Below are 56,841 nucleotides of genomic sequence, written 5' to 3'. Positions count from 1 at the left end.
CCGTCATCGGCATCGGGCTTGGCTGGCTGACGGCGGCACTCGTCACCGAGGAAGCGGTGCGGCTGATCGTCGGCGCCGTCGCCATCATCTTCGTGCTGCGCTGGCTTTACCTGCAGTTTCGTCACGGCCCCGACCATGCCGCCGCACCCAATCGCGTGGCGGCGGCCATATGGGGCACGGTCGCCGGGTTCACCAGCTTCGTCGCCCATGTCGGCGGACCGCCCTTCCAGGTCTATGCCTTGCCGATCAGGCTCGACCCCAAGGTGCTGTCGGGCACGGCGGCGATCTTCTTTGCCGCCACCAATGCGCTGAAGCTCATTCCCTATTTCGCGCTCGGCCAGTTTGATACCGCCAACCTGACGGCATCGGCGGTGCTGATGCCGCTGGCGCCGCTGTCGACCATCGCCGGCGCGTGGCTGGTGCGGCGCATGCGGCCGGAGATTTTTTATCCCTTCACCTATGCGACCGTGGCGGTCGTGGCCGTGAAGCTTCTGTGGGACGGGATCGCCGGCATCATGTAGCGCTCCAGCCCGCGTCAGGCGGTGCTGGGCACCATGCGTCTTGGCCGGCTGAGCGCCATGGCGGCACCGGCGGCAAGAACCATCACCATGCCCGCGAGAATGACGACGTCGTGCAGGGTCGGCTTCAGCACCATGTCGGTGATGATGACGAGCATGACCGCATAGTCGAAGCGCGCCGCCCGCAGGATGCGCTGGCCATAGGCCAGGGCCGCGGGCGTCACGCCGTCCCTGGCGATCATCGCGCCCATGCGGTCGGCAGTCGGCTTGAAAACAAACATTCCGATGCAGAAGGTCGTGGCGTAGCCGGCAAGGCCCATCAGGACCCAGAGATCGGAGAAGCCGACCCAGAACGAGCACATGATCAATCCGAAGGCCAATGTCAGCATCGACATCGGCGCGAAGAAGCGGTTGCCCAGCTCGCCGGTGGCGCGCATCGCCTGCAGGGTTCCCTGGATGTTGCCGGCTCGATCCGCCAGCGTCGCCAGCACCATCAGCGTGAAGCCGCCGCCGACCCAAAGCGTCGCTGAAAGGATGTGCAGCAATTTGACGATGGAATACCAATCCATGGCTTTCTCCCCGATGCCCAATGGTTGCTGGCGAGGGCGGGCCATTGCCCGTCCGCTTCGCCGCCGCCGCGTTTAGCGCCGCGGTTGTTTCGGGACGATGTCGTGGAAAAACCGGCTGTGTTTCAGGCCGCCGGCTAACGAAAGGCGTCGCTAATATGATGAAGGCGCCGCCCGGCTTTCTGCTATTGTCGGCATTGTCGGGGGGGGGGCGTGACATCGTCCGGAAACAATGCCGATGCTAGTGCCGACGGCGGAGGTCCGGCGGCGGCAGCGCTTGCCTGACGATCAACTCATTCCCAACTTGGGAAAAGGCAATTCGGGGGACTAATATATGCAAGGGGTAGCACGGAATTTCTTCACGCTGGCGATCATCTACGCGCTGTGCGGCATGGCACTCGGCATCCACATGGCGATCAGCGAGGATCATGGCCAGATGCCGACCCACGCCCACACGATGGTGGCTGGCTGGCTCATGTCGGCGGTCTTCGCGTTCTTTTACCACCTGTTTCCGGCTGCCGGGCAAAAGACGCTGGCCCTCGTCCATTTCTGGCTGACGGCAATCAGCGGCATCGGGCTCATGATCGGCCTTTATATACTGCTTGCCGGAAATCCGGGGATCGAGCCGTTGCTGGGGATATCTTCGATCGGCTTCTACGCAGGCATGCTGCTGTTCGCCTTCATCGCCCTGCCGGTGGTGTGGAAAAAGGCCTGAGTGAGGCCGAAACCTGGCCTGTGCGGCTGTGCTGTTACGGCACAGGAGTAGTGTGTAGGGTCAAAAAATATCAGGGATGTTAAGGGTCCATTAAGCTTTACAGGCGTTTACTATGTGCATCCAGTGATCTGGATTCTTACCGAGTGGTTGGAGCCACTTTGTTTGACGCCTCCCTGTTAAACTCCTGAGAGCCGCCTTATCCGCGGCTCTTTTTTTGTCCGCATTCCGGTGGCATCCCGCGACGCCGGTCGCTGTTAACCTTCTGTTAAACATGTGCTTGCCTTCACCCCGGACGAAGCGCATTTTCAAGCTTCAGTTTTATAGGGTCACGGGTGTATCGGCAGAGAGCCGAATCGGCCGGTTGCAAGTGCAGGGGCGTTATCAATGAACGAGCCGTCGAAAGGCGTTGTGAAAACCGTCAAGCTGGCGGAACGCCGGGTGTTTTCGCACTCCTTCAAACCGCTTTACCAGGAAGGCATGGGCCTGGTCGAACAGGCGGCGGAGTATCTCGACGGCAAGGGCCGGGCCGAGGCCAAGAAACTGTCGCGGCTGGCAGCCACGCTCTACGCGGCCGAGTCGATGCGGCTGACCACCAGGCTGATGCAGGTTGCCTCGTGGCTGCTTTTGCAGCGCGCGGCGAATTCCGGCGAGATGACCCGCGACCAGGTCGCTTCGGAAAAGTCCAAGGTGCGCCTCGACACCGCTTCCGCCCATGACGAGGCGGCCGGCTGGGCCGAACTGCCGAGCGATTTCCTCGACCTCGTCAACCGGTCGCTGCGCCTTCAGGCATTGGTGCGCCGCATGGACGAAGAGATCTACGGCGCCGGCGCGATGGTCGACACGCAGCCCGTGGCTCGCCGGCCCAATCCGGTCTCCGACCAGATCAGCCTGCTCAACACCGCCTTCGCCCGCAACTGAGAAACTTCGAAGCCTTCCCCAGTTGGCGGGGTGGGCGTTTCCGGTTTGTTCACTTTTCGCTGGCATCGCTGTCCGCCGGAGGTACACTCACGGCATGGGGGACGCGATTCGCATCATCGGTATCGATCCGGGGCTCAGGCGCACCGGCTGGGGCATCATCGAGAGCCTCGGCAATTCGTTGCGCTTCGTCGCTTCGGGCACCGTACGCTCCGAGGACAAGGCGGCGCTGGCGACGCGGCTCTGCCAACTGCATGACGGGCTCGCCGAAATCCTGCATCAGGCCATGCCGCATGAGGCCGCGGTCGAACAGACCTTCGTCAACAAGGACGCCGTTGCGACGCTGAAGCTCGGGCAGGCACGCGGCATCGCCATGCTGGTGCCGGCGCGCGCAGGCCTCGTTGTCGCCGAATATGCGCCAAACGCGGTGAAGAAGGCGGTGATCGGCGTCGGCCACGGCGACAAGAAGCAGATCCACATGATGGTGAAGGTGTTATTGCCGAAGGCGGTCTTCGACACCGAACACGCCGCTGACGCGCTGGCCATTGCGATTTGCCACGCGCATCACCGGCAAAGTGCCGCCTATAGGCTGGCGCTGGCGTCGTGAGAGGCTGTCGGGAATGATTGGCAAGCTCAAGGGGACGCTGGACGAGATCGATGAGGATCATTGCCTCGTCGACGTGCATGGCGTCGGCTATGTCGCCTATTGCTCGGCGCGCACGCTCGCCGCGTTGCCTTCGCCCGGCGAAGCTGTGGTGCTGTTCATCGAGACCTATGTGCGCGAGGACATGATCCGGCTCTATGGTTTCCAGTCGCAGCTCGAGCGCGAATGGTTTCGGCTGCTGATGAACAATGTGCCGGGTGTCGGCGCCAAGGTGGCGCTGGCCATACTGTCGACGCTGGCGCCGGCCGACCTCGCCAATGCGATCGCGCTGCGCGACATCGCCATGGTTTCCCGCGCGCCCGGCGTCGGCAAGAAGGTGGCCGAGCGCATCGTCACCGAATTGAAGGCCAAGGCACCGGCCTATGCCGGCGCTGCCTCCGGCACGATCGGGCTGAAGCAGGAGCTCGGCGAAGGCGTGGCGCCGGCGCCGATCACCGACGCTGTCTCGGCCTTGGTCAATCTCGGCTATTCCCGCGACACCGCCGCCAATGCGGTATCGGCGGCGCTGAAGACGGCAGGAGAGGGGGCCGATGCCTCCAAGCTGATCCGTTTCGGGCTGAAGGAACTGGCGCGGTGATTGCTTGAAAACAAAATTCCAACTACAATATGTTTTGTAAGCAATTTCTCAGAAAGTAAGAAAATGGGTGCTTATGCAAGCCTGACATCGAAAGGCCAGCTTACCATCCCAAAGGACGTCAGGGATGCACTGTCGCTCAAGGCGGGTGACATGATCGCCTGGACCGTAGTGGATGGCTATTTGATCGGAACGCCACGCAATCTCGACTTTGCTGACCTCGCCGGATTCCTGGGAGATCCGCCCGACGGGCCGGCTTCACTCGAGGAAATCGATGCCGCGGTTCGGGACGCGGTTGGACGGCATGTTGTCGGGGACGTGCCGAAGGGCGGACGTGAGGGCGACGCGTGACGTCGATAGGCATCGATACGAACGTTCTGCTTCGAATGGTGCTGAACGATGATGCCGAGCAAAGGGCAAAAGCCTTGGCTTTCGGCAAAGGCCTTAGTGAGGATACCCCAGGCTTTGTCAGCCTGATTGTCCTGGTCGAGTTCAGTTGGTCGCTGATTTCTCGCTACAGGATGTCCAAGGAACAAGTCCTGGCCGCAATCCAAAGACTGCTGAAAATCAGAACGTTGGTTTTCGAGGATTTCGATGCCATCGTGATCGCGCTCGAAAGGTCCAACATGCCGCAGGTTGACTTTGCCGATGCGCTCATCGCCGAACACAACCGAAATGTGGGCTGTTCTCATACGGTTACTTTCGATCAGCGGGCTGCAAGGTCCATTGCAAGCATGGAATTGCTGGCATGAGCCTTTCCCCCCGTCTCATTGCTCCGGAAAAACGCGGCGAGGATGCCGAGCAGACCTTGCGGCCGCAGACGCTCGACGATTTCGTCGGCCAGGCGGCGGTTCGGGCAAACCTCAAAGTCTTCATCGAGGCCGCCAAGGGCCGCAAGGAGGCGCTCGACCACGTGCTGTTCGTCGGACCGCCGGGGCTGGGCAAGACGACGCTGGCGCAGATCATGGCGCGCGAACTCGGCGTCAATTTCCGCTCGACCTCCGGGCCGGTCATCGCCAAGGCCGGCGATCTCGCGGCACTGCTGACCAATCTCGAAGAAGGCGATGTGCTGTTCATCGACGAGATCCACAGGCTCAACCCGGCGGTGGAGGAAATCCTCTATCCGGCGATGGAGGATTTCCAGCTCGACCTGATCATCGGCGAGGGACCGGCGGCGCGTTCGGTCAAGATCGACCTTGCCCGTTTCACGCTGGTGGCAGCCACCACGCGGCTCGGCCTGCTCACCAATCCGCTGCGCGACCGGTTCGGCATCCCGGTGCGGCTCAATTTCTACACGGTCGAGGAGTTGGAGCAGATCGTGCGGCGCGGCGCCCGCATCCTGCAGATGCCGCTCGGCGACGACGGTGCACTCGAGATCGCCCGGCGCGCGCGCGGTACGCCGCGCATTGCCGGGCGGCTGTTGCGGCGCGTGCGCGATTTCGCCTCGGTCGCCGGCGACGGCCATGTCGACCGCCTGATCGCCGACGAAGCGTTGACCCGGCTCGAAGTCGATGCGCTCGGCCTCGACGCGCTCGACCGCCGCTATCTCAGCATGATCGCCCGCAATTTCGGCGGCGGGCCGGTGGGAATCGAGACGATCGCGGCGGGCTTGTCCGAGCCGCGCGACGCCATCGAGGACATTATCGAGCCCTATCTGATCCAGCAGGGCTTCATCCAGCGCACGCCGCGTGGCCGCGTGCTGACCGCCAATGCCTGGCGCCATCTCGGCCTTGATGCGCCGAAGGACCTGGCGCAGCAGCAGATCAGCCTGTTCCAGGAAGAATAGCGGGGCAATCGATCAGTCACGCGTTCCCGGACCAGTGATCAAGCATCAGTGAACGGGCCTGCGCAAATTCTCCTCATCTTTGCCGGCTTACCGGCGTATTCCTGGATTGTATCGGGTTCGCTGCCTCCATGCATGTCGTCCGCCCAAATCAGGATCGACACGCACCAGCGCATGCCGAAATGAGGTGCCGGAGCCACTCAATGATAACCAGACGCGGGTTCATGCGCTTTATCGGCGGGTCGCTGCTGTCGGTCGCCTCGTTCAGCGCCTACGCCGTCGGCATCGAGCCGATGCTGCTGACGCATGTGAAGCGCTATGCGCTGACGCCACCGCATTGGCCTGATGGATTGAAGCTGCGCGTCGTCGCCCTTGCCGACATCCACGCCTGCCGGCCTTGGATGACGCCGGAGCGGATTGCCTCGCTTGCCGAAGAGGCGAATGCGTTGCAGCCGGACCTGATCGTTCTGCTCGGCGACTACATCGCCGGCATGCGCCTGGCGTCACGTAGGGTCACGCCGCCGGAATGGGCTGGCGCCCTGTCGGGCCTCAAGGCACCGCTCGGCGTGCTGTCGATCCTCGGCAATCACGACTGGTGGGCCGATGGCTTCGCGCAGCGTGCCGGAGTTGGCCCGACGATCGCGCGCAAGGCATTGGAGAAGGTCGGCATCCCGGTTCTGGAGAACGACGCCGTGCGTCTGGAAAAGGACGGACATGGCGTATGGATCGCCGGCCTCGCCGATCAGTTGGCGTTATTACGGAAAAAGAACACCGAGCGTCCCAGGGGATTGGACGATCTCGACGGCACGCTGGCCAAAATCAGCGACGCCGCGCCTGTCATCCTGCTGGCGCACGAACCGGACATTTTTCCAAAAGTGCCGTCGCGTGTGTCGCTGACGCTAGCGGGACACACCCATGGCGGGCAGGTGCGGCTGTTCGGCTATTCGCCTATCGTGCCGTCGCAGTTCGGCAATCGCTACGCCTATGGCCATGTCATCGAGAACGACCGCAACCTGATCGTCTCGGGCGGGCTCGGCTTCAGCAATTTGCCCATCCGTTTCGGCATGCGTCCGGAAATCCTGCAGATCGACCTCGGCTGACCGGGACTTCAGGGGAGGTTTCGGATCGCGTCCATCACGTTCGGCTCGGCCTTGTCGCCATTGAACGCATCGACGACGCCGAAAGCGCCGCCATAGCTCCACAGCGACCATGAGAAGCCGTGCGCTTCGGCCCGCGCGATCATATCCTTGACATAGGCGGCCCGATACTCCGCCGGCATCACATAGGCATTGCCATATTCCTGGCGGATCATGCCGAACTCGCCCAGCGTGATGTCTTGCGGCTTGATGCCGTTGGCCTTCGCCCACGCCTCGACGGTCTTGAACGGCGCATCCATCAGGCCAAGCAGCTTGTCGGGGCTGTCCATGCTGGCGACCTGCTCGTCGAGATAGGCAAGCAGGCCGCTCTGCCGTGTCCACGGCGCCTCGGCCTTAATCCGGGCGCGGATGGTGTCGAGCGTGACGTCGAGCTGCGCCTTGGGAACCGCGGTCAACGGATAGGGCAGGCCGGTCACGTAGGGGATAAAGTCGCCGGCCCAGGTCGCGCCCTGATGGGTGAGCAGGAATGGATCGTAGGAGTGGAAGGTCCAGATGATGTTGTCGTCGGGGATGGTCCTCGGGTCGATCCTCCCCAGCGACGAAGCGGCGGAATAGCAGGCTCCGGTCAGGACTAGCGTCAGCTTCGTCGCCGAGGCGCGCGCCGCGGCGAACAGTTCGCGCTGGCGGTCGGGCCACAGGCTGGTGCCGTCGCTGTCGCAATCGACGATCGGCTCGTTCATCGGTTCGAAAGCGACCTTTTCGGGATCTTCGCCCGCCAGCGTGCGCGCCATGCCGCGAACCATCTCGACGTAGCGGTCGAAGGTCGCGGGATCGTCCATCACCTCACCCATGCCGATCTTGCGGCTGCCGCCGGCCGGGATCAGGTGCATGTCGACGATGACCTTCAGCCCGGCTCGGTTGATCATGCGCGCCGAGTCCAGCACGCTGGCATAGAGTTGGTAACGCAGGTCCGTTGTATTGTCCGAGAGGAAAGGCGACGGATCGACCGGCATGCGCAGGAAATCGAAGCCGGCATCCTTCAACGCCTTGAGGTCGTCTTCCCCAAGGAATTTTCGCCATTCCGGGTAGGGCAGGATGGCCTTGGCATCACCCCACCGATCCTCGCCGGGCCAGGTGACCCACTGGTCGAGATTGAGACCGCGCTTCATCGAGAAGGTGGCCGCTTCAGCCGAAAGTGTAGAAGCCGCCAGCGCTAGCACGACTGCCATCAAGGTCTTGATCATCGTCGTCAACAGTGCCATCGGGTTCATGCGCCAAAAATACCTGCCGCGTCGGCATCCAAAAGGGAAGCGCAATGGGCGATCATGGTGAATCCGCGGCATTGCTGGCTGGGCTTTCCGGCGCGCTGACCGAGTTCGGCCACCGGCTGATGGCGCGGGTCTATTACGCCGACACCGATTTTTCGGGCGTCGTCTACCACGCGCGCTACCTCGAATTCCTCGAGCGCGGCCGCTCCGACTATCTCCGGCTCACCGGCGTGCACCACACCGAACTCGCCGAAGGCAAGCATGGCGAGAAGATCGCATGGGTGGTACGCCGCATGGAGATCGACTTCCGCATTCCCGCTCGCATCGACGACATCCTGACCGTCGACACCCGCACCGATGCCATTTCCGGTGCGCGAATCTTCATGGCACAGCAGCTCAAGCGGGGCGACGAGGTGCTGGTCGAGGCCAAGGTCGAGGCGGCGATCATCGGCGAGAACGGCCGGCCGAGGCGCTTTCCCAGGGAATGGGTGGCGGCGTTCATGCCACGGGTCGGCTGATATTCAGGTGATGCCGGCCTGCGATACCCAGGCGCGGCAATGCGCCGCGCCTTATACACTAACCCATCCTTAACCATAACGGTTCATGAAGAGACTGGTGAAGATTGGCGTTATCCAGCGCCTTCCTTTCACCAATATTTGCCCCGAAAAGGCCGCTAACGGCACGGTTTGGGGTGTCCGGTAGCTTCGTGCGAACCGACCACAAGGGATGCCATGGGCCAGCCGCCAGCTTCGCCCGGAAAATCTTAAGGACGTAACGATGGAAAATATCGCACTCGCCGAACCGGGCGCGCAATTGTCGATTTGGGCCTTGTTCATGCAGGCCAGCTGGGTGGTCAAGCTGGTCATGATCGGGCTGCTCTGCGCTTCGGTGTGGACCTGGGCGATCATCGTCGACAAGCTGGTCGCCTATGGCCGCATGCGGCTGGCGCTGAACCGCTTCGAGCAGGTTTTCTGGTCCGGGCAGTCGCTGGAGGAGCTCTACCGCACGCTCGCCGACCGCAAGACGACAGGCATGGGCGCCATTTTCGTCGCCGCCATGCGCGAATGGAAGAAGAGTTTCGAAAAAGGCGCCAAGTCGCCGCTCGGCCTGCAGACCCGCATCGACAAGGCCATGGACCTGGCGCTGACCCGCGAGATGGAGAAGCTGGAGGGGCGCCTCGGCTTCCTCGCCACCACCGGATCCGCGGCACCTTTCATCGGCCTGTTCGGCACCGTCATCGGCATCATGACCTCGTTCCAGGCCATCGCCGGCTCCAAGAACACCAGCCTCGCGGTGGTCGCGCCCGGCATCGCCGAGGCGCTGCTGGCGACGGCCATCGGCCTGCTCGCCGCGATTCCGGCGGTCATCGCCTACAACAAGCTGTCATCGGATGCGAGCAAGATCGCCGTGCGCATGGAGGGGTTCTCGGATGAGTTCTCCGCCATACTCTCGCGCCAAATCGATGAAAAAGTCGCGCCTAAGGCCTGAGGAGTAACGAGATGGGTATGTCCGTAGGCATGGGAGGGCGCGGCGGGCGCGGCCACCGGCGGCGCGGCCGTCACCATGCGCTGATGTCGGAGATCAACGTCACGCCGATGGTCGACGTGATGCTGGTGCTCTTGATCATCTTCATGGTCGCGGCACCGATGCTGACGGTCGGCGTGCCGATCGACCTGCCGGACACCCAGGCCAAGGCGATGAATGCCGACACCCAGCCGATCACCGTCTCGATCGATGCGACCGGGAAGATTTTCCTGCAGGAAACCGAGATTCCGATCGAGGAGCTGGTGGCCAAACTGCAGGCTATCTCGAAGACCGGTTATGAAGAGCGCATCTTCATCCGTGGCGACAAGTCGACCGACTATGGCACGGCCATGAAGGTCATGGCTCGCATCTCGGCCGCTGGCTACAAGAACATCGGCCTGGTTTCACTGCAGGAACAGGATCAATAGACTCACGATGAGGACCGGCCTCACCACATCGGTGATCTTGCATACGGCGGTGCTGGCCTTCGGCCTGTTCACCCTGTCGGCGCCGGCCGCGCTTCCGTCCGCCGACGTGGAGTCGGTCGCGGTCGACATCGTGCCGATGGAAGCCATCGCGCAGACGCTGCAGGGCGACAAGAAGGCCGTGATGCATGAAAAGCCGGCGCCGCTGCCGACGCAGCGTCCCGATATCGTACCCAACGCGCAGAAGGTCGGCGAAAACAGCGTCGACACCGACAAGCCGATAACGCCGGAAGCCAAACCAAAACCCGTCGACACGACCTCGGCGCCGCCACCCGCGCCGACCCCGAAGGAAATCCCGAAGACCGAGGACGTTCCGAAGCCGCAGGAAAAGCCCAAGCCCACTCCGGCGACGGAAGTGGCGCCAGCGCCGACGCCCAAGGAAGAGGTGAAGCCCGAGCCGGTCAAGCAGACCGAGCCCAAGCCGACGCCGGCCAAGCCGGCGCCGACCCCGCCGCCGCAGGACAAGACAGCCGCTATCGATCCGACGCCCGAGGTCAAGCCCGACGCCGTCGCCGAGGCCATAGCGAAGGACCCGCCAACCGAAGAGACGCAATTGCCGAATTCGGCGCCCGCGCCGGAAGCGCGGCCAAAGCCGCAGCCGGCACAGGCCGAAAGCGCCAAGGCGCCGGAACGCAAGGATGCCGACAAGCCGGTCAAGGAAGCCTCGTCCAAGCCGAAGTCCGACGACAAGCAGTTCAACGCCAATGAGATTTCGGCCTTGCTCGACAAGCAGAAGCCGTCCGGCGGTGGTGCCAAGCGCTCGACCCAGCAGGCGTCGCTCGGTGGCGACAAGGATCAGGGCCAGAAGCTGTCGAAGTCGGAGCAGGGCGCCCTGGAAAGCCAGTTGGGCGGTTGCTGGACATTGCCGGCCGGGCTTGAAGGTTCGGAGAATTTCGTCGTCGTGGTCCGCTTCAACCTGGACAATTCGGGCAAGCTCGACGGCCGCCCGTCCGTCGAAAAGTCGAGCGGCAACCGGCAATTTGACGAAAGCGCGGTGCGCGCGGTTCAGAAATGCGACGTGGCCGGCCTGCAGGTTCCCGCCGGCAAACAGGACATCTGGAACGACATCCGGGTCACCTTCGATCCAAGGGAAATGCTTGGCCTCTAGGCCGGGCGTCCACCCAATCAAAGAAGAGAAGCGAGAAGATATGCGATCTTTCCTCAAGCCGCTCCTGACGATTGCAGCGATGGCGCTGGGCATGACGGCCGTCGTTCCGATGCCTGCGTGGGCGCTGGTCGAACTCAACGTCAACAAGGGCAATGTCGAGCCGCTGCCGATCGCCATCACGGATTTCCAGGGTGGCGATGCGCTTGGCGCTCAGATCTCACAGATCGTCACCGCCGATTTGAAGCGCTCCGGCCTGTTCGCGCCGATCGACAAGAGCGCCTTCATCGAGAAGATCGCCAATCCGGACGCAACCCCCCGCTTCGACGACTGGAAGGTGATCAACGCGCAAGCGCTGGTCACCGGAAGCGTCAGCAAGGAAGCAGACGGCCGCATCCGCGCCCAGTACCGGCTGTGGGATACATTCGCGGGCCAGCAGATGGCCGGCGAGCAGTTCTTCGCCAACGACGCCAATCAGCGCCGCGTCGCTCATATCATCGCCGATGCCATCTATGAGCGGCTGACCGGCGAGAAGGGCTATTTCGACACGCGCGTCGTCTTCATCGACGAGTCCGGCGCCAAGAACGCGCGCAAGAAGCGTCTCGCCATCATGGACCAGGACGGCGCCAACATCCGCTACCTCTCGGATGGGCGGTCGATCGTGCTGACGCCGCGCTTCTCGCCGAACCGGCAGGAAATCACCTACATGTCCTATGAGAGCGGCCAGCCGCGGGTCTATCTCTTGCAGATCGAGACCGGGCAGCGCGAACTGGTCGGCAATTTTCCCGGCATGACGTTCGCGCCGCGCTTCTCGCCCGACGGCCAGAAGGTGATCATGAGCCTGCTGCGCGACGACGGCAATTCCAACATCTTCGCCATGGACCTGCGCAGCCGTTCGACCACGCGTCTGACCAACTCGACCGCCATCGACACCTCGCCCTCCTATTCGCCCGACGGCAGCAAGGTGGTGTTCACCTCCGACCGTGGCGGCCGCGCGCAGATCTACGTCATGGGCGCCGATGGCTCCGGCCAGACCCGCATCTCCTTCGGCGACGGCGTCTATTCGACGCCGGTGTGGTCGCCGCGCGGCGACCTCATCGCCTTCACCAAGCAGAGCGGCGGCGAATTTCAGATCGGCGTCATGAAAACCGACGGCTCTGGCGAGCGCATCCTGTCGTCCGGCTTCCAGCAGGAAGGCCCGACCTGGGCGCCGAACGGCCGCGTGCTGATGTTCTTCCGCGACTCCAATGGCGGCCCGAAGCTGGTTTCCGTCGATCTCACCGGCCGCAACGAGCAGCCGATCCCGACCGCGAATTTTGCTTCTGATCCGGCCTGGTCACCGCTGCTGGAATAATACGGGAATTGGCGAATTGAAGAATTGAAGAGATGGAGAAAGCAGAAGGCTACGTAAAGCGAGCAAAGGATCTGGAGGTCTACAAGCGCGCTTACATGGTCTCTCTTACGGTTCACAAGGCCACGCTCGCTTTCCCCAAAATAGAGCAATACGCGCTGGCCGATCAGCTGCGGCGTTCCAGCAAAGGGATTTGCGCCAATCTGGCCGAGGGGTTTGCCAAACAGACCCACTCCAAAGCCGAATTCGCCCGGTTCGTTTCGATGGCCATGGGATCGTGCAGTGAAGTCGAGACGTGGATTTCATACGCATTCGACCTCGAATACATCTCACAGGCGCAACGGGACGAGTGGCTACAATCGTATGCCCATGTGTACGGAATGCTGGTGAACCTCAGAGAGAAGTTAAGGTGAACATCCTTCTTCAATTCTCCAGTTCTCCAACTCTTCAATTCCCCTTACATTCCCCCTTTTCCACGCCTTCGTCGCGTTTTGGCCGCATTTCCGCCTAGGGTCCGCGCCAACTGTGGCTTACGACAAACGGCTGCGGACGGGCGGCCTAAACCAAATTTTAACCGTGTTTCTTGAATGCCGGTTAACCCAAACGTGGTTACTGGGTGATCAACGAAATCACTCGAAACACGATCACTCGAATACGAAGGAGAGGCGGCATGGGCCGTATCGCAGCACTTACCAGAAACCCGGTCATGATCGCGCTGGTGGCGATGCTCGCCGTCGCCGGTTGCGCCTCGAAGAAGACGCCGAACAACGCGGCCGATCTTGGTCTCAACGGCGCAGGTGCCGCAACGCCCGGCTCGGCGCAGGACTTCACCGTCAACATCGGCGACCGCATCTTCTTCGATACGGACTCGACCTCGATCCGGGCCGACGCGCAGACGACGCTTTCGCGCCAGGCGCAGTGGCTGAACCAGTACAAGCAGTATGCCATCGTCGTCGAAGGCCATGCCGACGAACGCGGAACGCGCGAATACAATCTGGCGCTCGGTGCCCGTCGTGCCGCCGCCACCCGCGACTTCCTGGTTTCCAAGGGCGTTTCGGCCAGCCGCCTCAAGACGATTTCCTACGGCAAGGAACGTCCGGTCGCCGTGTGCGATGACATCTCCTGCTGGTCGCAGAATCGCCGGGCCGTCACCACGCTCAGCGGCGCCGGTTCCTGATCGGCAAAAATACAACACACCTCTGCGAAAGGCGGCCTCCCGGCCGCCTTTTTCATATCCTGGGGCCCGAAACAAAATTTGGCCGAAGTCTCGCGCCCTGCTATGAGCCGAGGGCGCTTGGCTGGTCTCACATCGATTGGAAGGCGCGAACAAGCTAACGATTGGACGGCGAGAGGCACATGCATTTGAGATCGGTTCTGAGCGGCACGCTTGCGCTGCTGCTCCTATCAGGCGTAACCGCTTTGGCGAGCGGTTCGGGGCAATCAACCGAGAGCGGGTTTTCGTTCCATCTGCCGACACTTGAGTTGCCCAGCCTTTTCGGTGAGAAGAAAAAGCAGGATCAAGTCCAGCTCGCGCAGTCGAGCGGCGCCGGCGTGACCGGGCTCGAGGACCAACTGCGGCAGCTGACCGGCAAGGTCGAGGAACTCAATTTCCAGATCTTGCAGATGCAGGAGCAGATCCGCAAACAGCAGGAAGACAACGAGTTCCGCTTCCAGCAGCTGGAAGGCGGCTCGCAAGGCGGACAACCGCCGGCGCAGAAGAAATCAGATGCCACCACCGGAACCAACACCGACGTGGCCTCGGCCCCGGCAACCCAGGCGCCGGCTGATGCCGGCGCCGCGCCCGGCGGCGATCAATCCACAGGCGGCAAGACGGTCGAGGACGTCATCGTCGAATCGCCCGACGGTGACCCCGGCAAGCTGATCCCCGGCAAGGGAGCGCCCGAAAAGACTTTTGGGTCCATCACCGTCGACAAGAACGGCAATGTGATCGATGCCGGCGGCAGCACGCAGGCAACCGCGCCGGCACAGGACACCGCACCTGCCGCCAGCGCACCTGCCAAGGCTGGCAAGTCCGGCGGCACGCAGGTCGCGGCGCTGCCCGCCACCAACAATCCCGAAGAGCTCTACCGCAACTCCTACCAGTTCATCCTGTCGGGCGACTACGGCACCGCCGAACAGGGTTTCCGCGACCATATCTCCCGCTTCCCCAAAGACGCCAAGACGGCGGACGCGCATTACTGGCTGGGGGAATCGCTGCTTGGCCAGCAGAAATACCGCGATGCGGCGGAAGTCTTCCTCGCTGCCAGCAAGGACTATCCCAAGGCCAAGAAGGCACCCGACATGCTGTTGAAGCTCGGTGTGTCGCTGGTCGGCCTCAAGCAGCATGATGTCGCCTGCGCCACCTTCAGCGAGGTCGGCAAGCGCTATCCCGATATTTCCAGCACACTCAAGGAACGCGTCAAGCAGGAGAAGGCCCTGGCTGCGTGCTGATCTTTCCCGGGGATGTCGCAGTCCCAAACCGGGGACTTTTGGACGAATGCATTGATGCTCGACACCGGGCCTGAGTTTTCGACGAGACTTTTTTCGCATATCGATTTTACGAACGGCGCCGTTGCGGCCGTATCAGGCGGCAGCGACTCGATCGCGCTCCTTCTTCTTCTCAAACAGCATCTCGACAAAACCGCGCCGTCCACGAGGCTGCTCGCGATCACGGTCGATCACGGCTTGCGGCAGGGTTCGGCTGGTGAGGCGCAGGCCGTGGCGCAGCTTTGCGCGGAGCGCGGCATCGCCCACCGCATCCTGGCCTGGTCGGGAGAAAAACCATCGACCGGCCTGCCTGCGGCAGCGCGCGAGGCGCGCTACCGGCTGCTCGCCAGCGCCGCCCGGGCGGAGGGCATCGGCCTGATCGTGACCGGACATACATCGGACGACCAGGCCGAGACGGTGCTGATGCGGCGCGATCGCAACGATGCGGGCCGCGATGAAGGACGGGGCCTTGCCGGCATGGCGCCCGCCACCTTGCATGACTGGCGCGACTGGATCGTGCGACCGCTTCTTGGCGTCCGGCGCTCTGTGCTGCGCGATTTCCTGCACCGCCAACAGGTCGGCTGGGCCGAGGACCCGACCAATGCCGATGAAGCCTTCGAGCGGCCGCGCATGCGCGCGGCCCTTGCCGGGGAGGCCGGCGCACAGCGCATGAACGACGCGCTGGCGTTGGCGGCACAGGCGGCCGGCGCCCGCATGCGGCTTGGCGCCAAGGCCGCCTCTCTGGTCGAGCGCTTTGCCAGCCGGCCGGCGACGGGTCTCGTCCGGCTCGACCCGGCCCTGCTCAGCGCCGGCGACGACCAGGCGGCCGTCTACGCGCTGCGCATTCTCCTGGCGACGACAGGCGGGATTGCCTTCCTGCCGGACCAGGCTCGCAGCGAGGCGTTGTTCGCCAGGCTGAAGGCGGGGTTTCTTTGCGCCACATTGTCGCGGACGGTGATCGACTTCCGGCGCGCCGGCATCTTCCTGCGCCGGGAAATGCGGGGCTTGCCGGCGGCAGCGGCAACGGTCGACGCCACCATCTGGGATGGCCGCCGCCAAATCACATTGCACGACGCCAGCGGCGCATTGTTGATCGCCCCATTCGGGGCGTTGGCGGCGAAGCGGCTCGCTGTAGGCCGGGGCGAAACCCCGCCAAGCCTGATGCGCGCGGCATTGGCGGCTGAACCAGGCCTGCTGCAAGCCGTCGAAAAGGCCGGTTCGGCGCCTGATTGGCCGACATCGCAAGGGTTTGCGGCCTCGCCAGTCGTTGCTCCCTTCGCCCGCTTCCTGCCGTCCTTCGATCTGGTCCCGGCGCGCGCCGTCGCCGGGTTGATCGGCGCGGCGCCGTTTCCCCCCATGCCATTCGCCGGCCACAGTGCCGGTTGATGCTGCGCGAAAGCTTAACCCAGACATGCTGTTCTGCTTGGCAAGGGGGGACGCTCTCCCTATGTTAGGCCCAAGTTTCCTCTCATGATGCTGTCCGCTCGCGGACACCAACGGGACAATTGATGAATCCGAACTATCGCAACCTCGCGCTCTGGGCGATCATAGCGGTCCTGCTCATCGCCCTCTTCAATCTGTTCCAGACGCCGCAGACGCGCGGGGCTTCGAGCGATGTGCCTTATTCGCAGTTCCTGCAGGATGTCGCGGCCGGCCGGGTCAAGACGGTGACCATCGCGGGTGCCCGCATCACCGGCACCTACACCGACAATTCCAGCGGCTTCCAGACCTATTCGCCCGGCGATCCCCAACTGGTCTCGCGGCTGCAGGACAAGAACGTCACCATCAATGCGCGGCCCGAGACCGACGGTTCCAATTCGCTGTTCGGCTACCTGATCTCGTGGCTGCCGATGATCCTCATCCTCGGCGTGTGGATATTCTTCATGCGCCAGATGCAGTCCGGCTCCGGGCGCGCCATGGGCTTCGGCAAGTCGAAGGCCAAGCTCCTGACCGAGGCGCATGGCCGCGTCACCTTCCAGGACGTCGCCGGCGTCGACGAAGCCAAGGAAGATCTTGAAGAGATCGTCGAGTTCCTGCGCGATCCGCAGAAGTTCCAGCGCCTCGGCGGCAAGATTCCGCGCGGCGTGCTGCTGGTCGGTCCTCCCGGCACCGGCAAGACGCTGCTTGCCCGCTCGGTCGCCGGCGAAGCCAACGTGCCGTTCTTCACCATTTCAGGTTCGGATTTCGTCGAGATGTTCGTCGGCGTCGGCGCCAGCCGCGTCCGTGACATGTTCGACCAGGCCAAGAAGAATGCGCCCTGCATCATCTTTATCGACGAAATCGACGCCGTCGGCCGCCATCGCGGTGCCGGTCTCGGCGGCGGCAATGACGAGCGCGAGCAGACGCTGAACCAGTTGCTGGTCGAGATGGACGGCTTCGAATCCAACGAAAGCATCATCCTGATCGCCGCCACCAACCGGCCCGACGTGCTCGATCCGGCGTTGCTGCGTCCCGGCCGTTTCGACCGCCAGGTGGTGGTGCCCAACCCCGACATCGTCGGCCGCGAGAAGATCCTCAAGGTGCATGTGCGCAACGTGCCGCTGGCGCCCAATGTCGACCTCAAGGTCGTCGCTCGTGGTACGCCCGGCTTCTCCGGCGCCGACCTGATGAACCTTGTCAACGAATCCGCGCTGATGGCCGCGCGGCGCAACAAGCGCCTCGTCACCATGGCCGAGTTCGAGGACGCCAAGGACAAGATCATGATGGGCGCCGAGCGCCGCTCGTCGGCCATGACCCAGGCCGAGAAGGAGCTGACCGCCTATCACGAGGCCGGCCACGCCATCCTGGCGCTCAACGTGCCGTCGGCCGATCCGCTGCACAAGGCGACCATCATCCCGCGCGGCCGCGCGCTTGGCATGGTCATGCAGTTGCCGGAAGGCGACCGCTACTCCATGAGCTACAAATACATGGTCTCGCGCCTCGCCATCATGATGGGCGGCCGCGTCGCCGAGGAGTTCAAGTTCGGCAAGGAGAACATCACGTCCGGTGCCTCCTCCGACATCGAGCAGGCGACCAAGCTGGCGCGCGCCATGGTCACGCGCTGGGGCTTCTCCGACAAGCTCGGCCATGTCGCCTATGGCGACAACCAGGAAGAGGTCTTCCTTGGCCATTCGGTGGCGCGCACGCAAAACATCTCGGAAGAGACGGCGCAGATCATCGATGCGGAAGTGCGCCGGCTGATCGACGACGCCTATTCGACGGCGAAGTCGGTGCTGACCAAGAAGAAGAAGGAATGGATCGCGCTGGCGCAAGGCCTGCTCGAATACGAGACACTGTCCGGCGAGGAGATCAAGCAGTTGATCGCAGGGCAGAAGCCCTCGCGCGACCTTGGCGACGACACACCGCCGAGCCGTGGCTCGGCCGTTCCGAAGTCCGGAGGCCGCCGCAAGAAGGGTCCCGAGCCCGAAGGCGGCATGGAGCCGCAACCGCAGGGCTAGAGCGGTTCAGCGTTTGATAATCGCTAACCCGCTCTAACTCTTTGTTTTCACGCAATTCCGGACGGAAAACCGCTACGCACTTTTCCTGGAAATTGCTCCAGAACTCAAGGGGCGCGCCGGACGTACGTTGGAGCGTCACCCCTCGGGCTTGTCCCGATGACCTGCAAACGCAGTTGGCGGTTTCCAACTCATACCCGGCGCCCAGATGTCGCCCGACAGCAGATCCTCGGGACAAGCCCGAGGATCACGGCTCAACGTCTGCGTGAAAAACTGTGAACCGCTTTATCCGCCGTATTCGACTTTTATGATTCAGCTTTCAGCCGCGCATTGCAAAGGCTGTAATAACCGCCGCCCTTCTGGATCCAGCGAAGGCCGTTCAACGTACCCGCCTCCTTGTTGCCGTGGTAACCCTGCAGGCAGGTCTTCATCCGCGCCTTCGCGGGCTTTTCGGTCTTGAACTCGGCGGCGAGGGTGGTCGGGAATGTCACGCCCACCGGCGCTAGAGTTGGGGCGACCGCCGCGCTGGTTTCCTTTTTCGGCTGCGGCGTGGTTTCGACCGTATCCGCGCTGACACTCTCGGCGGCGGACGTCGCGCATTTCTCTTTGCGGAAAGCGGCCCAGTCCATGCCGTTCAGAGTGCCGCCTTCCTTGGCTGTCCGGTAATTCTCGCCGCATTCCTTCATGGTCAGTGCGCTTGCAGGGGCGACGTTCCAAGCAACAAATGCGGTCGCAGCCAATACCGCCAATTTCAAACTGTGCATAAGACCCTCCTGGTTGACAATAAGCTTGACGTCCTTTTGTATACGTTTTGTTCTTTATATGTTCAACCAGAATCTTTGCGGATTATCGATGAGCTTGGCGGTGGGCAGTGTAGGCGAATTGATGATGCCGGCAGCCCCCGCGACATGCGTGCAAAGCCGCAGGCGTCTTCGCGCGCAACAAAAAGGCCCGCGCATCTTGCGATGCGCGGGCCTTTGTTTGGAGACTATGGCTACGCGATCAGCCCTTCAGCTTGGCATTGCAGAGGCTGTAGAAGCCGCCGCCCTTCTGGATCCACTTCAGGCCGCCGAGCGCGTTGGCGTCCTTGAGGACATAGTACTGGTCGAGGCAGGTATGCATGCGACCCTTTCCGGGAGTTTCGCTGGCATACTTCGCCGAGATCGCGGACGGGAAGGTGACGCCCTTGGGCGCAACCGTCGTCGGCTTTGCCGGCTCCTTGGTGTAACTGGCCTCGCTCGGGGCGGGCACGGTGTCGTCGTCGGACGCGCTGGCGCCGCATTCAGCCTTGCGGAAGTCGTTCCACTTCATGCCCTTCAGGGTGTTCGCCGTCTTGGCGGCCTGGTACTTGGTGCTGCATTCTGCCATGCTCAGACCCTTGCCAGAAGCAGCGGCCGGAGCTGCCGCCGCCTTGGTGGTCGCCGGTTTGGTGTCGGCGGCAGCGGATGCACCAGCGGCACATTCAGCCTTGCGGAAGTCGTTCCACTTCATGCCGTTCAGCGTGCCGGCGGCCTTGGCCGCCTGGTACTTGGTGCTGCATTCCTTGGCGGTCAGGCCCTTGGCCGTGCTGTCGGCAGCCGCGGCCGCAGCCTTGGTGGTCTTGGCCGGCTTGGTTTCAGTCGCCTTGGTGGTGGCAGCCTTGGTATCGGTGGTGGCCGCGGCGTCGGTACCGCATTGCGCCTTGCGGAACTGGTTCCAGGTCGCCCCCGCAAGCGTCCCCGCGTCCTTGGCGGCGTTATACTTCGTGCTGCACTCGGCCATCGTCAGCGCGTTGGCTGGCGCGGCCAGCAACAACGTCGCGACCGCGAGGCCGGTGAGAGTGGCAATTCGGTGGATGAGCATAGCGTTTCTCCGTGGCTGAAGCCCATTATACGTCCCAGCGAATCAATAACGCTCAACGGTCGGTTGCGCCAGATGCCAGGTGGCTTATATATCGCCGGAAATCGCCTTCTAACGACAAGGTGATGAAATCATTTGACCTTACGGCCGCCGAGCTAAGAATTCTCGGGGTGCATCCGCGCTCGATGGCTCGCAAAACTGGTATATTGTGGCGCAACGGTGGCTCGGTAACAGGACGCCACCAGGTTGTGTGCAGTGCACAACAATGATTTTCTAAGGATTGGTAACATATAATCACACAATGTGATCGGGGCACGACGGCCAATTGTGGCATGACGTGCCGGCTAAGGACAATCAGGGATACTGGCTAGCATGGCAGGGAATTACTTCGGCACGGACGGCATTCGCGGGCGCGCCAACAAGTTTCCGATGACCGCGGAAATCGCCATGCGGGTCGGCATGGCCGCCGGCCTTTCGTTCCAGCGCGGCAGCCATCGCCATCGTGTCGTGCTCGGCAAGGACACCAGGCTTTCCGGCTACATGATCGAGAACGCGATGGTGGCCGGCCTTTGCGCCGCCGGCATGGACGTGTTCCTGCTCGGCCCGATCCCGACGCCGGCGGTGGCCATGCTGGTGCGTTCGCTGCGCGCCGATATCGGCGTCATGATCTCGGCTTCGCACAATCCCTATTACGACAACGGCATCAAGCTGTTCGGCCCGGACGGCTACAAGCTCTCCGACGAGATCGAAGAACGCATTGAGAGCATGCTCGACAAGGACATCGAACTGGCGCTCGCCGATTCCGACGGGCTTGGCCGCGCCAAGCGCGTCGATGGCGTGCACGACCGCTACATCGAATTCGCCAAGCGCACCTTGCCGCGCTCGATGTCGCTTTCGGGTCTCAGGATCGTCGTCGACTGCGCCAATGGCGCGGCCTACAAGGTGGCGCCAGAGGCGCTGTGGGAGCTTGGCGCCGAGGTCGTGGCCATCAATGTCGAGCCCAACGGCTTCAACATCAACAGGGAATGCGGTTCGACCCATCCGGCCGGGCTGCAAAAGAAGGTGCATGAAGTGCGCGCCGACATCGGCATCGCGCTCGACGGCGATGCCGACCGCGTCGTCATCGTCGACGAGAACGGGGCCATCGTCGACGGCGACCAGATCATGGCGCTGATTGCCGAATCCTGGCACCAGAGCGGGCGGCTGGCCGGCGGTGGCGTCGTTTCGACCGTCATGTCCAATCTCGGCCTTGAACGCTTTCTCGGCGACATGAAGCTGCAATTGCACCGCACCAAGGTCGGCGACCGCTATGTCGTGGAGCATATGCGCGCGCATGGGCTCAATGTCGGCGGCGAGCAGTCGGGTCACATCGTGCTGTCCGACTTTTCAACCACCGGCGACGGTCTGGTCTCGGCGCTGCAGGTGCTGGCCTGCATCAAGCGGCAGGGCCGCCCGGTCAGCGAACTGTCGAAGAAGTTCGAGCCGGTGCCGCAACTGTTGAAGAACGTTCGCATCGCCGGCGGCAAGCCGCTGGAGGAGGCCCTGGTCAAGGCCGCGATCGAAGACGCCCGTCACCGTCTCGGCAAGGCCGGGCGGCTGGTCATCCGCCCATCCGGCACCGAGCCGCTGATCCGTGTCATGGCCGAGGGCGACGATCCGCAACTGGTCGAGGCCGTCGTCAACGACATCGTCGGGGTCATCTCGGAAACCCGCAGCGCCGCCTGACATTCGCCCGCCGGAAGGCGCCGCCGCCTTGCTTGCATCGAAGCCCGCCCCGCCGGCGGGCTTTTTGTTGGCCGGAGAACCGGTTCATTCTGTCGAAATCATCGCCAGATCTCCTGGATTTTAGAGATTCGTGGTTAATCGACAAGGTTAAACGCCTTTTAACTTTTGCAATTCATTATCCACGCCTGAAAGCCAATTTCATTCGGACACGATCGCCGTTCCGAGGGTTTCTAGGGGTGACAAGCATGTTCAATACAGCAAGAAAGGCACTGTTCGCGCTGCTGTTCGCGGGCTTGGCCTGGCCGGTACTCGCAGCTGATCTGCCTGAGCCGCAGGTCGAAGAAGCGCCACCGCCGGTCTATGAGCCTGTCGATGTCGGCGGATGGTATATCCGCGGCGACCTCGACTATCACAAGTCGAAGGTGGGTGACATCGACTACATCACCTATGGGGCCGCGCCTTGCCCGTGCGGACCTCCCGTCGGGGTCGCCGGCAGCAAGAGCTTCGACTACGGCAAGCTCAAGGGCGGCTTCTCGCTCGGCGGCGGCGTCGGCTACAAGATCAATGAACACTTCCGCACCGACCTGACCGCCGATTATTGGTTCAAGTCGAACTTCAACGGCGCCACCTCGGATCTCACCACGACCTCGACCGAAGTGTCGAAGATGAGCGCCTTGCTGGTGCTGGCCAATGCGTATGTCGATATTGGCACCTGGCATGGCATCACGCCCTATGTCGGCGCCGGCATCGGCGGTGCGCGCGTCAAGTGGGATACTGTCTACGATCCGAACACGACCGAGTCCAACCCCGGAACATCCAGCTGGCGCTTCGCCTACGCGGTCATGGCCGGCGCCTCCTACTGTCTGACCGACAAAGTCATCCTCGATGCTGGCTACCGTTTCTCCCATATTCAGGGCGGTCGCATGTTCGAGTATGGTCCAAGCGGCGCCACGCCGGGCGCCGGGCCGGGCTTCGATCACGGCTTCAACACCAACGAAGTGCGCGGTGGCTTGCGCTATCAGTTTGGCGGCAACAACGGGTGCAGTGTACCGGTTGCCTATCAGCCCGAGCCCGAGCCGATCTACACCAAGTAATCGCCTCGAAGTTCCAAGAATTCGTCGACCGCCCGGCATCAGCCGGGCGGTTTTCGTTTGAGATGATCCGGGTTGAGTCCGTTCGAAATCAATTCGCTAACGCTCTATTAGCCTTAACCGGCACTTAACCACTATGGTTAACAATGCTCCTTGAAACGATGGCTGCCTGCGTGATCGCAGGTGTCGCCAAATCGGGAGTCGGGGACCATGACACTCATATCGCGTATTGCGTTGACGCTTGCCGGATTTGGCCTCTTGCCACTGACATCGGCACTCGCCGCCGATTACGATCCTCCGGTCTATGTCGACCAGGCGCCGGACTATGTGCCGGTCGAGGTCGGCTCCGGATGGTATCTGCGCGGCGACGTCTCCTATCTGGTGCAAAAGAGCTTCAAAAACGGGGATTTCACCTTCCCGTCGGCGATCAACAACGAAAACTTTAGCGAGAGCAACAAAGCGGCCTTCGCGAGCATCGGTTTCGGCTATCATTTCACCGACTATCTGCGCGCCGATCTCAACCTCGGCTATTTGCCCGGTAACGACGTCAGCTTCAGCTATGACGATTCAGCGGTCGTCACGCTGCCGACATTGTCGACCCAGGGATCGGGATCGCTGAAGAACTATGCCTTCTCGGGGATACTCAATGGCTATGTCGATCTCGGCACATATGTCGGAATCACGCCCTATCTCGGCGCCGGCATCGGTGTTGTCCGCAGCAGGCACACGCTTTCGGCGACTTACACGGATAACAATGTCCCCGCCAACAGTTTCAACCTGCAGGACAACAAGACACAGTATTCCTTCGCCTATACGTTGAATGCCGGCCTTGCCTATCAGGTTTCCAAGAACGTTTCCGTCGATCTCGGTTATCAGTATTTCTCGGCCCCCGACGCCGAATATGTGACGGCCGAAAGCCTGACCTCCTTCCCGGTCCACAAGGGAATCAGCAATCACCAGGTCAAGCTGGGGCTGCGCTACGATCTCTGGTAGGTCCCGCACAGATCAGCATTTCGGCGGCGGATCCCTGCGGTCCGCCGTCTGCATTTGAAATCACGCGATCCTGATCACGGACATTCTTGTTTGATGCATGTCGTCGACCCAAAACCGCCGGGCACTTTTGGGCGACATGCATTTGGTATCCCGGCAGCGACAAAAACTTTCCTCTTGACGCCCGAGGCCTGAACGCATATCGCCGTCCGTGGGCCACCCCTCCCCAACGAGGGGCCACTATCTGGAAGGATAGACCACGATGATGACGCATACGAAGCCCGGATTCCGTCCGGTAAATCCCAATTTTTCCTCAGGTCCCTGCGCAAAACGTCCCGGCTGGTCGGTCGAGGCGTTGAAATCCGCCGCGCTCGGCCGCTCCCACCGCGCCAAGGTCGGCAAGACAAAGCTCGAGCAGGCGATCGCGCTGACGCGCGAGATTCTCAACGTTCCGGCGGACTACCGCATCGGCATCGTGCCGGCCTCCGACACGGGTGCCGTCGAGATGGCGCTGTGGTCGCTGCTCGGCGAGCGCGGCGTCGACATGGTCGCCTGGGAAAGCTTTGGCTCCGGCTGGGTGACCGACGTGGTCAAGCAGTTGAAGCTCGCCGATGTGCGCAAGATCGAGGCCGGCTACGGCGAATTGCCGGATCTGGCCAAGATCGATTTCGACCGCGACGTTGTCTTCACCTGGAACGGCACCACGTCGGGCGTACGCGTGCCGAACGGTGATTTCATCCCAGCCGATCGCAAGGGCCTGACCATCTGCGACGCGACGTCGGCCGCCTTCGCGCAAAGGCTGGACTTCGAGAAGCTCGATGTCGTGACCTTCTCCTGGCAGAAGGTGCTGGGCGGCGAGGGCGCGCATGGCATGCTGATCCTATCGCCACGTGCCGTCGCGCGGCTGGAGAGCTACAAGCCTTCATGGCCGTTGCCGAAAATCTTCCGCCTGACCTCGGGCGGCAAGCTGATCGAAGGCATCTTCAAGGGCGAAACCATCAACACGCCATCGATGCTTTGCGTCGAGGACTATCTCGATGCGTTGAACTGGGCGAAGTCGATCGGTGGCCTCGATGCGCTGATTGCCAGGGCGGATGCCAATGCCGCCGTGCTCGACCGGTTCGTGGAAAGCTCATCCTGGCTCGGTCATCTCGCCGTCGCGCCGGCGACACGCTCGAACACGTCGGTCTGTCTGTCCTTCAGCGATCCGGATATCGCGGCGCTCGACGCTGACGGGCAGGCGGCGTTCGCCAAGGGGCTTGTCTCGACGCTCGACAAGGAAGGCGTCGCCTACGACATCGGTTCCTACCGCGATGCCCCACCGGGATTGCGCATCTGGTGCGGCGCAACCGTCGAGACCTCCGATCTCGAAGCGCTGCTGCCCTGGCTCGACTGGGCCTTTGCCAGCCAGAAGGCGTCGCTGAAAGCGGCTGCCTGAGGTACTCCGCGTGGCCCGAGGGCCGCCCGTTCCCGGATCAATCCCATTTTCAAGGAGGCCGCCATGGCGCCCCGCGTTCTCGTTTCCGACAAACTCTCTCCTACCGCCGTGCAGATCTTCAAGGATCGCGGCGTCGAGGTCGACTATCTGCCCGACCTCGGCAAGGACAAGGAAAAGCTGCTTGAAGTGATCGGCCAGTACGACGGCCTCGCCATCCGCTCGGCGACCAAGGTCACCGAGAAGCTGATCAACGCCGCCACCAATCTCAAGGTCATCGGCCGCGCCGGCATCGGCGTCGACAATGTCGATATCCCGGCGGCAAGCCGCAAAGGTATCATCGTGATGAATACGCCCTTCGGCAATTCGATCACGACGGCCGAACACGCCGTGGCGATGATCTTCGCGCTCGCCCGCCAGATACCGGAAGCCAACGCTTCGACCCATGCCGGTAGATGGGAGAAGAACCGCTTCATGGGCGTCGAGATCACCGGCAAGACGCTCGGCGTTATCGGCTGCGGCAACATCGGTTCGATCGTCGCCACACGCGGCGTCGGGCTGAAGATGCATGTCGTCGCCTTCGACCCGTTCCTCTCGGACAAGCGGGCCGAGGAACTCGGCGTCGACAAGGTGGAACTGGACGAACTCTTCGCCCGTGCGGACTTCATCACGCTGCACACGCCGCTGACCGACAAGACTCGCAACATCATCGATACGGCCGCCATCGCCAAGATGAAGAACGGCGTGCGCATCATAAACTGCGCCCGTGGCGGGCTGGTGGTCGAAGCCGACCTCGTCGCGGCGCTGAAGAGCGGCAAAGTGGCGGGCGCCGGTATCGACGTGTTCGAGGTCGAACCGGCGGAGCAGAATACGCTGTTCGGCATGGAGAACGTGGTGGCGACGCCGCATCTCGGCGCCTCGACGGCGGAAGCGCAGGAGAATGTCGCGCTGCAGGTCGCCGAGCAGATGGCCGACTACCTGATCAAGGGTGCAGTCTCCAACGCCATAAACATGCCGTCGATCACGGCGGAAGAGGCGCCACGGCTGAAGCCGTTCGTCAAGCTCGCCGAAGTGCTCGGCGCCTTCGTCGGCCAGGTGACCGAGGATCCGATCACCGAGGTCGAGATCCTGTTCGACGGCTCGACCGCGACGATGAACACGCGCGCGCTGATCAGCGCTGCCCTGGCCGGGCTGATCAGGCCGCAGGTCGCCGACGTCAACATGGTCTCGGCGCCGATCATGGTGAAAGAGCGCGGCATCATCGTCGCCGAGGTCAAGCGCGACAAATCGGGCGTCTTCGACGGCTATATCAAGCTGACGGTCAAGACCGAGCACAGGACCCGCTCGATCGCCGGCACCTGCTTCTCCGACGGCAAGCCGCGCTTCATCCAGATCAAGGGCATCAACCTCGACGCCGAGGTCGGCCAGCACATGCTCTACACGACCAATGCCGACGCGCCCGGCATCATCGGCCTGCTCGGTACTGTCTGTGGCGAGAATGGCGTCAACATCGCCAACTTCCAGCTTGGCCGCAATCGGCCGGGGGGCGACGCCATCGCCCTGCTCTATCTCGACGCGCCGTTCCCGGAAAAGGTGCTGGAGCAGGTGCGGGGCCACAAGTCGATCGACTCGGCAAAGCGCCTCCAGTTCGACGTGGGCGGGTTCTAGTCGATCCCTCCGCACCCTCAGGGTGATAAGCAAAACCATTACGACGCCCCGTTTGCCGGCATGCATGCGGGGTGTTGCCGTGACCGCTGGAATGGCCTGGCGGGTTGGGCCGTTGCCGGCGGTAGCACGCTTTGGAAACCCGCCTGATGATACGCTCGTTGCTTCAAGCTGCTACAAGGATATCCTCTTTAGCCATCAGTACATTAGCGCATGACGATAAGAAGATGACTGGCCTAATCTAACGATTTTGTGATCTGCTTGACGATCCCGGTTTCTTTCCGCAGGCTGACACCAAGTGATTGGCATGACTTAAACTTAACTGATTTTGTCATGATTTTGCGCGCTCCTTTCGGCGCGCCTCTATTGTTGTCGGGGTGCCTTCGATGGATCGTCACAATACTGTCCGACTGAGCCGCCGTCTTTTTCTGTCTTCGGTTGCGATGTTTACGGCAACGGCAACATCGGCAAGCTTTGCCCGATCCTTGTCGGGCTCGCTGCCTTGGGCGCCACTGTCGTCCGATCCGCCGATGCAGGTCGTGTCCGGCGGCTGGCAGTTCTTCACGCCGCAGGAAGCCGCGCTCGTCGAGGCCATCGTCGACCGCCTTGTCCCCGCCGACGATCTCTCGATGGGCGGCAAGGAGGCCGGCTGCGCTGTCTATATAGACCGTCAGTTGACGGGCGCGTTCGGAACGTCGAGCCGGCTCTACACAAAAGGACCGTTCCTGCCGGGGTTGCCCACGCAAGGTTACCAGGGCGAAGCCAATCCCGCCCAGCGTTACCGCATCGGCCTTGCCGCCATCGACGCTTTCCTGAAACAGCGCGACGGCAAGACATTCGCCGAGCTCCAGCCGGCGGACCAGGATGCATTCCTGACCGCCATGGAAGCTGGAAAGGTTGACTTGCCAAACGGCGTCAAGGGTCCTGGTTTCTTCGGGCTTCTGTTGCAGAACACGATGGAAGGGTTCTTTGCCGATCCGGTCTATGGCGGCAACAAGGACATGGTCTCGTGGCGCATGCTTGGTTTCCCCGGCGCTCGCTATGACTACCGGGACCACGTCAGCAAGCACAATCAGCCCTATCCGCGGCCGCCCGTCTCCATCGAAGGCAGCCCGGAATGGCTCGTGAAAAGGAGCTGACCATGGCGACGATACTGCCTCGCAAGGATGTCGTGATCGTCGGCCTCGGCTGGACAGGGTCCATCCTTGCGCATGAACTCACCGATCAGGGCCTGGACGTTCTGGCCATCGAGCGTGGTCCCTGGCGCGATACGGCAACCGATTTCAACATCGGCTACGCACAGGACGAGTTGCGCTACAGCGTGCGGCGCGACCTGTTCCTGCAGCCTGCCGTGGAAACGCTGACCATGCGCAACGACCCGTCGCAGACGGCGCTGCCGATGCGCGATTTCGGCTCGTTCCTGCCAGGCAACGGTGTCGGTGGCGCCGGGGTGCACTGGAACGGCCACACCTGGCGGTTCTGGGATTCGGATTTTCAGATCAAGACCAACCTGACCAAGAGGTATGGCGCGGCACGGATCGCCGATCTCCAGGTCGAGGACTGGGGCGTGACCGGCGCCGAGATGGAGCCTTATTACGACCAGTTCGAATATCTGGCGGGCATCTCGGGCAAAGCCGGCAACATCAAGGGGCAGCTACAGGAAGGCGGCAATCCGTTCGAGGATCCGAGGTCGCGGGACTATCCGAACCCGCCGATGAAGATGACCTACGCGCCGACCCTGTTCGCCAATGCCGGCCGGTCCATGGGATTGCACCCGTTCCCGACACCGTCCGCCAACATGTCACGGACCTATGTCAATCCGCTCGGCATCACCATGGGGCAGTGCACCTATTGCGGATTCTGCGAGCGGTTCGGCTGCGCCAACTATTCCAAATCCAGCGCCCAGACCACCATCCTTCCCGTCCTGATGAAGAAGGCCAATTTCGAGGTCCGGACCGACAGCGAGGTGCTGCATGTCGATCTTGCCGCCGGCGGCAAGTCGGCGCGCGGCGTAACCTATGTCGATACGTCGGGACAGGAATTCTTCCAGCCGGCCGATCTCGTGCTTCTGTGCGCCTACGGCCTGCACAATGCCCGGCTGATGATGCTGTCGGGCATCGGCAGGATCTATGATCCCGCTACCGGCGAGGGCACGGTCGGCCGCAACTACTGCTACCAGACCAACGCCGGCGTGCAGGTGTTCTTCGATGACAAGAACTTCAATCCGTTCATTGCCGCGGGCGCGCTCGGTCAGACGATCGACGACTATAATGGCGACGCCTTCGACCACGGCGGGCTCGATTTCGTCGGCGGCGCGGGCATAAACTGCATCCCCACCAATGGACGTCCCATTGGGACCCGGCCGACGCTGCCGGGCACGCCGAAGTGGGGCAGCGCCTGGAAGAAGGCGACCGTCGCGGGCTACAAAAGCACGCTCGGCTTCTCCTCGCAGGGCAGCAGCTACGCGACACGCACCAACTACCTCGACCTCGACCCGACCTACAAGGATCGCTTCGGCCGGCCGCTTATGCGCATGACCTTCGATTTTCCCGACAACGATATCAGGATGTCGAATTACCTCTGCGACCGGATGGAGGAAATTGCCAAGACGCTTGGCGGCAAGCAATACAATGTCGGCCGTCGCAAAAAGGGCTGGGACAGCGTCCCTTATCAAAGCACCCACAATACTGGCGGCGCCATCATGGGAACCGACCCGAAGAGGAGCGCGGTCAACACCTTCCTGCAAAGCTGGGATGTGCCCAACGTCTTCGTCATCGGCGCGTCGGCCTTTCCGCAGAATGCCGGCAAGAATCCGACCGGAACGGTCGGCGCGCTCGCCTACCGCGCCGCTGACGGCATCCGCAATCATTATCTTCGCAATCCCGGCGCCCCGTTGGTGCAGGCATGAGGACGCTCGCTGCCGGCGCCGGCGCGGCCCTGCTGGCGATCACGCCTGCACTTGCCGCCGATCAGGCGGACCAGATCATCCGCGGCCAATACCAGGCGGTGCTCGGCGATTGCGCGGGCTGTCATACGAGGCCGGGGGGCAAGCCGCTGGCCGGCGGCCTGCCGCTCGAAACGCCCTTCGGCGCACTGGTGCCGCCCAACATCACGCCCGACCACGAGACGGGCATCGGCAATTGGTCGGAGATCGATTTCCGCAACATGATGAAGACGGGCGTCGGCCACGATGGCGTGCGGCTCTATCCCGCCATGCCGTATCCCGCCTATACCAGGATGACCGAGCAGGACATCTCCGACCTGTGGGCCTACATGACCACGGTCGAGCCGGTCGCGAACATGGTCGAGGCCAACCAGTTGCCGTTCCCGTTGAACATCCGGCTGGCGATGTGGGGCTGGAATCTCCTGAACTTCAGCGAGGCGAGCTTCCAGGCCGATCCCTCCAAGTCGGCGGAGTGGAATCGCGGCGCCTATATCGTCCAGGGGGCCGGGCACTGCGGGACCTGCCATACGCCCAAATCCTTCCTGGGCGCCGATCAGGACTCCAGCTTCCTGCAAGGGGCGTCGCTGCAGGGCTGGTTCGCCCCCGACATCACCAACAATGCTCAATCCGGCCTTGGCAAATGGTCGCAAGAGGATGTGGTCGCTTACCTCAAGACCGGCGTCAACGCGCATTCGATCGCGTCCGGTCCGATGGTCGAGGCGATCGAGAACTCGACCTCCAAAATGACGGATCCCGACCTAAAGGCCGTGGCCATCTATCTCAAGAGCCTGGGGTCGGACACCGGCAGTGCGCAGGCGCCCAAGCCCGACGAAGCGCGGATGGTGGCGGGCGAGGCGATCTACCGTGACAATTGTTCGGCCTGCCATGGCGGCGACGGCGCCGGGGCCGGCGCGTTGTTCCCCACCCTCGTCGGCAATTCCATCGTCGCGCAGGGCAATCCCGAGACGCTTGCGCGCGTCGTTCTTGCCGGAAGCCAGGCGGTGCACACGACTGGTGCTCCGACCACGCCTTCGATGCCCTCGCTGGCATGGCGGCTGAAGGACCAGGAAATCGCCGACGTGCTGACCTATGTGCGCGGCAGCTGGGGCAATTCCGCGCCGGCGGTCTCGTCCGACGATATCGCGGCGGTGCGCAAGGAATTGGTGCCGTAGCCTGCATTCCGGGCTGGATTTCGATATCGTTGCGGAAGCCGAACGATTGACTGACGGCGGCACTATCGGCGGTTCAGCATCGTCTTTCGTCCGCTGTATTCGGCGAGCCAGATGCCCCCCAGAACGAGGACCAGCGCCAGCGCCTGGTAGAGCTGGAAAGTCTCGCCGACGATCAGCACCGAAAGCAGCGTGCCGAAGATCGGCACCAGATTGATGAACAGGCCGGCGCGGTTGGCGCCGATCAGCTCGTTGCCCCTGATATAGGTTATCTGCGAGATCACCGAAGCGCCGATCGCCGTATAGACGATGACCGTCCAGCCGCGCGCATCGGGCACGATCACCTTGCCGGCGGCGGCCTCCCACAGGAAAAAGGGCAATGAGGTGATGAGTGCCGCGAACGACATGGCCAGCATCAGGCTCTGCCAGCGCATCGCCGGCTTCAGCCGCAACCCGACCGAATAGCCGCTGTAGAGGACGACCGCGACCAGCATGATGGCGTCGCCGAAATTGAGTTCCAGCGTCAGCAGCCGGCGTGGATCGCCATGGCAGGCCGTCAGGATGACGCCGAAGATGGTCAGCACCACGCCGGCGATCTGCGCCCAGTTCACGCGCAGGCGGAAGAAAACGAAATTGGCTGTCATGATCAGGATCGGCATCGCCGCCTGCTCGATAGAGACATTGATTGCCGTGGTGTAATTGAGCGCGGTGTAGAAAATGGTGTTGAACAGGGTGAAGCCGCTGGCGCCCAGCGCCGCCAGCACGAACCAGTGCCTGCGCACGACAGGCCAATCCTCCTGGATCGTGCGCCAGCCGATCGGCAGCAGGATCGCCACGGCCAGCATCCAGCGAAGGAAGACCAGCGTCATCGGCGAGACGTGGTCGACCGCCAGCTTGCCGGCCACCGAATTGCCGCCCCACAGCAAGGTGGTGAGCAGCAGGAACATGTAGGCGCTTCGATGCATCGCGGGCTTCCGGCCGCGGGATGGGCCGCGGTGTTTGCCGGCCTATTGCCCCCGTCAGCCCAAGTAAATGATGTCAAAGCCGAAAATTGTTGTGCCTCAGGGCGTTTTCGGCGGCAAAGAAAGGTCGCACTCGCGAGGTCTTGACGCTATAGAGGCCTGTCGTTTCGAACCATATTCAAGCCGCGCTGCGGCGTCTCAAGGGAAAAGAAACATGGCCAATGTGGTGGTCGTCGGCTCGCAGTGGGGTGACGAAGGCAAGGGCAAGATCGTCGACTGGCTGTCGGAGCGCGCCGATGTCGTCGTGCGTTTCCAGGGCGGCCACAATGCCGGCCACACGCTGGTCGTCGACGGCAAGGTCTACAAGCTGTCGCTGCTGCCTTCCGGCGTCGTGCGTGAAGGCAAGCTGTCCATCATCGGCAATGGCGTGGTCTTCGATCCGCATGCTTTCGTCGCCGAAGTGGAGAAACTGAAGGGCCAAGGCGTGGACGTGACGCCGGATCGCCTGAAAATAGCCGAAAACACGGCGCTTATCCTGTCCGTACACCGGGAGCTGGACGGATTCCGCGAGGATGCCGCTTCGAATTCCGGAACGAAGATTGGCACGACCCGACGCGGGATCGGCCCCGCCTACGAGGACAAGGTGGGCCGCCGCGCGGTTCGGGTGATGGATCTGGCGGATTTGGAAACTTTGCCCCTGAAGGTCGACAGGCTGCTGACGCACCACAATGCGCTGCGTCGGGGGCTCGGCCATGGCGAAGTCACGCATGACGCGATCATGCAGGAACTGACCTCGGTCGCGAACGACATCCTCCCCTACATGGACCGCGTCTGGAAGGTGCTCGACGACAAGCGCCGCGCCGGCGAGCGCATCCTGTTCGAGGGCGCGCAAGGCACGCTGCTCGACATCGACCACGGCACCTATCCGTTCGTCACCTCGTCCAACACGGTCGCCGGACAGGCGGCCGCCGGCTCCGGCGTCGGTCCGGGCGCCATCGGCTACGTGCTCGGCATCACCAAGGCCTACACCACGCGGGTCGGCGAAGGTCCGTTCCCGACCGAGCAGAAGAACGAGATCGGCGAGTTCCTCGGCACGCGCGGCCATGAATTCGGTGTCGTCACCGGGCGCAAGCGCCGCTGCGGTTGGTTCGACGCGGTGCTGGTGCGCCAGGCGGTTGCCGTCAACGGCATCAAGGGCATCGCGCTGACCAAGCTCGACGTGCTCGACGGGCTGGACGAGATCAAGGTCTGTACCGGCTACAGGCTCGACGGCGAGACGATCGACTATCTGCCGGCAAGCCAGGGCGCGCAGGCCCGCGTGGAACCCATCTACGAAACGCTGGAAGGCTGGAAAGGCACCACCGCCGGCGCGCGCAGCTGGAACGATCTACCGGCCCAGGCGGTCAAATATGTCCGGTACATAGAGGAGTTGATCGGCGCGCCGGTCGCACTCCTCTCCACCAGCCCGGAACGGGACGACACGATACTTGTGACCGATCCGTTTCAAGACTAGTTTCTGAAGCCTTTCCGGGCATCGCGGCTGATTTGCGGGGGCCGGCGCGGAGGCAAACTACAGGTCGACTGAAGCATGGCAGATTTCGTTGCTGTTCTGAAAAACGCGTTCGAGAAGCACGGCGACGAGACGCCCGAGAAGCGTGCGCGCATCTATAACAGCGTTCGCGCCATGCTGGCGAAGAAGCTTGCGGAATATTCGCCGCCGCTGGCTCCCGAGGCCATAGACAAGCAGAAACGCTCGCTGGACGACGCCATTGCCGGCGTCGAGCGGGACTATGTCAAGAGTGTGCCGGAGACGGACCCGCTCGCGGAACTGGAACACATCTTTTCCTCCATCGACCGCAACAAGAACCAGTCCAACCACGTCAAGCAGCCGGCCAAGGCCGAATCGATTCCCGCCCCATCCCCGTACCGGCCGGCGCCTGCCGTGGCCAACCCGGAGCCGTACAAGCCGGCGCAGCCCTTGGCGAACCCCGAACCCAACCGGCCTGCTCCAGCGGCCAAGGCCGAGCCAGCCTGGCAAAGGTCGACGCCGGTGCAGCCCGCTCCGGACTTTTCGGAGAAGACCTTGCCGGGAATGGACGCGGATCGGGACGACGACCAGGAGGATGTCTTTGCCAATGACGAAGCGCCGGCGGGCGCCGACACTTTCGAGCGTTTGCGCCCAGCTGAACGCAGGCGCGGCTATGGCGGACTGATCGCCGCCGTCGTCGCGTTGCTGGTCGTTGCCGGCGGCGGTTACGGCATCTGGCTGAACAAGGATGCCTTCGGCAAGATGCTGGGCCTGGGCGGCAGCAAGGTTGTTGCCAAGACCGAACCGGTGAAAACGGCGCCGGCCAAGCCGGCGACCGATGCCGCGGCCACGCCACCGGCGCCCGCGACCGGCGCCGAAGGCACGAAATTCACGCAGCGGCTGACGCCTGAAGGCGGCGAAACCGATCCCGGCCCGGGCGGTGGACAAAGCGGCATAGGCGAGGGTGAATCCGTCGCCGCGCTGACGACGCCGCCAACGGCAACGAATGCGCCGGCCACGGCCGCGCCGGCGGTTCCCGCGCCGGCTGCCAATCCGCCCGCTGCCGCCACGCCCGCGGCAGGCGCGCCTGCCGCCACCACGCCTGCGGCGGGCACCCCGCCCACGACACCACCCGCCAACGGAACCGCGCCCGCGGCGCCGGCCGGTGCCGCCGCCACGCCGCCGCCCGCGCCGGCAGGCGCGGCTCCGGCCGCGGCTGCGGCGCAAAGCTCGGTTCCGGTCGGCCAGAAGGCGATCTTCTACGAGGAGCGCACCAGCACCGCGCAGGGTTCGGCCGAGCCCGGCAGCATCGTCTGGTCGCTGGTGCAGGAATCGCCCGGCGGCGACCTGCCGCCAGAGCCTGCGATCCGTGCCGAGGCGACCATTCCCGGCAAGGACATCCAGTTGCGCATGACCATCCGCCGCAACACCGACCAGACCCTGCCGGCGAGCCATATCATCGAGATGATCTTCCTGACGCCCGACGGCTTCGAGGGCGGCGGCGTCGACAACATATTGCGCGTCGCCATGAAGAGCTCGGAACAGGATGCCGGCAGCCCGCTGATCGGCATCCCGGCCAAGATCGCCGACGGCTTCTTCCTGGTCGCGCTCAACGACACCAAGGCCGATGAAGACGCCAACATGACCTTGCTGCGCGGCCAGGACTGGATCGACGTACCGGTCGTCTACAAGACCGGACGGCGGGCATTGCTGACCATGGAAAAGGGCATTCCCGGCGAGAAGGTGTTCGACGAGGCGATCAAGGCCTGGCAAGCGAAAACGGCGGGCTGAGCAGACGGCGTAACGGCGGCCTTCGATCAGAAACCCTGGAACAGCATGTCGAGCGCGGCGACGATCTCGTCGTGATGTTTCGTCAAGTTCAGCCGACTTTCACCCAATTCGCTTGCCGGAACGGTAGCAATCAGGTGTGTCGCCATAACCAGCTTCCGGCCGTTGATGTCGAAGATCGGATGAAGCTTTCGCATCGGCGGCGGCACCGTTGCGAACGGCAGAAGGGGGACGACTACCCGCGTCCTGAAATTGTCGAGCAGATCGGATTGAACGTCGAGCAAATAGTTGCCTTCGACGCGACCGGCGAAGACATCATAGCGGGGCATCAGAACTGCCGGTACTCTTCCAACGGGACGCCATGTTTCTCGATGTAGTCGTTCCACGACTCCATCGTGGCGCGGTTCTCTAGCTTCCATAGCCGCGTTTTTTCGGCCGCCACCGCTTCCGCGATGCCGGCCTCCGCGGCGCGCGAGACATTCACATCAAGCCCTTTGGCTTCCCGCATGAGATTTGAGTCGATCGACAGATTTGCTGGCTGACGGACCGCATTCAAGGCAATCTTACGCATGGTGGGCCTCCGCGACATGCGCATAATATATGCGCATTCCGATATGGAAGGCAATAAAATCAAGCTGCCCCGATCGCGGGCGGAACCTACCCTTCCATCTCTTCCCGCAGCATCTCCAGTTCCAGCCATTCCTCTTCCAATGCGGCCAAGGTGGCGCGCTCCTTGTCGAGGGCGGCGATGGTCTTCTGGAACGAGGCCGGGTCGCGCTCGTAATAGGCCGGGTCGGAGATGTTGTTTTCCAGCCGCGAGATCGACGCTGTCACGGCCTCGACCTTCTTGGGCAAGGAGTCCAGCGCGAACTTCTGCTTGAACGACAGTTTTTTGGCCGGCCCTTTTGCTACGGCAGGTTCTGCCTTGGTGGTCGGCGCGTCGCCGGCGTCGGCCTTGGCGCGCGCCTTGCGGTCGTCGAGCCGGGTGCCGCCGCGCTGCGCCAGCATGTCGGAATAGCCGCCGGCATATTCAATCCAGCGGCCACCACCGTCCGGCGCGATGACGCTGGTGACGGTGCGGTCGAGGAAATCGCGATCGTGGCTGACCAGGATGACGGTGCCGGCGAACCCGGCGACCAGTTCCTGCAGCAGTTCCAGCGTCTCCATGTCGAGATCGTTGGTCGGCTCATCAAGTACCAGCAGGTTCGCCGGGCGCGCCAGCACGCGCGCCAGGATCAGCCGCGCTCGCTCGCCGCCGGACAGCTCGCGCACCGGCGTGCGCGCCTGCTCCGGCTTGAACAGAAAATCCTTCATGTAGGAGACGACATGGCGCTGCTCGCCATTGATGACCAGGTTCTCGCCGCGCCCGTCGGTGAGATATTGCGCCAGCGTCTCCTGCGGGTCGACCGCCTCGCGCTTCTGGTCGAGCGTGGCGATCTCCAGATTCGTGCCGAGCCGTATCGAACCAGCGTCCGGCGTCAATTCGCCGGTCAGCATCTTCAGAAGCGTCGTCTTGCCGGCGCCGTTCGGTCCGACGAGGCCGACGCGGTCGCCGCGCTGGATGCGGGTCGAGAACCCCTTGACGACGGTGAGGTCGCCAAAGCTCTTCTCTATGTTTTTCGCCTCGATCACCAGCTTGCCGGATTCGGCCGCGTCGCTGGCCACCATTGTCGCGGTGCCCTCGGCGCCGCGATGGCCGCGAAAGCGCTGGCGCATGGTCTGCAGTTCGCCGAGACGTCGCATGTTGCGCTTGCGCCGTGCCGTCACGCCGTAGCGCAGCCAGTGCTCCTCGCGCACGATCTGGCGGCCGAGCTTGTGCTGCTCGCGCTCTTCCTCCTCCAGCACGAGGTCGCGCCATTCCTCGAAATGGCCAAAGCCCTTGTCCAACCGGCGGGTCTGGCCACGGTCGAGCCAGACGGTGGCACGCGACACACGCTCGAGGAAGCGGCGGTCGTGCGAGATCACGATGAGCGCCGAGGAAGTCCGGACGAGTTCCTCTTCCAGCCATTCGATCACCGACAGATCAAGATGGTTAGTCGGCTCATCAAGAAGCAGGATGTCGGGCTCCGGCGCCATGACGCGGGCAAGGGCGGCGCGCCTGGCCTCGCCGCCGGACAGGTCTGCCGGACGCTCCTCGCCCGACAGGCCGAGATGCTCCATCAGATAGCTGGCGCGGTAGGGATCGTCGGCCGGGCCGAGCCCGGCCTCGACATAGGCCCGCACATTGGCAAAGCCGTCCATGTCGGGCATTTGCGGCAGATAGCGGACAGTCGCCGAAGGCTGGCGGAACACCTCGCCGTCCTGCGGTTCGATCAGGCCGGCGGCGATCTTGAGCAGCGTCGACTTGCCGGACCCGTTGCGGCCGACCAGCGCGATCTTGTCGCCGGCCGACGCGGTCAGGGCGGCGCCATCGAGCAGCGGCGTGCCGCCAAAAGTCAGTCTTATCCCGTCGAGATTGAGAAGGGGCGGGGCCATGTCAGCTTTCGGGCAATGGATAGGGATGGGCGAGCAGCAGCGCGCGGCCGTGGCCGAGCGCGATGTCGAGGCGGCCCTTGACCTCGTTGGAAATGGTCAGCGACGATCCGAAAACCACCTCGACCTTGTCGAGCGGCCATTTGGCGCCGGTGACGGTCAGGCCGGAGAGTTCGGAAAAGCCGAGAATAGAAAATAGCGTGCCGTCGGCATAATCGAAGCTGGCCCTGCCGTTGAGCAAGGGGACACCCTCCTGGGCGCCGCTGGTCAAAAGCACATCCGTTCCGGCCTCGGCCAGCCGCAGGCCAAGCGCCAGATGCAGAAAGGCGTGATCGGCGCGCTTGCCGCCGAAGGCTCCCGCCAGCACAAGGCGGGTCGCGCCGCGCTCCAGTGCGGCCGCGATCGCCAGTTCGCCGTCGGTCTTGTCCTTTTCCGTCGGGAAGGTTTGCTGGGGCACGGCGGCGAGATGGGCGGGCAGATCGGCCGGAACCGAATCGAAATCACCGACCCACAATTCCGGCACTAGGCCCAGTATCCGCGCATGACCGATGCCGGCGTCGGCGGCGATCACGCGCGAGCCTTCGACCTGGCGGTCGAGCCGGGGCGTGCGGAGGAGATCGCCGCCAAGCAGGATGGTGAATGTGCTCATATCCCGTCGCCTTACCAGCCCGGCACGGGAAACGGAAGGCGGCAAACTCCCACTTGCGTGTCCCACCCGCCGGGCCTATGTGTCGAAACGCTCTAACGGGGTGCCGGACGCGAATTTCGCGGGCCGGCTGAGAGGCAGTCTCGCCAACCCGCTGAACCTGATCCGGTTTGTACCGGCGGAGGGATTAGACGTTTCGGACAGTCCGACGCCTCAATTCCTTTCAACGCAAACGAAGGAGGCGCCGATGCGCACGTTTTTATATTCTCTCATCGCAGCCACGGCGGTGACGCTGTCCGGGCCGGCCTTGGCCAAGGACAAGCTCACGGTCTACACCTATGAGAGCTTCACCGCCGACTGGGGTCCAGGCCCCGTGGTGAAGAAGGAATTCGAGGCCGAATGCGGCTGCGATGTCGAGTTCGTCTCGGTCGCCGACGGCGTGGCGCTGCTCAACCGCGTCAAGCTGGAAGGCGCTTCGACCAAGGCCGACATCGTGCTCGGCCTCGACACCAATCTCACCGCCGATGCCAAGGCCTCCGGCCTGTTCGCGCCGCATGGCGCGGTGAGCGATGTCAACGTGCCGGGCGGCTGGAGCGACGATACTTTTGTTCCCTTCGACTACGGCTATTTCGCCGTCGTCTACGATACGCAAAAGCTGAAGTCGCCGCCGAAAAGCTTGAAGGAGCTGGTCGAGGGCAGCGCCGACGACAAGATCGTCATCCAGGACCCGCGCACCTCGACGCCCGGACTCGGCCTGCTGCTCTGGGTGAAGTCGGTCTATGGCGACAAGGCGCCGGAGGCCTGGGCCAAGCTCAAGACCAAGGTGCTGACCGTGACGCCGGGCTGGAGCGAGGCCTATGGCCTGTTCACCAAGGGCGAGGCGCCGATGGTGCTTTCCTACACCACCTCCCCGGCCTACCATATGGTCGCCGAGAACACCGAGCGTTACCAGGCGGCGTCTTTCGAAGAGGGCGAGTATCTGCAGATCGAGGTCGCCGGCATCACCACGACCGGAGCCAAGAACCCGCTGGCGGAAAAATTCATGGCCTTCATGACCGGACCGAAATTCCAGGACGCCATCCCCGAGACCAACTGGATGTTCCCGGCCGGCAAGACCGACAAGCCGCTCAACCCAGCCTTCGACAAACTGGTCAAGCCGACCAAGACCCTGCTGTTCAGCCCGGACGAGGTCGCGGCCAACCGCAAGGCCTGGGTGGATGAATGGCTGGCGGTGATGAGCAAGTAGTTGGCTGTATGATCCGAAGATGAATGCTCTACGGCGCCCCCCTCTGTCCTGCCGGACATCTCCCCCGCTTGGGGGGAGATTGGCTGTCATCGGCGATTTCGCCAATCGCCAACATTGCAGGAATGAGCTGGGCGCCGGAGCTGCTAATCTCCCCCCTCGTGGAGGAGATGTCCGACGGGACAGAGGGGGGCGCGAAGGAACGCGACGCACGTTAAAGGCCTTTCGTGCAACCCGCGTCTGATCCCCGCATTACCGCCGGCAGCGTAGCGCTGGCGGCGATCGCGCTCTTGATCGGCGGCGCGTTTGCCGGGCTGCTTGTCGAAGGCGCACACGACCTCTCCGGCGCCTGGGCGGCCTTCGACCCTTATCTGTTGCGCGTCGTGCGCTTCACACTCTGGCAGGCGGCCCTGTCAACGCTGCTCTCCGTCGGGCCGGCCCTGTTCGTGGCGCGGGCGCTGTCGCGGCATCCACGGTTTTTCGGCCGCGCCTTCATTCTGCAGCTCTTCGCCGTGCCGTTGGCGCTGCCGGCGATCGTCGCGGCGCTCGGCATTCTGGCGCTTTATGGCCGTGCCGGCTATTTCGCCGGCCTGTTCAACTGGGTTGGCGGCCAGGGCTGGCCGGGCATCTACGGCCTCTCCGGCATTCTCGTCGCCCATGTCTTCTTCAACCTGCCACTGGCCACCCGCCTGTTCCTCGAGGCGCTGCAGACCATCCCCTCCGACCAGTGGCGGCTGGCGAGCCAGCTCGGCATGGCGGCGCGGCCGGCGTTCCGGTTGATCGAATGGCCAACGCTGCGCGCCGCCATGCCCGGCGTCGCCGGGCTCGTTTTCATGCTCTGCATCACATCCTTCACCATCGTGCTGACGCTTGGCGGCGGGCCGGCCGCGACGACGCTCGAAGTCGGCATCTATCAGGCCTTGCGCTTCGATTTCGATCCCGCGAGGGCTGTCGCGCTGACATTGCTGCAGATCGCCTTGACCTTCATCGTGGTGCTGGCGCTGACGCGGCTCGGCGCCAATGTCGTCGGCGACACCAACCTGCCGGTCGCGCCGCGCCGCTATCTCTCCGTCAACGGCACCGAAGCCACACTGAATGCCTTGCTCATCGGATTGGCGCTGCTGTTCGTCGCGGGACCGATGGCGGCGACCGTGATCGCCGGATTGAGCGCCGATCTCGACCGGCTGGCCGGCGAGACCGCTGTCCGGCAGGCGACACTCACCAGCGCCGTGCTCGGCTTCCTTTCGGCGCTGCTTTCGGTGATGCTCTCGTTGGCATTGACAATGGCGCGGCGGGCGCTGGCATCGAACCGCCGCTCCGGCCCAATGACACTGCTCGAACACGCCACCGATACCGGCGCCGGCTTTGTGCTGGTCGTGCCGCCGATCGTCGTCGGCGCCGGTTGGTTCCTTCTGTTGCGCCACGTCGGCGACGTCTTTGCCATCGCCCCGCTCATGGTCGTCACCGTCAACGCTGTCATGGCGATGCCTTTCGCGCTGCGCGCCATCCGCCCCGCCTATGATGCGGCAAGCGAGCGCCACGAACGGCTCTGCGCACAGCTCGGCATTTCCGGCTGGGCAAGGCTGAAGCTGGTCGACTGGCCGTCGCTGCGGCGGCCGCTCGCCACCGCCTTCGCGTTCGCCATGGCGCTGTCGCTTGGCGATCTCGGCGTCATCGCCCTGTTCGGCAGTGATTCCGTACAGACCTTGCCCTACCTTCTCCTGGCGCGCATGGGCAGCTACCGCACCCAGGACGCCGCCGGCCTGGCGTTGTTGCTGGGCCTTGTCTGCCTGGTACTGGTGCTGGCAGCGGACCGGCTGGGAAAGGGGATGGCCCGCGATGTCTGACGGTGCGGCTGACGGCAAAGGGGTTCCGGTGCGGCTGGACAAGGTCTCGTTCAGTTATGGCGAGGCATTGTTCGCTTTCGATGTCGAGTTCACCGCGACGCAAATCACTACCATCATGGGGCCAAGCGGTTCGGGAAAGTCGACGCTGCTCAATCTGGTGGCCGGATTCGAGATGCCGAGATCCGGCCGCGTGCTGATCGGCGGGGGCGATGTCAGTGGTGAGCCGCCGGCCGTGCGTCCGGTGTCGATGGTGTTTCAGGAGAACAATCTTTTCGCGCATCTTTCCGTCGAGCAGAATGTCGGGCTCGGCCGTTCGCCATCGTTGCGGCTGACCGATACCGACCACGCCGATATCGCGGGCGCCCTTGCGCGCACCGGTCTTGCCGGCAAGGAGAAGCGGCTGCCGCGCGAACTTTCGGGCGGTGAGCGCCAGCGCGTCGCCCTGGCTCGTGTGCTGGTGCGTGACCGCCCGGTGCTGCTGCTCGACGAACCCTTCGCCTCGCTTGGGCCTGCCTTGCGCGACGACATGCTCGACCTGGTTGCCGGCCTTCATGCCGAGCGTGGCATGACGGTACTGTTCGTCACGCACCAGCCGCAGGATGCCCGCCGCATCGGCCAGAAGGTGGTGTTTCTGGACAATGGCGCCGTCGCCGCCACAGGCACGGCGGACGATTTCTTTGCCGGGGCTGGTCCGGAGGCGTTCCGGCGCTATATCGGTGCGGGTGCCGGGGATGCCTTATCACGAGATATTGCCCGGAAGCGGACATAATTTACGCTCAAACCGGCCCGAGGCGATGTGGCGCTTGCTTGCCATGACTGGAGTAGTGTGGCTAGGTCCGCTCGATACCGTCCGGCACAGGCCGTGATTTGCCTACAGCATCTGCTGCCCGCCCCGAGGGGCGCGTGACGGACGCTGTAGCAGTTTGTTTTGCGCATGGCATGATCATGCGCAAGGACCTGAAAGGAAGCCATTCTGGCGATCGGCGTTGACAGGCTACGAATGAACCCGCTGGCGCGCTTCCTGGCACTGGCTGGCTTTGCCGTGGCGCTGGCGAGCTGCCAGATGTTCACGCCTCCGGAGGTCCAGGAATCCGGCTTCCAGCCGTCCGACAAGCCGATCACGGTGGACAATGTCGCCGCCAACAACAAGCTTGCCGAACTCGCCAAGGCGCAGCATCCGCGCATCCTGGCGACCTATGGTGGCGAATATTCCGATCCCAAGCTCGAACGCATGGTCGCCAAGGTGGTCGGCAATTTGACCGTGGTGTCGGCCAACCCGACCCAGACCTATCGCATCACCATCCTCAATTCGCCCAACGTCAACGCCTTCGCGCTGCCGGGCGGCTATCTCTACATAACGCGCGGCCTCTTGGCGCTGGCCAATGATTCATCCGAGCTCGCCGCCGTCATCGCGCATGAAATGGGACACGTCACCGCCAATCATGGCCTGCAGCGCCAGCAGTTGGAGGCCGAGGAAGGCCTTGCGACCAAGGTCGTCTCGGATGTGCTCGGCGACAGCCCGACCGCCAAGGCAGCACTGATCCGCGGCAAGCTCAGGTTGGCGCAGTTCTCGCGCAACCAGGAACTGGAGGCGGACGCCATCGGCATCAAGTCGATCGGCGAAGCCGGCTACGATCCCTATGCCGCCGGCCGGTTCCTGCAGTCGATGTCGGCCTACACCGATTTCCGCTCGATCAGCGGCGCCACCGACGCCAGCCTCGACTTCCTTGCCACCCATCCCAACACGCCACAGCGCATCGATCTGGCACAGCGCCACGCCCGCCAGTTCGGCGCGCCCGGCTTCGGCACGCGCGACCGCGATTCCTTCCTCGCCGGCATAGACGGCCTGCTTTACGGCGACACGCCGGAAGAAGGCTATGTGCGCGGCGAGACCTTCCTGCATCCGGGCCTCGGCGTGTCGTTCACGGTGCCGGACGGTTTCATCATCGACAATTCGGCGGCAGCGGTGACGGCGACCGGTCCTGGCGACATAGCGATCCGCTTCGATGGCGTTTCGATCGACAAGAACCGCGCCTTGACCGACTATATCAGAAGCGGCTGGGTGGCTGGCCTCGACGACAGCACTGTCAAGCAGGAAACCATCAACGGCAATGAGGCGGCGACCGCGCATGCCGGCGCCGAAGGCTGGCAGTTCGATATCGCGGTGATCCGCGCCGGCGGCCAGGTTTACCGATTGCTGACCGCGGCGCCCTCGGCCAGCACCTCGCTGGAAACGGTGGCGCGCTCGGTCAGCGGCTCCTTCCGCATTCTCAGTCCCGCCGAAAAGGCGGCCCTGAAGCCACTGCATATCCGTGTGCTTACGGTACAGCCGGGACAGACCATGGGCTCGCTTGCCGCGCAGATGGTGGGCGTCGACCGCAAGCTCGACCTGTTCCGCGTGCTCAACGCGTTGTCGCCGGGGGCCGCGGTTTCGGCCGGCGACAAGGTCAAGATCGTCACCGACAAGTAGCGCCCATTGCGCGAATCAGGCGGCGGTCGCCATGAATTCGGGATTCTGCTTCACCAGCGCGACCTTGAGCTTTTCCATGGCGCGGGCCTCGATCTGGCGAACGCGTTCCTTGGAAATGCCGAGCGTCTCGCCGAGTGCCTCGAGCGTGGCGCCCTCGTCCGTCAGCCGGCGTTCCTCTATGATGCGGAGTTCGCGGGCGTTGAGAGCTTGAAGCGCCTCCCTCAGCCAAAGCGAGCGGCGCGCGACGTCGATCTTGTCGCCGACAATCTCGTCGGGCAGGGGATCGTCCGAGACCAGGAAATCCATCCGCTCGGTCGCACCCGCATCATCGGCAAGCGGCACGTTGAGCGAGGAGTCCGGTGCCGAGAGGCGTGAATCCATCAACGCCACATCGGCCTCGGAGACACCAAGCGCAACCGACACCTCGCGGTAGAGGGTTGTGTTGGAGAGCGGTTCGGCGCCGTTCGCCAGGCGCGCACGCAGGCGCCTGAGATTGAAGAACAGGGCCTTTTGCGCCGAACTGGTGCCGCCGCGCACGATCGACCAGTTGCGCAGTATGTAGTCCTGCATCGAGGCGCGAATCCACCACGTCGCGTAGGTCGAAAACCGTACCTCACGCTCAGGCTCGAAACGAGCCGCGGCCTCGAGCAGGCCGACATGACCTTCCTGGATCAGGTCGCCAAGCGGCAGGCCGTAGTGACGGAATTTCGAGGCCATGGAAATGACCAGCCGCATATGGGCAACGGTGATGCTGTGCAATGCGTTCTGGTCGTTGTCTTCTTTCCAGAGCAATGCAAGCCGATGCTCCTCGTCGCGCTCGAGGTAGGGCGCCCTCATTGCCGCGCGGACCATGACCCGACCTGCCGTGTCTTCCATCATAAGGCGCTCCCTGGCTCAGGCGATGCGGATGACAGGCACCGGCTTGAAATGACGGCGTCGTGCCCTAGAACAGCCAAAACTGCCGTGCGCGGGAAAGGTTCCGCTGGCGCGGGCAGGCGAGCGATGAGATCCGGGCAATTTCGGCACGGCTGCCCGGAACTCTGAATGCTGCAGCGAAATTCCTTTTAGAGTATTCGATTTCTGGAATTGGCCCTCTTTGAAATTTCATTCCTTATTTTTTCGACCCGCATCTGTCATTTTCCAGCCCTCACAACATGCCTGACATCAGGCCAAGGACGGGATCACAGAAAAATGAAATGGCTCAAGTCACTCATCATCGCCGGAACGCTGCAGGCCCTGGCGGTCGCATCGGGCCATGCCGGCGCCAATCTCGACGAGATCAAGCAGGCCGGCGTCATCAAGGTCGGTACGGAAGGCACTTACGCGCCTTTCACCTACCATGATGCATCCGGAGCGCTGGTCGGCTTCGACGTCGAAATCGCCAAGGCGATCGCCGACAAGCTTGGCGTCAAGGCGCAGTTCCTCGAGGGCAAGTGGGACGGCCTGATCGCCGGCCTCGATGTCAAGCGCTACGACGCCGTCATCAACGAAGTCGGCATCACCGATGCCCGCAAGGCCAAGTACGATTTCTCCGATCCCTACATCGCCTCCAAGGCGGTGCTGATCGTGCGCGGCGACAACACCGACATCAAGACCTTCGCCGATCTCAAGGGCAAGAAGTCGGCGCAGTCGCTGACCTCCAATTTCGGCAAGCTGGCCGAGTCGAATGGCGCCGAACTGGTCGGCACCGACGGCTTCGACCAGTCGATCCAGCTGCTTTTGACCGGCCGCGCCGACGCCACCATCAATGACAGCCTGTCGTTCCTCGACTTCAAGAAGCACAAGCCCGACGCCAATGTGAAGATCGCCGCCCAGGAAGAGAATGCCGATTATTCCGGCGTCATCGTGCGCAAGGGCGATCCGGAGCTGGTCGCGGCCATCAACAAGGCGCTGGCCGACATCAAGGCCGACGGTACCTATCAGAAGATCGCCGACACCTATTTCGGCCAGGACGTGTCGAAGTAATTCATAAAGCGGGGCCGGTCGTCGCCCCGCGGCCCATCCAGCGGCGAGCCGTTTTTGACGGCTCGCCGCTTTTGTCGTGATATGGCTGACGCATTCGCGCTTCGATGACGCCGCTTGTTCATTCCGGAGGATTTTTCGTGCCGCACTGGCTGCAACTGATGCTGGAGTCGCTGCCCTCGCTGCTGTGGGCAGCGTTGATCTTCACCGTGCCGCTGACGCTGCTGTCCTTCGTGCTCGGCCTGACGGTGGGGTTGGGCGCGGCGCTCGGCCGGCTGTTCGGCCCGAAGCCGCTGGTGGCGCTCGTGCGCTTCTATGTCTGGATCTTCCGCGGCACGCCGCTGCTGGTGCAGCTGTTCCTGATCTTCTACGGCCTGCCTTCGGTCGGCATCCTGCTCGATGCCTTTACCGCGGCGCTGATCGGCTTCACCCTCAACATCGGCGCCTACACGTCGGAAATCATCCGCGCGGCGATAGGCTCGGTGCCGAAAGGCCAGTGGGAGGCCGGCTACTCGATCGGCATGACCTGGGGCCAGGCGATGCGGCGCACCATCCTGCCGCAAGCCGGCCGGGTGGCGGTGCCGCCGCTCTCCAACACTTTCATCTCGCTGGTCAAGGACACGTCGCTGGCCGCCGCCATCACCGTGCCGGAGATGTTCCAGGCAGCGCAGCGTATCGTTGCCACCACCTATGAGCCGCTCATCCTCTATGTCGAGGCTGCGATCCTCTATCTGGCGATGAGTTCGGTGCTGTCGGCCTTGCAGACGCGGCTGGAGGAGCGGCTCAACCGCTATGGCGGCTTCCTGGAGGCACGCTCATGATCGGCCTCACCAACATCGAAAAACGCTTCGGCGAAAATCTCGTGCTGAAAGGGGTGACGGTTGCCATCGCCGAGGGCAGCGTCACAGCCCTTGTCGGTCCTTCGGGTGGGGGAAAAAGCACGCTGCTGCGCTGCATCAACCTCCTGGAGATCCCGACCTCGGGCACGGTGCGGATCGGCGACGAGATGCTCGAGTTCCGCCCGGGCGGAAAGGTGCCGGCGGCGGACATAAGGCGTCTGCGCCTGCAGACCGGCATGGTGTTCCAAAATTTCCAGCTGTTTCCGCATCGCACCGCTATCGAAAATGTCATGGAAGGTTTGGTCACGGTGCTCAAATGGTCGCCCCAGAGGGCACATGAACGGGCGCTCGCGCTGCTGGAGAAGGTCGGCATGGCCCACAAGGCGGATGCCTGGCCGGCGACGCTGTCGGGTGGCCAGCAACAGCGCGTGGCGATCGCCCGGGCGCTGGCGCCGTCGCCCAAGGTGCTGCTGTGCGACGAACCGACTTCGGCACTCGACCCGGAATTGGCGCAGGAGGTGGTCGATGTGCTTAGCCAGCTCGCCAGCGAGGGAACGACCATGGTGATAGCGACGCATGATTTGCGCCTGGCTTCCAAGATCGCCCAGGAAGCGGTGTTCCTCGATGCCGGCGTCATTGTCGAGCAGGGGCCATCCGCCACGCTGTTCGGCAATCCGGAGCGCGAAAGGACAAAGCGGTTCATCGCCACGCTGAAGCAGGAGGCGGCGGAGAAGGAGGCCGGCGCATAGACGCGGCAATCTCCGGCAATCTTAAAGACAAAAAACCCGGCACGAGGCCGGGTTTTTCGTTAACTCGAAAGCGAAAAGCTCAGGCAGCCTCTTCCTGCTCGGCTTCCTCATTGTCGGCCTTGGCGCCACGCTTGGGGCCCTTGTTGAGATTGACCTCGATCAGGCGCACGGCTTCGGTTTCCGACATGCGGTTGACAGCCGCGATCTCGCGGGCCATGCGGTCGAGCGCCGCTTCATAGAGCTGGCGTTCGGAATAGGACTGCTCCGGCTGGTTGTCGGCGCGGTAGAGGTCGCGCACGACTTCCGAGATCGAGATCAAGTCGCCCGAATTGATCTTGGCATCATATTCCTGGGCACGGCGCGACCACATGGTGCGCTTGACGCGGGCGCGACCCTGCACGACCTTCAGCGCGCGCTCGACATAATCCTCTTCCGACAGCTTGCGCATGCCGATGGAGGTCGCCTTGGCGACCGGCACCTTGAGCCGCATCTTGTCCTTCTGGAAGTCGATGACGAACAGTTCCAGCTTGTGGCCAGCCACTTCCTGCTCGTCGATCGAGACGATCTGGCCGACGCCATGCGCCGGATAGACGATGTACTCGCCGGTCTTGAAACCGTGACGCGCGGCCGTGGACTTCTTCTGCGGGGTGATCGTTGCCATTACGCCCTGAACTCCTTGTTGTGGGCCGGCGGCGGTGCCGGCTGAACTCACGTGATCGGGGTCACCGATCATTAGCCGCACAACAGATGAACCCACCGGAAAAGCCGGGACCGGCAAACCGCACGAATTGCGACCGCCTGGCCCAGATCGCTCTGGTCCGGAATGGGATTTTCACCTTTCAGTGATTTGGGGCGTCTGCGCCATAAATCGACGTTGTGTCACCGGCATGTTTCGCTGATGTAACACAAAAAGTCGGAAGAATCAAGGTTTTGCTGCGTAAGCGAAGGCCACAACCAATCGCCGCCTGTCAAGGCGGTTAATCCGACGTGCTTGTTGCGCTACGTCATACAAGCCTTTACGGCGGTGTTGTCAATCGCCTTCGCCGGGCTCGGCGGAGAAGTATTTCTCGAACTTGCCGGCCTCACCGTCGAAGCTCTTGGCGTCGGCCGGCGGCTCCTTCTTGGCGGTGATGTTCGGCCATTTCTCGGCATATTCGGTGTTGATCTGCAGCCATTTGTCAAGGCCGGACTCGGTGTCGGGCTTGATCGCGTCGGCCGGGCATTCCGGTTCGCAGACGCCGCAGTCGATGCACTCGTCGGGATGGATGACGAGCATGTTCTCGCCTTCGTAGAAACAGTCGACCGGACAGACCTCGATGCAGTCCATATATTTGCATTTGATGCAGTTGTCGGTCACGACATAGGTCATCGGTCGGCTCCGGGATGTCCCGTTTTTGTTGGCTTTTTTTGTGAGGTAACGCCTTTATCGGCTGCTTGCAAGGGTGGCCGTTCCCAGGGGCATCAGGGTTTGGGAATGGAATTCCAAGTGGGCGGCGCCGCGAAGGCCCGGCATGCCCCACCGGCCGTCCTGTTTGCCGCTCCCGGTTCTGCTTTTTGTTTGTCGCTGCCCTCGGGCAACGCTCCTCCGCGGTCGGTCGAACGGCTCAATCTTCGTCGAGCAATCGGTCGGTCTGGCGGCGCTCTTTTTTGGTCGGGCGGCCGCTGCCTGCCTCCCGCAACGCCGGGATGGCATCGGGAAGGGCGTCAGCCTTGGGTGCGGGCGGCGGCGACATGTCTTCATAAAGAGTGCGGGCTTCCTCGGCCGGGCCGCGCCGCACTCCGGCGCCGAGCACCTTCCAGACGAAGATACGCCGGTCGAGCGTGATGGTCAGCACGTCGCCCGGCTTGACCAGATCGGATGCCTGCGCTGCTTTGTCGCGATTGATGCGCACGCGGCCGGCGACCACCAATTTAGCCGCCAGCGAGCGCGATTTCACCGCACGCGAAAAGAACAGCCATTTGTCGATGCGCTGGCGGCCTTCAGCAACCATCGAAGCGCCGAGCCTACTTCTTTAGTTGGTCGCGCAAGGCGGCGAGCTTGGCGAAGGGGGAATCGGGATCGAAGCGCACCGGGCGCTCCTCGCGCGGCTTGGGTTGGAAGGCGGGCTTTCCGCCCCCCTTGCCTTCCGGCCTGCCGCCCTTCCAGTCCGGGCGGCCTTCACGGCGCTCGGGACGATCGCCTTGCGGGCGGCCATCGCGGCGCTGCTCGCCGTCACCTTGCGGCTTGGGCTTGAACTTCGAGCGGTCGAAGCGCGGCTTGCCGGCGCCGTCGCGGCGTCCTTCATGGGCGGGACGGTCCGTGGGCGTGCCTGTTGCCGGTGCGCCGCCGGCATCGGCCGACGCGTTGCCTCGGCCACGCGCTTGTCCGTTTTGCGGGCGGTTGTTGCGGCCGTCGCGATGACGCGGACGCTGGTCAAAGCGGCCTTGGCGCCACAACAGGATCGGCTTTGGCGCTTCGGCTTCCGGCACCGTTTCGCCGACGGCTTGCGCCACCGCAACGGGTTCGGCGGCTTCCGTCGGCGCGGAGGCCCCGACGGCCGGCTCCGCCGCCGCGGCGCCCTCTTCTGGGGGCGCGGCGTCAATCTCGGCAGTCTCAGCTTCGGCCCGCGACTCAACCGGCGCCGGCTCGACGGGTTCAACGGCGGCTTCGGCCACAGGCGCCTCTTCGCCCCCTGCAACGTCAGCCGTGGCTTCCGCCTGCTCTTGCACGGCAGCTTCCGTCGGCGCGTCTGCCGCGATTTCGGCCGCAACCTCCATCGCCGCGGCGGCTGCCGCATCCGGCACCGGTTCCGATCCTTCGGCGGCTGGCGCTGCCGCCTCTTCCGCCGCCTTGGCCTGTTCCGCGCGGGCTGCCTCCGCGGCTGCCTGCTTGGCCGCGGCGGCTTCCCGCGCGGCAGTATCCTGCGCTTCCAGCCGCGCCTTGACGTCCGCCGCCGGCTTCGGCTCGGCGCGATAGCCGAGACCCTTGAGAATCTCTTCCATGTCGTCGGCGGTGGCGCCGAGGATCGACATCATTGGCGGCGTCACCATGAAGGACTGGCCGTCATAGGCGCCGTCCGGTCGCTGGCCGAGGCCGGGCTTCCAGTTGGTCGCCGGGCGGATCAGGTCAGCCAGCCGCTCCAGAATGTCGATGCGAACGGCGCGGCGGCCGAGATTGCGGTAGCCGGCAAGCTTGTAGAACGCCTTGTCGAAGGCCGGATCGATCACCACCGAGGTGCGGCCCGATGCCAGCGCATGGACGACGTCGCCGAAGCCGGGCTTGTCCTTGCCGTCGTTCTTCAGCGCCCACAGTAAGGTCACCAGTCCGGCGGGCGCCGGTTTGATCAGCGCCGGCACGAAGACGTGGTAGGCACCGAAGCGCACGCCGAGCCGGCGAAGCGCCGCGCGGCCTTCCTGGTCGAGCGACTTCATCTCCTCGGCGATGTCGCGGCGATTGATGAGGCCGAAATTCTCGACCAGCTGGAAGGCGATGCCGCGGCCGATACCGGAAATCTGATCGGCATTTTTCAAGTCGACCAGCGGCTTCAGCAGGGATTCGATCTGGAAATTGACGAAGCGCTCGGCGCGCGCGGCGACCTTGTCGCGCGCCGGGCCGGTGAGCTGTTCGTCGGCCAGCAGCACCAGGCGCGGCTTCAGCGCGTCCTCGCCCGAAACCAGCGTGCCGATCGGCGCGCCGATCCAGCGCAGCGTGCCGTCCGAACCGAGCGCTAGATCGCCATTGGCGCAGGCACCGAAGCGCTCCGCGCGTGCATCGAATTCGGCGGCCAGCGCCTTTTGCGCGGCCGTGCGCACGGCCTTGGCGTCTTCGCCGCCGGCGGTCTGGTCGGCGGTGAAGCGGAACCCTTGTAACTCGCCGACGTGATGGCCTTCGACAAGGACGGTTCCGGTAGGACTGATTTCGGCTTCAGGCATGGTATTTTCTCTAAGGCGCCGCATGAGGACGGAAGTCCTGCGGTCTACGAAGCGTTTCGTCAACCGCTCATGCAGCGCATCCGACAATCTGTCTTCGATTTCGCGCGTCTTTTCCTGCCAGTGTGCCTGATCGGCCAGCCAGCCGGGCCGGTTCGACACGAATGTCCAGGTGCGGATCTGGGCGATGCGGTGCGACAGCGTGTCGATATCGCCCTCGGTGGTGTCGGCGCGGCGCACCTGCTCGGCCATATAGTTCTCGTCGACATGGCCATGCCGGGCGAGGTCCATGTAAATCGAGGCGATGAGGTCGGCATGCTGGGCGGGCGCAATCTTGCGATAATCCGGCAGCGCGCAGGCTTCCCACAGCAACGCCACGCGCTTGGCATTGGTTGCGAGCGCGCGGATGCCTTCGTCGCGGGAGAGATGTTCGAGCGCCTGGGCATCGACGGCCGGAAGGGCGCGCGTCAGGCCCTCGACCGGGGCGTTGGTTTCGATCGAGCGCTTCAGCGTATCGAGGCTGGCGAAATCGAATTGGGCGGTGCGCCACTGCAGCACCTTCACCGGGTCGAAGTCATGGCTCTCGATCTTCTGGACCAGATCCTCGTCCAGCGGGTCAACCTGCCCGGTGACTCCGAACGTGCCGTCGCGCAGATGCCGGCCGGCGCGGCCGGCGATCTGGCCGAGTTCGGCCGCCGTCAAATTGCGGTACTGGTAGCCGTCGAACTTGCGGTTCTGGGCAAAGGCGACATGGTCGAGGTCGAGGTTGAGACCCATGCCGATCGCGTCGGTGGCAATGAGATAGTCGACATCGCCCGACTGGAACAGCGCCACCTGGGCATTGCGGGTGCGAGGCGACAGCGCGCCCAGAACCACCGCCGCACCGCCCTGCTGGCGCCGGATCAGCTCGGCGATGGCGTAGACCTCGTCGGCGGAGAAGGCGACGATCGCGGTGCGCCGTGGCAGGCGCGTCAGTTTCTTGGAACCGGCATAAGCCAGATGCGACAGGCGCGGCCGCGTCACCACCGAGACGCCTTTCAGCAGCCGCTGGAGGATGCCGTGCATGGTGGCCGCGCCGAGCAGCAGCGTTTCCTGGCGGCCGCGCAGGTGCAGGATACGGTCGGTGAAGATATGGCCGCGCTCGAGGTCGCCGGCCAGTTGCACCTCGTCGATGGCGACGAACGCGGCGTCGGTCTCGCGCGGCATGGCTTCGACGGTGCAGACCGAATATTTGGCGCCCGGCGGCTGGATCTTCTCCTCGCCGGTGATGAGCGCCACCTTGTGGGCGCCCACCTTTTCGCAGACGCGTGTGTAGACCTCCCGGGCCAGCAGCCTCAGCGGCAGGCCGATGACGCCGGTTTCGTGCGCCACCATGCGCTCGATGGCGAGATGGGTCTTGCCCGTGTTGGTCGGCCCAAGCACGGCGGTCACGTCGCGGCCCGACAGGATCAGCGGCTCGGTATGTTTCTGCTGGATGTTCATCGGCTCGGAAATAAGGCTTTCTGGCCTCTCGTTGTCGGGAGCGTGCCTGGACGGCGCGTATGACAGCCGACACATAGGGATTTCGGGCGCGAAGCGAAAGCGGAATGTTCCGCCCGGGTTCCGAAGACGCCCGTGTCAGCCCGCAAATCAGTTCCTGCTTAACAGTTGGAACGAGTCTGGAACGAATCAGCGACGAATCGGTGACTCCGTCAGATTCAGCTTTTGTTCACGGCTAGATATGGATTTTGCGACCATGAGTCTCACCACATGCTGAATCAGAAAACTGGCCCGTTTTATGCTAGGCGAACCTCTCTGTTAACTTTCGCCTGTGAACGAGGTCGGGGGCTCGATGCGCACTGCTCAAGATTATGAAATTGTTAATCTTTCTGAATTGTGGGTTAAGAAACTATGGGTGATCTCGGCCTATTAATGTTAACTTCCGCTCAAAGCCGGAACGAATCGGCGACAAAACAGCGTCAGCGCTATTTTCCCTTTTTGTTCCCCCAATATCTTGTGTTGTGAACAGCTTATCCACCGAGAATCCACAGGCTTGCCCACAGGTTTCGCGCAGGCGCGCTGCCGTCATTAACCTTTGCGTGCCGGATTGGGGCAGCCGCTCGTAGCGAGGCGTTTTAGGCCCAGAGCATCACTTGAAAACGGACCGGTTTCCCGGTCCGTTTTCGCCCGTCAAGGCCGCTGGTTGGTGGGCAGGCGAAAATCAATGCCTAGACGAAGTACTGGCCGCCATTGGCGGTGAGGGTCGAGCCGGTGATGAAACCGGCATCCTCGGAAGCGAGGAAGACGACGCAGCGCGCGATCTCTTCCGGCTCGCCGAGGCGGCCGACCGGGATTTGCGGGATGATGCGCTCGTTGAGCACTTTCTCGTCGATCGCCTTGACCATCTCGGTGGCGATGTAGCCCGGGCAGATGACGTTGACGGTGATGCCGGCGCGGGCGCCTTCCTGGGCGAGCGCTTTCGAGAAGCCGATGTCGCCGGCCTTGGCAGCGGAGTAATTGACCTGGCCGGCCTGGCCCTTCTGGCCGTTGATCGAGGAGATGGTGATGACGCGGCCGAACTTGCGGTCGCGCATGCCGCTCCACAGCGGATGGGTCATGTTGAAGACACCGGACAGATTGGTGTCGATCACCTCTTTCCACTGCTCGCGCGTTATCTTGTGGAACATGGCGTCGCGGGTGATGCCGGCGTTGTTGACCAGTACCGAGACAGGGCCGAGGTCGGCCTCGATCTGCTTGATGCCGGCGGCGCAAGCGTCATAATCGGCGACGGACCATTTGTAGACCGGAATGCCGGTCTCGGCCTTGAATTTCGCCGCCGCATCGTCATTGCCGGCATAGTTCGCGGCAACCGAATAGCCGGCAGTCTTCAAAGCGATCGAGATGGCAGCGCCGATACCGCGCGATCCACCCGTGACGATTGCAACCTTGGTCATGTGTTCTCCTCCCTTTGGTCGGAGGAGCGAATAGGGAGTAGCCAATAGCGAATAGGGTTTGATGTCCCGCCGCGCTGAGGCCGTTCTTCCTTATTCGCTACTCCTGTTCGCTATTGGCTTGTTCAGATGGCTTCGACGCACATGGCGACGCCCATGCCGCCGCCGATGCATAGGGTGGCCAACCCCTTCCTGGCGCCGCGGCGACGCATCTCGAAGACCAGCGTGTTGAAGACGCGGGCGCCCGAGGCGCCGATCGGATGGCCGATGGCGATGGCGCCGCCATTGACGTTGACGATCGAGGGGTCCCAGCCCATGCCCTTGTTGACGGCGCAGGCCTGCGCGGCGAAAGCCTCGTTAGCCTCGACCAGGTCCAGATCGCCGACCGACCAGCCTGCCTTTTCCAGAGCGCGCTTCGAAGCGGGAATAGGTCCGGTGCCCATGATCGCCGGATCGACGCCGGCGGTTGCCCAGGACACGATACGCGCGAGCGGGGTGATGCCGCGCCGGGCGGCTTCCGCTTCGCTCATCAGCAGCGCGCCGGCGGCACCATCATTGATGCCGGAGGCGTTGGCGGCCGTCACTGTGCCGTCTTTGTCGAAGGCCGGCTTCAGCTTGGTCATGGCATCGATCGTGGCGCCGTGGCGGATGTACTCATCCTGATCGACGACCGTATCGCCCTTCTTGCCCTTGATGGTGAAGGCGACGATCTCGTCCTTGAACTTGCCGGCCTTCTGCGCGGCCTCGGCCTTGTTCTGCGAGCCCAGCGCGAACTGGTCCTGGTCGTCGCGGGTGATCTGGAACTGGCGGGCGACGTTCTCGGCGGTGTTGCCCATGTGGTAGCCGTTGAAGGCGTCCCACAGCCCGTCCTTGATCATGGTGTCGATCATCTTGTAGTCGCCCATCTTGACGCCGGCGCGCAGATGCTCGGCGTGCGGCGACAGCGACATCGATTCCTGGCCGCCGGCGATGATCACCTTGGCGTCGCCGGTGGCGATCTGCTGCATGCCGAGCGCGATGGCGCGCAGACCCGAGCCGCAAACCTGGTTGAGGCCCCAGGCGGTGGTTTCCTTGGGCAGGCCGGCAAGGATCGAGGCCTGGCGGGCCGGGTTTTGGCCTTGCGCCGCGGTCAGCACCTGGCCGAGGATGACCTCGTCCACCTCGGCCGCCTCGACGCCCGTACGTGACAAAAGCTCCTTGATGACGACAGCACCGAGTTCATGCGCCGGCGTGGCCGCGAAAGCACCGTTGAAGGAGCCGACGGCCGTGCGTGCGGCACTGGCGACAACGATGGAATTGGCAGAGGACATATTCTTCTCCAGACTTCGAGCTGTCATGTTTTCAGGCATTGTTGGCAACTTTTCTTGCCCTTTCCATGACCCAAGTCAAACCGGAAATCGGCATGGCGCCCATGCGCCGCAAGCAGGTCGCGCATCGCCGTGCCGGCGGACCGGGCGCTGCTGCGCAGCATATTTTGCCCGCTATGCAGCATAATATGCTCCCGCAGTGCACAAACTGCTTGGAATTGTGGGGCTTTTGCGCATATCCTCAAAAAGGGCGCAATCGTTACCGGCTGCTTACTCAGGCGTGCCGGTGTCCGGGGAGGATGCAGATGGCCGCAAAAGACGACCCGATCATTATCAAGAAATACGCCAACCGCCGCCTCTATAATACGGGGACGAGCACCTATGTGACGCTCGAGGATCTGGCCGAGATGGTCAAGAAGGGCGAGGAATTCACCGTCCAGGACGCCAAGACCGGGGACGACATCACCCATCCGGTGCTGACGCAGATCATCTTCGAGTTGGAGAACAAGGACGGGCAGAACATGCTGCCGATCCCGTTCCTGCGCCAGCTGATCGCGTTCTATGGCGACCAGATGCAGATGATCGTGCCGAGTTTCCTCGAACAATCGATGATCGCCTTCTCCAAGGAACAGGAGCGGTTCCGCGAGCAGATGAAGGGCGCCATCGGCAAGTCGCCGCTGGACGTGATGAAGATGGCGACGCCGATGAAGGCGCTGGAAGAACAGACACGGCGCAACATGGAAATGTTCCAGAATGCGATGCGGCTGTTCACGCCATTTCCGCCGGCGGGTTCCGCACCCGCCGCAGCCCCTGCCGAATCGGCTAGGAAGGAAGCGCCGGAGAAA

At 63.3% G+C, this 56,841-nt stretch carries 54 protein-coding genes and 1 riboswitch (2 of these 55 running past the window's edge); of the genes, 37 read left to right on the top strand and 17 right to left on the bottom strand.

The genetic code is table 11. The features are described from left to right. A protein-coding gene (locus EN850_RS25505; RefSeq protein ID WP_136092524.1) for a sulfite exporter TauE/SafE family protein crosses the window boundary here: on the top strand, positions 1-521 show its 3' portion. The gene continues 250 nt to the left of window position 1, outside the view; the window shows 521 of its 771 coding nt (coding positions 251-771); its start codon lies off the left edge, out of view; its stop codon occupies positions 519-521. Between the two features lie 14 nt (positions 522-535). Here EN850_RS25505 and EN850_RS25500 read toward each other — a convergent pair whose 3' ends face one another. Beyond that, a complete protein-coding gene (locus tag EN850_RS25500; protein ID WP_136092523.1) occupies positions 536-1,087 on the bottom strand; it encodes a DUF2269 family protein in 552 nt (183 codons plus the stop codon). Between the two features lie 331 nt (positions 1,088-1,418). On the opposite strand from EN850_RS25500, the gene EN850_RS25495 reads away from it, so the two are divergent. From EN850_RS25495 to EN850_RS25460, 8 genes are all read left to right on the top strand, one after another. Next, on the top strand, positions 1,419-1,799 hold the full coding sequence (locus EN850_RS25495; RefSeq protein ID WP_023771684.1) for a hypothetical protein: 381 nt from the start codon (positions 1,419-1,421) through the stop codon (positions 1,797-1,799). Between the two features lie 384 nt (positions 1,800-2,183). Beyond that, the gene (locus EN850_RS25490) at positions 2,184-2,717 is read left to right on the top strand and encodes a DUF1465 family protein (RefSeq protein WP_127872134.1); all 534 of its coding nucleotides are present in this window, start codon (positions 2,184-2,186) and stop codon (positions 2,715-2,717) included. A 94-nt stretch (positions 2,718-2,811) separates the two neighbouring features. Next, the gene (gene ruvC, locus EN850_RS25485) at positions 2,812-3,321 is read left to right on the top strand and encodes a crossover junction endodeoxyribonuclease RuvC (protein ID WP_135863198.1); all 510 of its coding nucleotides are present in this window, start codon (positions 2,812-2,814) and stop codon (positions 3,319-3,321) included. A 13-nt stretch (positions 3,322-3,334) separates the two neighbouring features. Continuing rightward, positions 3,335-3,955, top strand: coding sequence for a Holliday junction branch migration protein RuvA (gene ruvA, locus EN850_RS25480; RefSeq protein ID WP_136092522.1), 621 nt, complete (start codon positions 3,335-3,337; stop codon positions 3,953-3,955). Then, on the top strand, positions 3,956-4,303 hold the full coding sequence (locus EN850_RS25475; RefSeq protein WP_246689273.1) for an AbrB/MazE/SpoVT family DNA-binding domain-containing protein: 348 nt from the start codon (positions 3,956-3,958) through the stop codon (positions 4,301-4,303). It begins immediately after the preceding gene. Continuing rightward, positions 4,300-4,704 (top strand): type II toxin-antitoxin system VapC family toxin, encoded by a 405-nt coding sequence (locus tag EN850_RS25470; protein ID WP_135882190.1) that lies wholly within the window; start codon positions 4,300-4,302, stop codon positions 4,702-4,704. Before EN850_RS25475 ends, EN850_RS25470 begins: the two co-directional genes overlap by 4 nt. Then, on the top strand, positions 4,701-5,738 hold the full coding sequence (gene ruvB, locus EN850_RS25465) for a Holliday junction branch migration DNA helicase RuvB (RefSeq protein WP_135882188.1): 1,038 nt from the start codon (positions 4,701-4,703) through the stop codon (positions 5,736-5,738). Before EN850_RS25470 ends, ruvB begins: the two co-directional genes overlap by 4 nt. Before the next feature lie 200 nt (positions 5,739-5,938). After that, positions 5,939-6,835, top strand: a complete 897-nt coding sequence (locus EN850_RS25460) for a metallophosphoesterase (protein ID WP_127872131.1) — start codon at positions 5,939-5,941, stop codon at positions 6,833-6,835. 8 nt (positions 6,836-6,843) lie between these two features. Here EN850_RS25460 and EN850_RS25455 read toward each other — a convergent pair whose 3' ends face one another. Next, on the bottom strand, positions 6,844-8,094 hold the full coding sequence (locus EN850_RS25455; protein ID WP_136092542.1) for a cellulase family glycosylhydrolase: 1,251 nt from the start codon (positions 8,092-8,094) through the stop codon (positions 6,844-6,846). Positions 8,095-8,147: 53 nt separating this feature from the next. On the opposite strand from EN850_RS25455, the gene ybgC reads away from it, so the two are divergent. From ybgC to ftsH, 10 genes are all read left to right on the top strand, one after another. After that, the gene (gene ybgC, locus EN850_RS25450) at positions 8,148-8,618 is read left to right on the top strand and encodes a tol-pal system-associated acyl-CoA thioesterase (RefSeq protein WP_127280352.1); all 471 of its coding nucleotides are present in this window, start codon (positions 8,148-8,150) and stop codon (positions 8,616-8,618) included. A 259-nt stretch (positions 8,619-8,877) separates the two neighbouring features. Next, positions 8,878-9,588 (top strand): protein TolQ, encoded by a 711-nt coding sequence (gene tolQ, locus EN850_RS25445; RefSeq protein WP_015315267.1) that lies wholly within the window; start codon positions 8,878-8,880, stop codon positions 9,586-9,588. Positions 9,589-9,599: 11 nt separating this feature from the next. Beyond that, positions 9,600-10,052: a protein TolR gene (gene tolR / locus EN850_RS25440; RefSeq protein WP_027141797.1), complete on the top strand. Its 453-nt coding sequence runs from the start codon at positions 9,600-9,602 to the stop codon at positions 10,050-10,052. Between the two features lie 7 nt (positions 10,053-10,059). Further along, a complete protein-coding gene (locus EN850_RS25435; RefSeq protein ID WP_127872130.1) occupies positions 10,060-11,217 on the top strand; it encodes a TonB family protein in 1,158 nt (385 codons plus the stop codon). Positions 11,218-11,257: 40 nt separating this feature from the next. After that, the gene (gene tolB / locus EN850_RS25430) at positions 11,258-12,568 is read left to right on the top strand and encodes a Tol-Pal system beta propeller repeat protein TolB (RefSeq protein WP_127872129.1); all 1,311 of its coding nucleotides are present in this window, start codon (positions 11,258-11,260) and stop codon (positions 12,566-12,568) included. A gap of 32 nt (positions 12,569-12,600) precedes the next feature. Beyond that, positions 12,601-12,978 (top strand): four helix bundle protein, encoded by a 378-nt coding sequence (locus EN850_RS25425; RefSeq protein WP_127872128.1) that lies wholly within the window; start codon positions 12,601-12,603, stop codon positions 12,976-12,978. Between the two features lie 257 nt (positions 12,979-13,235). Beyond that, positions 13,236-13,742: a peptidoglycan-associated lipoprotein Pal gene (gene pal, locus EN850_RS25420; RefSeq protein ID WP_127279987.1), complete on the top strand. Its 507-nt coding sequence runs from the start codon at positions 13,236-13,238 to the stop codon at positions 13,740-13,742. A 179-nt stretch (positions 13,743-13,921) separates the two neighbouring features. Continuing rightward, a complete protein-coding gene (gene ybgF / locus EN850_RS25415) occupies positions 13,922-15,016 on the top strand; it encodes a tol-pal system protein YbgF (protein WP_135919924.1) in 1,095 nt (364 codons plus the stop codon). Between the two features lie 54 nt (positions 15,017-15,070). Further along, positions 15,071-16,438, top strand: coding sequence for a tRNA lysidine(34) synthetase TilS (gene tilS / locus EN850_RS25410; RefSeq protein ID WP_135932654.1), 1,368 nt, complete (start codon positions 15,071-15,073; stop codon positions 16,436-16,438). Positions 16,439-16,560: 122 nt separating this feature from the next. Further along, positions 16,561-18,489 (top strand): ATP-dependent zinc metalloprotease FtsH, encoded by a 1,929-nt coding sequence (gene ftsH, locus EN850_RS25405; RefSeq protein ID WP_127279662.1) that lies wholly within the window; start codon positions 16,561-16,563, stop codon positions 18,487-18,489. A 302-nt stretch (positions 18,490-18,791) separates the two neighbouring features. Here the strand turns inward: ftsH and EN850_RS25400 are convergent, their stop codons facing one another. Both EN850_RS25400 and EN850_RS25395 read right to left on the bottom strand, forming a co-directional pair. Further along, a complete protein-coding gene (locus tag EN850_RS25400; RefSeq protein WP_136092520.1) occupies positions 18,792-19,250 on the bottom strand; it encodes a hypothetical protein in 459 nt (152 codons plus the stop codon). 238 nt (positions 19,251-19,488) lie between these two features. Further along, positions 19,489-20,328 carry a hypothetical protein gene (locus EN850_RS25395; protein ID WP_136092519.1) on the bottom strand — a complete coding sequence of 280 codons (840 nt, stop codon included), beginning with the start codon at positions 20,326-20,328 and terminating at the stop codon, positions 19,489-19,491. 369 nt (positions 20,329-20,697) lie between these two features. Here EN850_RS25395 and glmM point away from each other — a divergent pair, with 369 nt between their 5' ends. The 8 genes from glmM to EN850_RS25355 all read left to right on the top strand — a co-directional run bounded on the left by glmM (position 20,698) and on the right by EN850_RS25355 (position 31,347). Next, positions 20,698-22,050, top strand: coding sequence for a phosphoglucosamine mutase (gene glmM / locus EN850_RS25390; protein WP_127279665.1), 1,353 nt, complete (start codon positions 20,698-20,700; stop codon positions 22,048-22,050). 245 nt (positions 22,051-22,295) lie between these two features. Further along, positions 22,296-23,144, top strand: a complete 849-nt coding sequence (locus EN850_RS25385) for an outer membrane protein (RefSeq protein WP_136092518.1) — start codon at positions 22,296-22,298, stop codon at positions 23,142-23,144. A gap of 207 nt (positions 23,145-23,351) precedes the next feature. After that, positions 23,352-24,134 (top strand): outer membrane protein, encoded by a 783-nt coding sequence (locus tag EN850_RS25380; protein ID WP_136092517.1) that lies wholly within the window; start codon positions 23,352-23,354, stop codon positions 24,132-24,134. 259 nt (positions 24,135-24,393) lie between these two features. Next, positions 24,394-25,569 (top strand): phosphoserine transaminase, encoded by a 1,176-nt coding sequence (locus EN850_RS25375; protein WP_136092516.1) that lies wholly within the window; start codon positions 24,394-24,396, stop codon positions 25,567-25,569. A gap of 63 nt (positions 25,570-25,632) precedes the next feature. Continuing rightward, positions 25,633-27,234, top strand: coding sequence for a phosphoglycerate dehydrogenase (gene serA / locus EN850_RS25370; protein ID WP_136092515.1), 1,602 nt, complete (start codon positions 25,633-25,635; stop codon positions 27,232-27,234). Positions 27,235-27,761: 527 nt separating this feature from the next. Further along, positions 27,762-28,370: a gluconate 2-dehydrogenase subunit 3 family protein gene (locus EN850_RS25365; RefSeq protein WP_245464451.1), complete on the top strand. Its 609-nt coding sequence runs from the start codon at positions 27,762-27,764 to the stop codon at positions 28,368-28,370. 2 nt (positions 28,371-28,372) lie between these two features. Next, on the top strand, positions 28,373-30,139 hold the full coding sequence (locus EN850_RS25360; RefSeq protein ID WP_136092514.1) for a GMC family oxidoreductase: 1,767 nt from the start codon (positions 28,373-28,375) through the stop codon (positions 30,137-30,139). Continuing rightward, entirely contained in the window at positions 30,136-31,347 is a 1,212-nt protein-coding gene (locus EN850_RS25355) for a cytochrome c (RefSeq protein ID WP_136092513.1), read from the top strand. The genes EN850_RS25360 and EN850_RS25355 overlap by 4 nt, the downstream gene beginning before the upstream one ends. Before the next feature lie 62 nt (positions 31,348-31,409). On the opposite strand, the gene EN850_RS25350 is transcribed toward EN850_RS25355, so the two are convergent. Continuing rightward, positions 31,410-32,309 carry a DMT family transporter gene (locus tag EN850_RS25350; RefSeq protein ID WP_127279498.1) on the bottom strand — a complete coding sequence of 300 codons (900 nt, stop codon included), beginning with the start codon at positions 32,307-32,309 and terminating at the stop codon, positions 31,410-31,412. A 211-nt stretch (positions 32,310-32,520) separates the two neighbouring features. On the opposite strand from EN850_RS25350, the gene EN850_RS25345 reads away from it, so the two are divergent. Both EN850_RS25345 and EN850_RS25340 read left to right on the top strand, forming a co-directional pair. Then, positions 32,521-33,819: an adenylosuccinate synthase gene (locus EN850_RS25345; RefSeq protein WP_127279499.1), complete on the top strand. Its 1,299-nt coding sequence runs from the start codon at positions 32,521-32,523 to the stop codon at positions 33,817-33,819. Between the two features lie 75 nt (positions 33,820-33,894). Then, on the top strand, positions 33,895-35,625 hold the full coding sequence (locus EN850_RS25340; RefSeq protein ID WP_136092512.1) for a hypothetical protein: 1,731 nt from the start codon (positions 33,895-33,897) through the stop codon (positions 35,623-35,625). 26 nt (positions 35,626-35,651) lie between these two features. Here the strand turns inward: EN850_RS25340 and EN850_RS25335 are convergent, their stop codons facing one another. The 4 genes from EN850_RS25335 to EN850_RS25320 form a co-directional block, all read right to left on the bottom strand. After that, positions 35,652-35,951 (bottom strand): CcdB family protein, encoded by a 300-nt coding sequence (locus tag EN850_RS25335; RefSeq protein WP_127279501.1) that lies wholly within the window; start codon positions 35,949-35,951, stop codon positions 35,652-35,654. Beyond that, a complete protein-coding gene (locus EN850_RS25330) occupies positions 35,951-36,193 on the bottom strand; it encodes a type II toxin-antitoxin system CcdA family antitoxin (protein ID WP_127279502.1) in 243 nt (80 codons plus the stop codon). Before EN850_RS25330 ends, EN850_RS25335 begins: the two co-directional genes overlap by 1 nt. Positions 36,194-36,279: 86 nt before the next feature. Beyond that, a complete protein-coding gene (locus tag EN850_RS25325) occupies positions 36,280-38,097 on the bottom strand; it encodes an ABC-F family ATP-binding cassette domain-containing protein (protein ID WP_136092511.1) in 1,818 nt (605 codons plus the stop codon). A 1-nt stretch (position 38,098) separates the two neighbouring features. Then, positions 38,099-38,743, bottom strand: a complete 645-nt coding sequence (locus EN850_RS25320) for a thiamine diphosphokinase (RefSeq protein WP_136092510.1) — start codon at positions 38,741-38,743, stop codon at positions 38,099-38,101. Between the two features lie 86 nt (positions 38,744-38,829). Beyond that, positions 38,830-38,944: riboswitch (TPP riboswitch) on the top strand. 43 nt (positions 38,945-38,987) lie between these two features. Between EN850_RS25320 and thiB the strand changes: the two genes are divergently transcribed. From thiB to EN850_RS25300, 4 genes are all read left to right on the top strand, one after another. Then, positions 38,988-39,986, top strand: a complete 999-nt coding sequence (gene thiB / locus EN850_RS25315; RefSeq protein ID WP_135919945.1) for a thiamine ABC transporter substrate binding subunit — start codon at positions 38,988-38,990, stop codon at positions 39,984-39,986. A 224-nt stretch (positions 39,987-40,210) separates the two neighbouring features. Continuing rightward, the gene (gene thiP, locus EN850_RS25310; RefSeq protein WP_136092509.1) at positions 40,211-41,830 is read left to right on the top strand and encodes a thiamine/thiamine pyrophosphate ABC transporter permease; all 1,620 of its coding nucleotides are present in this window, start codon (positions 40,211-40,213) and stop codon (positions 41,828-41,830) included. Further along, a complete protein-coding gene (thiQ, locus tag EN850_RS25305; protein WP_136092508.1) occupies positions 41,823-42,599 on the top strand; it encodes a thiamine ABC transporter ATP-binding protein in 777 nt (258 codons plus the stop codon). Before thiP ends, thiQ begins: the two co-directional genes overlap by 8 nt. Before the next feature lie 231 nt (positions 42,600-42,830). Next, on the top strand, positions 42,831-44,300 hold the full coding sequence (locus EN850_RS25300; protein WP_023784820.1) for a M48 family metalloprotease: 1,470 nt from the start codon (positions 42,831-42,833) through the stop codon (positions 44,298-44,300). A gap of 15 nt (positions 44,301-44,315) precedes the next feature. Here the strand turns inward: EN850_RS25300 and EN850_RS25295 are convergent, their stop codons facing one another. Beyond that, on the bottom strand, positions 44,316-45,179 hold the full coding sequence (locus tag EN850_RS25295; RefSeq protein WP_127279395.1) for an RNA polymerase factor sigma-32: 864 nt from the start codon (positions 45,177-45,179) through the stop codon (positions 44,316-44,318). Positions 45,180-45,491: 312 nt separating this feature from the next. On the opposite strand from EN850_RS25295, the gene EN850_RS25290 reads away from it, so the two are divergent. The 3 genes from EN850_RS25290 (at position 45,492) to EN850_RS25280 (ending at position 47,850) form a co-directional block, all read left to right on the top strand. After that, a complete protein-coding gene (locus EN850_RS25290; protein WP_135863173.1) occupies positions 45,492-46,265 on the top strand; it encodes an amino acid ABC transporter substrate-binding protein in 774 nt (257 codons plus the stop codon). 137 nt (positions 46,266-46,402) lie between these two features. After that, positions 46,403-47,083 (top strand): amino acid ABC transporter permease, encoded by a 681-nt coding sequence (locus tag EN850_RS25285; protein ID WP_136092507.1) that lies wholly within the window; start codon positions 46,403-46,405, stop codon positions 47,081-47,083. Then, complete coding sequence (locus EN850_RS25280) at positions 47,080-47,850, top strand: amino acid ABC transporter ATP-binding protein (protein WP_135882174.1); 771 nt, start codon at positions 47,080-47,082, stop codon at positions 47,848-47,850. The genes EN850_RS25285 and EN850_RS25280 overlap by 4 nt, the downstream gene beginning before the upstream one ends. 79 nt (positions 47,851-47,929) lie before the next feature. Here EN850_RS25280 and EN850_RS25275 read toward each other — a convergent pair whose 3' ends face one another. The 7 genes from EN850_RS25275 to EN850_RS36475 form a co-directional block, all read right to left on the bottom strand. Next, positions 47,930-48,511 (bottom strand): CarD family transcriptional regulator, encoded by a 582-nt coding sequence (locus tag EN850_RS25275; RefSeq protein WP_006327799.1) that lies wholly within the window; start codon positions 48,509-48,511, stop codon positions 47,930-47,932. A 369-nt stretch (positions 48,512-48,880) separates the two neighbouring features. Beyond that, complete coding sequence (fdxA, locus tag EN850_RS25270; RefSeq protein ID WP_095089463.1) at positions 48,881-49,219, bottom strand: ferredoxin FdxA; 339 nt, start codon at positions 49,217-49,219, stop codon at positions 48,881-48,883. A 235-nt stretch (positions 49,220-49,454) separates the two neighbouring features. Beyond that, positions 49,455-49,841, bottom strand: a complete 387-nt coding sequence (locus tag EN850_RS25265; protein ID WP_127279399.1) for an RNA-binding S4 domain-containing protein — start codon at positions 49,839-49,841, stop codon at positions 49,455-49,457. A 13-nt stretch (positions 49,842-49,854) separates the two neighbouring features. Continuing rightward, a complete protein-coding gene (locus EN850_RS25260) occupies positions 49,855-53,241 on the bottom strand; it encodes a helicase-related protein (protein WP_136092506.1) in 3,387 nt (1,128 codons plus the stop codon). Between the two features lie 725 nt (positions 53,242-53,966). Next, on the bottom strand, positions 53,967-54,692 hold the full coding sequence (phbB, locus tag EN850_RS25255; protein ID WP_127277284.1) for an acetoacetyl-CoA reductase: 726 nt from the start codon (positions 54,690-54,692) through the stop codon (positions 53,967-53,969). A gap of 122 nt (positions 54,693-54,814) precedes the next feature. Continuing rightward, a complete protein-coding gene (locus tag EN850_RS25250; RefSeq protein WP_136092505.1) occupies positions 54,815-55,999 on the bottom strand; it encodes an acetyl-CoA C-acetyltransferase in 1,185 nt (394 codons plus the stop codon). Positions 56,000-56,022: 23 nt separating this feature from the next. Continuing rightward, positions 56,023-56,181, bottom strand: a complete 159-nt coding sequence (locus EN850_RS36475; RefSeq protein WP_167531411.1) for a hypothetical protein — start codon at positions 56,179-56,181, stop codon at positions 56,023-56,025. A gap of 120 nt (positions 56,182-56,301) precedes the next feature. Here EN850_RS36475 and phaR point away from each other — a divergent pair, with 120 nt between their 5' ends. Then, positions 56,302-56,841, top strand: partial view of a polyhydroxyalkanoate synthesis repressor PhaR gene (phaR, locus tag EN850_RS25245; RefSeq protein WP_127277280.1) — the 5' portion only. The gene runs 69 nt beyond the window's last position; the window shows 540 of its 609 coding nt (coding positions 1-540); it begins with the start codon at positions 56,302-56,304; the stop codon falls past the right edge of the window.

Source organism: Mesorhizobium sp. M8A.F.Ca.ET.207.01.1.1, assembly GCF_004794715.1.
GTDB lineage: Bacteria > Pseudomonadota > Alphaproteobacteria > Rhizobiales > Rhizobiaceae > Mesorhizobium.
The sequence above is the reverse complement of the archived record's forward strand: the minus strand, read 5'-3'. Positions and strand labels throughout refer to the sequence as shown.

Coding starts and splice junctions, on each gene's coding strand:
- EN850_RS25500 (WP_136092523.1), bottom strand. CDS start 1,087: ATGGATTGGTATTCCATCGTCAAATTGCTGCACATCCTTTCAGCGACG.
- EN850_RS25495 (WP_023771684.1), top strand. CDS start 1,419: ATGCAAGGGGTAGCACGGAATTTCTTCACGCTGGCGATCATCTACGCG.
- EN850_RS25490 (WP_127872134.1), top strand. CDS start 2,184: ATGAACGAGCCGTCGAAAGGCGTTGTGAAAACCGTCAAGCTGGCGGAA.
- ruvC (WP_135863198.1), top strand. CDS start 2,812: ATGGGGGACGCGATTCGCATCATCGGTATCGATCCGGGGCTCAGGCGC.
- ruvA (WP_136092522.1), top strand. CDS start 3,335: ATGATTGGCAAGCTCAAGGGGACGCTGGACGAGATCGATGAGGATCAT.
- ruvB (WP_135882188.1), top strand. CDS start 4,701: ATGAGCCTTTCCCCCCGTCTCATTGCTCCGGAAAAACGCGGCGAGGAT.
- EN850_RS25460 (WP_127872131.1), top strand. CDS start 5,939: ATGATAACCAGACGCGGGTTCATGCGCTTTATCGGCGGGTCGCTGCTG.
- EN850_RS25455 (WP_136092542.1), bottom strand. CDS start 8,094: ATGGCACTGTTGACGACGATGATCAAGACCTTGATGGCAGTCGTGCTA.
- ybgC (WP_127280352.1), top strand. CDS start 8,148: ATGGGCGATCATGGTGAATCCGCGGCATTGCTGGCTGGGCTTTCCGGC.
- tolQ (WP_015315267.1), top strand. CDS start 8,878: ATGGAAAATATCGCACTCGCCGAACCGGGCGCGCAATTGTCGATTTGG.
- tolR (WP_027141797.1), top strand. CDS start 9,600: ATGGGTATGTCCGTAGGCATGGGAGGGCGCGGCGGGCGCGGCCACCGG.
- EN850_RS25435 (WP_127872130.1), top strand. CDS start 10,060: ATGAGGACCGGCCTCACCACATCGGTGATCTTGCATACGGCGGTGCTG.
- tolB (WP_127872129.1), top strand. CDS start 11,258: ATGCGATCTTTCCTCAAGCCGCTCCTGACGATTGCAGCGATGGCGCTG.
- EN850_RS25425 (WP_127872128.1), top strand. CDS start 12,601: ATGGAGAAAGCAGAAGGCTACGTAAAGCGAGCAAAGGATCTGGAGGTC.
- pal (WP_127279987.1), top strand. CDS start 13,236: ATGGGCCGTATCGCAGCACTTACCAGAAACCCGGTCATGATCGCGCTG.
- ybgF (WP_135919924.1), top strand. CDS start 13,922: ATGCATTTGAGATCGGTTCTGAGCGGCACGCTTGCGCTGCTGCTCCTA.
- tilS (WP_135932654.1), top strand. CDS start 15,071: ATGCTCGACACCGGGCCTGAGTTTTCGACGAGACTTTTTTCGCATATC.
- ftsH (WP_127279662.1), top strand. CDS start 16,561: ATGAATCCGAACTATCGCAACCTCGCGCTCTGGGCGATCATAGCGGTC.
- EN850_RS25400 (WP_136092520.1), bottom strand. CDS start 19,250: ATGCACAGTTTGAAATTGGCGGTATTGGCTGCGACCGCATTTGTTGCT.
- EN850_RS25395 (WP_136092519.1), bottom strand. CDS start 20,328: ATGCTCATCCACCGAATTGCCACTCTCACCGGCCTCGCGGTCGCGACG.
- glmM (WP_127279665.1), top strand. CDS start 20,698: ATGGCAGGGAATTACTTCGGCACGGACGGCATTCGCGGGCGCGCCAAC.
- EN850_RS25385 (WP_136092518.1), top strand. CDS start 22,296: ATGTTCAATACAGCAAGAAAGGCACTGTTCGCGCTGCTGTTCGCGGGC.
- EN850_RS25380 (WP_136092517.1), top strand. CDS start 23,352: ATGACACTCATATCGCGTATTGCGTTGACGCTTGCCGGATTTGGCCTC.
- EN850_RS25375 (WP_136092516.1), top strand. CDS start 24,394: ATGATGACGCATACGAAGCCCGGATTCCGTCCGGTAAATCCCAATTTT.
- serA (WP_136092515.1), top strand. CDS start 25,633: ATGGCGCCCCGCGTTCTCGTTTCCGACAAACTCTCTCCTACCGCCGTG.
- EN850_RS25365 (WP_245464451.1), top strand. CDS start 27,762: ATGCAGGTCGTGTCCGGCGGCTGGCAGTTCTTCACGCCGCAGGAAGCC.
- EN850_RS25360 (WP_136092514.1), top strand. CDS start 28,373: ATGGCGACGATACTGCCTCGCAAGGATGTCGTGATCGTCGGCCTCGGC.
- EN850_RS25355 (WP_136092513.1), top strand. CDS start 30,136: ATGAGGACGCTCGCTGCCGGCGCCGGCGCGGCCCTGCTGGCGATCACG.
- EN850_RS25350 (WP_127279498.1), bottom strand. CDS start 32,309: ATGCATCGAAGCGCCTACATGTTCCTGCTGCTCACCACCTTGCTGTGG.
- EN850_RS25345 (WP_127279499.1), top strand. CDS start 32,521: ATGGCCAATGTGGTGGTCGTCGGCTCGCAGTGGGGTGACGAAGGCAAG.
- EN850_RS25340 (WP_136092512.1), top strand. CDS start 33,895: ATGGCAGATTTCGTTGCTGTTCTGAAAAACGCGTTCGAGAAGCACGGC.
- EN850_RS25335 (WP_127279501.1), bottom strand. CDS start 35,951: ATGCCCCGCTATGATGTCTTCGCCGGTCGCGTCGAAGGCAACTATTTG.
- EN850_RS25330 (WP_127279502.1), bottom strand. CDS start 36,193: ATGCGTAAGATTGCCTTGAATGCGGTCCGTCAGCCAGCAAATCTGTCG.
- EN850_RS25325 (WP_136092511.1), bottom strand. CDS start 38,097: ATGGCCCCGCCCCTTCTCAATCTCGACGGGATAAGACTGACTTTTGGC.
- EN850_RS25320 (WP_136092510.1), bottom strand. CDS start 38,743: ATGAGCACATTCACCATCCTGCTTGGCGGCGATCTCCTCCGCACGCCC.
- thiB (WP_135919945.1), top strand. CDS start 38,988: ATGCGCACGTTTTTATATTCTCTCATCGCAGCCACGGCGGTGACGCTG.
- thiQ (WP_136092508.1), top strand. CDS start 41,823: ATGTCTGACGGTGCGGCTGACGGCAAAGGGGTTCCGGTGCGGCTGGAC.
- EN850_RS25300 (WP_023784820.1), top strand. CDS start 42,831: ATGAACCCGCTGGCGCGCTTCCTGGCACTGGCTGGCTTTGCCGTGGCG.
- EN850_RS25295 (WP_127279395.1), bottom strand. CDS start 45,179: ATGATGGAAGACACGGCAGGTCGGGTCATGGTCCGCGCGGCAATGAGG.
- EN850_RS25290 (WP_135863173.1), top strand. CDS start 45,492: ATGAAATGGCTCAAGTCACTCATCATCGCCGGAACGCTGCAGGCCCTG.
- EN850_RS25280 (WP_135882174.1), top strand. CDS start 47,080: ATGATCGGCCTCACCAACATCGAAAAACGCTTCGGCGAAAATCTCGTG.
- EN850_RS25275 (WP_006327799.1), bottom strand. CDS start 48,511: ATGGCAACGATCACCCCGCAGAAGAAGTCCACGGCCGCGCGTCACGGT.
- fdxA (WP_095089463.1), bottom strand. CDS start 49,219: ATGACCTATGTCGTGACCGACAACTGCATCAAATGCAAATATATGGAC.
- EN850_RS25265 (WP_127279399.1), bottom strand. CDS start 49,841: ATGGTTGCTGAAGGCCGCCAGCGCATCGACAAATGGCTGTTCTTTTCG.
- EN850_RS25260 (WP_136092506.1), bottom strand. CDS start 53,241: ATGAACATCCAGCAGAAACATACCGAGCCGCTGATCCTGTCGGGCCGC.
- phbB (WP_127277284.1), bottom strand. CDS start 54,692: ATGACCAAGGTTGCAATCGTCACGGGTGGATCGCGCGGTATCGGCGCT.
- EN850_RS25250 (WP_136092505.1), bottom strand. CDS start 55,999: ATGTCCTCTGCCAATTCCATCGTTGTCGCCAGTGCCGCACGCACGGCC.
- EN850_RS36475 (WP_167531411.1), bottom strand. CDS start 56,181: ATGCTGCATAGCGGGCAAAATATGCTGCGCAGCAGCGCCCGGTCCGCC.